The 57671-nt window shown below is 36.7% G+C and carries 35 protein-coding genes and 2 pseudogenes (1 of these 37 running past the window's edge); 31 read left to right on the forward strand and 6 right to left on the reverse strand.

The features are described 5' to 3' along the window. The first annotated feature begins 232 nt into the window (after window positions 1-232). The 3 genes from Q1B07_RS10070 (at window position 233) to Q1B07_RS10080 (ending at window position 6349) form a co-directional block, all read left to right on the forward strand. Window positions 233-640 (forward strand): nucleotidyltransferase domain-containing protein, encoded by a 408-nt coding sequence (locus tag Q1B07_RS10070; protein ID WP_299090225.1) that lies wholly within the window; start codon window positions 233-235, stop codon window positions 638-640. Further along, window positions 630-1034, forward strand: a complete 405-nt coding sequence (locus Q1B07_RS10075) for a DUF86 domain-containing protein (RefSeq protein WP_299090226.1) — start codon at window positions 630-632, stop codon at window positions 1032-1034. Before Q1B07_RS10070 ends, Q1B07_RS10075 begins: the two co-directional genes overlap by 11 nt. Before the next feature lie 794 nt (window positions 1035-1828). Further along, window positions 1829-6349 carry a family 43 glycosylhydrolase gene (locus tag Q1B07_RS10080; RefSeq protein WP_299090228.1) on the forward strand — a complete coding sequence of 1507 codons (4521 nt, stop codon included), beginning with the start codon at window positions 1829-1831 and terminating at the stop codon, window positions 6347-6349. Window positions 6350-6576: 227 nt separating this feature from the next. On the opposite strand, the gene Q1B07_RS10085 is transcribed toward Q1B07_RS10080, so the two are convergent. Both Q1B07_RS10085 and Q1B07_RS10090 read right to left on the reverse strand, forming a co-directional pair. Continuing rightward, window positions 6577-7272 (reverse strand): diphthine--ammonia ligase, encoded by a 696-nt coding sequence (locus Q1B07_RS10085; protein WP_299090229.1) that lies wholly within the window; start codon window positions 7270-7272, stop codon window positions 6577-6579. Between the two features lie 33 nt (window positions 7273-7305). Further along, window positions 7306-8208: a LysR family transcriptional regulator gene (locus tag Q1B07_RS10090; protein WP_299090231.1), complete on the reverse strand. Its 903-nt coding sequence runs from the start codon at window positions 8206-8208 to the stop codon at window positions 7306-7308. 315 nt (window positions 8209-8523) lie between these two features. On the opposite strand from Q1B07_RS10090, the gene Q1B07_RS10095 reads away from it, so the two are divergent. After that, entirely contained in the window at window positions 8524-9411 is an 888-nt protein-coding gene (locus Q1B07_RS10095; RefSeq protein WP_299090232.1) for a DMT family transporter, read from the forward strand. A gap of 219 nt (window positions 9412-9630) precedes the next feature. Here Q1B07_RS10095 and Q1B07_RS10100 read toward each other — a convergent pair whose 3' ends face one another. Next, window positions 9631-9828, reverse strand: coding sequence for an alpha/beta-type small acid-soluble spore protein (locus Q1B07_RS10100; RefSeq protein WP_299090234.1), 198 nt, complete (start codon window positions 9826-9828; stop codon window positions 9631-9633). A 547-nt stretch (window positions 9829-10375) separates the two neighbouring features. Between Q1B07_RS10100 and Q1B07_RS10105 the strand changes: the two genes are divergently transcribed. The 5 genes from Q1B07_RS10105 to Q1B07_RS10125 all read left to right on the forward strand — a co-directional run bounded on the left by Q1B07_RS10105 (window position 10376) and on the right by Q1B07_RS10125 (window position 21430). Beyond that, window positions 10376-11395, forward strand: a complete 1020-nt coding sequence (locus Q1B07_RS10105) for an ABC transporter substrate-binding protein (RefSeq protein ID WP_299090236.1) — start codon at window positions 10376-10378, stop codon at window positions 11393-11395. Between the two features lie 101 nt (window positions 11396-11496). Further along, window positions 11497-13011, forward strand: coding sequence for a sugar ABC transporter ATP-binding protein (locus Q1B07_RS10110; RefSeq protein WP_299090237.1), 1515 nt, complete (start codon window positions 11497-11499; stop codon window positions 13009-13011). A 4-nt stretch (window positions 13012-13015) separates the two neighbouring features. Beyond that, window positions 13016-14038, forward strand: coding sequence for an ABC transporter permease (locus tag Q1B07_RS10115; protein ID WP_299090239.1), 1023 nt, complete (start codon window positions 13016-13018; stop codon window positions 14036-14038). Further along, window positions 14035-15030: a galactofuranose ABC transporter, permease protein YjfF gene (gene yjfF, locus Q1B07_RS10120; RefSeq protein ID WP_299090240.1), complete on the forward strand. Its 996-nt coding sequence runs from the start codon at window positions 14035-14037 to the stop codon at window positions 15028-15030. The genes Q1B07_RS10115 and yjfF overlap by 4 nt, the downstream gene beginning before the upstream one ends. A gap of 10 nt (window positions 15031-15040) precedes the next feature. Then, window positions 15041-21430: an immunoglobulin-like domain-containing protein gene (locus Q1B07_RS10125; protein WP_299832685.1), complete on the forward strand. Its 6390-nt coding sequence runs from the start codon at window positions 15041-15043 to the stop codon at window positions 21428-21430. 517 nt (window positions 21431-21947) lie between these two features. Here Q1B07_RS10125 and Q1B07_RS10130 read toward each other — a convergent pair. Then, complete coding sequence (locus Q1B07_RS10130) at window positions 21948-22172, reverse strand: hypothetical protein (RefSeq protein ID WP_299090242.1); 225 nt, start codon at window positions 22170-22172, stop codon at window positions 21948-21950. Between the two features lie 688 nt (window positions 22173-22860). Here Q1B07_RS10130 and Q1B07_RS10135 point away from each other — a divergent pair. The 20 genes and pseudogenes from Q1B07_RS10135 to Q1B07_RS10230 form a co-directional block, all read left to right on the forward strand. Beyond that, the gene (locus tag Q1B07_RS10135; protein WP_299090296.1) at window positions 22861-23802 is read left to right on the forward strand and encodes a sugar ABC transporter permease; all 942 of its coding nucleotides are present in this window, start codon (window positions 22861-22863) and stop codon (window positions 23800-23802) included. Between the two features lie 26 nt (window positions 23803-23828). Continuing rightward, a complete protein-coding gene (locus Q1B07_RS10140) occupies window positions 23829-24686 on the forward strand; it encodes a carbohydrate ABC transporter permease (protein ID WP_046516489.1) in 858 nt (285 codons plus the stop codon). A gap of 46 nt (window positions 24687-24732) precedes the next feature. Beyond that, window positions 24733-26244 carry an extracellular solute-binding protein gene (locus Q1B07_RS10145; protein ID WP_299090244.1) on the forward strand — a complete coding sequence of 504 codons (1512 nt, stop codon included), beginning with the start codon at window positions 24733-24735 and terminating at the stop codon, window positions 26242-26244. A gap of 728 nt (window positions 26245-26972) precedes the next feature. Beyond that, window positions 26973-29171: a helix-turn-helix domain-containing protein gene (locus Q1B07_RS10150; RefSeq protein ID WP_299090245.1), complete on the forward strand. Its 2199-nt coding sequence runs from the start codon at window positions 26973-26975 to the stop codon at window positions 29169-29171. A 377-nt stretch (window positions 29172-29548) separates the two neighbouring features. Further along, the gene (locus Q1B07_RS10155; protein ID WP_299090246.1) at window positions 29549-30568 is read left to right on the forward strand and encodes an SGNH/GDSL hydrolase family protein; all 1020 of its coding nucleotides are present in this window, start codon (window positions 29549-29551) and stop codon (window positions 30566-30568) included. 568 nt (window positions 30569-31136) lie between these two features. Beyond that, window positions 31137-32900, forward strand: coding sequence for a sensor histidine kinase (locus Q1B07_RS10160; protein ID WP_299090248.1), 1764 nt, complete (start codon window positions 31137-31139; stop codon window positions 32898-32900). Continuing rightward, window positions 32872-33666: a response regulator gene (locus Q1B07_RS10165; protein WP_299090249.1), complete on the forward strand. Its 795-nt coding sequence runs from the start codon at window positions 32872-32874 to the stop codon at window positions 33664-33666. The genes Q1B07_RS10160 and Q1B07_RS10165 overlap by 29 nt, the downstream gene beginning before the upstream one ends. Before the next feature lie 115 nt (window positions 33667-33781). Further along, complete coding sequence (locus Q1B07_RS10170) at window positions 33782-35092, forward strand: extracellular solute-binding protein (protein ID WP_299090250.1); 1311 nt, start codon at window positions 33782-33784, stop codon at window positions 35090-35092. A 116-nt stretch (window positions 35093-35208) separates the two neighbouring features. Continuing rightward, the gene (locus Q1B07_RS10175) at window positions 35209-36087 is read left to right on the forward strand and encodes a carbohydrate ABC transporter permease (protein ID WP_299090252.1); all 879 of its coding nucleotides are present in this window, start codon (window positions 35209-35211) and stop codon (window positions 36085-36087) included. Between the two features lie 92 nt (window positions 36088-36179). Continuing rightward, entirely contained in the window at window positions 36180-37007 is an 828-nt protein-coding gene (locus Q1B07_RS10180; RefSeq protein WP_299090298.1) for a carbohydrate ABC transporter permease, read from the forward strand. A gap of 42 nt (window positions 37008-37049) precedes the next feature. Next, window positions 37050-39206 carry a glycoside hydrolase family 52 protein gene (locus Q1B07_RS10185; protein WP_299090254.1) on the forward strand — a complete coding sequence of 719 codons (2157 nt, stop codon included), beginning with the start codon at window positions 37050-37052 and terminating at the stop codon, window positions 39204-39206. 683 nt (window positions 39207-39889) lie between these two features. After that, window positions 39890-41437, forward strand: coding sequence for a response regulator (locus tag Q1B07_RS10190; RefSeq protein ID WP_299090255.1), 1548 nt, complete (start codon window positions 39890-39892; stop codon window positions 41435-41437). Window positions 41438-41463: 26 nt separating this feature from the next. Then, complete coding sequence (locus Q1B07_RS10195; RefSeq protein WP_299090257.1) at window positions 41464-43206, forward strand: sensor histidine kinase; 1743 nt, start codon at window positions 41464-41466, stop codon at window positions 43204-43206. A 322-nt stretch (window positions 43207-43528) separates the two neighbouring features. Next, window positions 43529-45187 (forward strand): extracellular solute-binding protein, encoded by a 1659-nt coding sequence (locus Q1B07_RS10200; RefSeq protein ID WP_299090259.1) that lies wholly within the window; start codon window positions 43529-43531, stop codon window positions 45185-45187. Window positions 45188-45409: 222 nt separating this feature from the next. Further along, window positions 45410-46318: a sugar ABC transporter permease gene (locus Q1B07_RS10205; protein ID WP_299090300.1), complete on the forward strand. Its 909-nt coding sequence runs from the start codon at window positions 45410-45412 to the stop codon at window positions 46316-46318. An 11-nt stretch (window positions 46319-46329) separates the two neighbouring features. Beyond that, window positions 46330-47244 (forward strand): carbohydrate ABC transporter permease, encoded by a 915-nt coding sequence (locus tag Q1B07_RS10210; RefSeq protein WP_299090260.1) that lies wholly within the window; start codon window positions 46330-46332, stop codon window positions 47242-47244. Between the two features lie 106 nt (window positions 47245-47350). Beyond that, window positions 47351-48916 carry a glycoside hydrolase 43 family protein gene (locus Q1B07_RS10215; RefSeq protein WP_299090262.1) on the forward strand — a complete coding sequence of 522 codons (1566 nt, stop codon included), beginning with the start codon at window positions 47351-47353 and terminating at the stop codon, window positions 48914-48916. A gap of 160 nt (window positions 48917-49076) precedes the next feature. After that, the gene (locus Q1B07_RS10220) at window positions 49077-50231 is read left to right on the forward strand and encodes an endo-1,4-beta-xylanase (RefSeq protein WP_299090263.1); all 1155 of its coding nucleotides are present in this window, start codon (window positions 49077-49079) and stop codon (window positions 50229-50231) included. Window positions 50232-50398: 167 nt separating this feature from the next. Continuing rightward, window positions 50399-51412 carry an endo-1,4-beta-xylanase gene (locus Q1B07_RS10225; RefSeq protein ID WP_299090265.1) on the forward strand — a complete coding sequence of 338 codons (1014 nt, stop codon included), beginning with the start codon at window positions 50399-50401 and terminating at the stop codon, window positions 51410-51412. A 26-nt stretch (window positions 51413-51438) separates the two neighbouring features. Continuing rightward, window positions 51439-51582, forward strand: a pseudogene (locus tag Q1B07_RS10230) (xylanase); the annotation flags it as partial. Window positions 51583-51781: 199 nt separating this feature from the next. Here the strand turns inward: Q1B07_RS10230 and Q1B07_RS10235 are convergent. Beyond that, complete coding sequence (locus tag Q1B07_RS10235) at window positions 51782-52654, reverse strand: LysR family transcriptional regulator (RefSeq protein WP_299090267.1); 873 nt, start codon at window positions 52652-52654, stop codon at window positions 51782-51784. Between the two features lie 266 nt (window positions 52655-52920). On the opposite strand from Q1B07_RS10235, the pseudogene Q1B07_RS10240 reads away from it, so the two are divergent. Next, a pseudogene (locus Q1B07_RS10240) lies at window positions 52921-53926 on the forward strand (hypothetical protein). Between the two features lie 122 nt (window positions 53927-54048). Here Q1B07_RS10240 and Q1B07_RS10245 read toward each other — a convergent pair. Continuing rightward, a complete protein-coding gene (locus Q1B07_RS10245) occupies window positions 54049-55812 on the reverse strand; it encodes a Rieske (2Fe-2S) protein (RefSeq protein WP_299090269.1) in 1764 nt (587 codons plus the stop codon). 473 nt (window positions 55813-56285) lie between these two features. On the opposite strand from Q1B07_RS10245, the gene helD reads away from it, so the two are divergent. Further along, window positions 56286-57671, forward strand: the 5' portion of a protein-coding gene (gene helD, locus Q1B07_RS10250; protein WP_366945178.1) for an RNA polymerase recycling motor HelD. It continues 915 nt past the right edge of the window; 1386 of the gene's 2301 nt are visible here — the first part of the coding sequence; it begins with the start codon at window positions 56286-56288; its stop codon lies beyond the right edge, outside the window.

A 57671-nucleotide genomic window follows, 5' to 3' on the forward strand; every position in this document is an offset into this window, starting at 1 on the left:
CTTTCCTCCACCCAAATTGGTAAATAAGTGTTCAATTTTATCTAGCACTTTCTGTATACTTTAGTTTAGCAGTTACACCTTGCGCTTTTTTTGTTTTTAGACCTCAAAGCAGACTCTGCCACAACTATGAAAAGAGAATAATATTCGAAAGAATATAGGGGCAATGCTTTAGTTTTAGTTCGAACAAAAGTTTGCTATAATGAAAGTAAGCCAAATTATGGAGGTATTTCCATTGGATAATAAAATCCAAACTGAAATCATTAACTTTTTAACAAAAAAGGTTTCACCAGAGTTAGTGTACATATTTGGTTCGACCATTAAAGGAACATCCAATAAAAACAGCGATATTGATATAGCATATCTATCCGATCAAACTTTAGATGAATACCAAACCTTTATGTTGGCCCAAGAATTAGCTGGAATAATTAATGTTGATGTGGATTTAATTGATTTAAAGAAAGCTTCAACAGTATTTCAAGGGCAAATAGTTAGTACTGGCCAAGTCATATACTGTTTAGACGATAAAACCCGTATGAATTATGAAATGAAGACTCTTAAGATGTATGCAAAATTGAATGAAGAACGAAAGTTTATTATCGATAATGTACAGGAAAGAGGGTCTATTTTCAATGAAGAATGATGTTATTTTAAATAAAATAAGCATTATTGAACGATGTGTTAAACGAGTTCGGGATGAATATGATAATAAACCTGAAAATCTTAAAAATTATACAAAGCAAGACTCTATTGTACTTAATTTGCAACGTGCATGTGAAGCAAGTATTGATTTGGCTATGCATATTATCGCTGAAAAGAAGCTAGGTTTACCACAAAGCAGCCGGGAAGCTTTTGTTTTACTGGAATCAGCAGGTATTCTCTCCTCTTCACTTGCTCAAAAAATGAAAGCTATGGTTGGATTTAGAAACATTGCAGTTCATGATTATCAAGAGATAAATTTAGTGATCTTACAAAAAATTGTTGAAGATCATCTTATAGATTTTATGGAATATACTAAAACAATACTATTAGATTAAATTACGGATAAATTTGTTATAAAACAATAAATAAAGGACATTAAACGATAATTTAAGCCTTTAATAGATTCATCATATAGTAAATGAAAAAAGTTCAGGGTTTTTAATCCTGAACTTTTTTAATGGGATTTTTTTCCTCAGCTTGAGGTTAAGTGGACGAGTTATCAGGTTTGCATGGGGGATTAAGTAAACTCTGAATTTACAATGGAGCCACGGGTTCTCAATATTAGGATGGTTTTTATGAGTAAATCTTAGTTCTTTCTTCTGTTAATAATAATAAATAACTAGCAGTATCTATACCTTCTAAAAATCCTCCAATTTAGTAAAAGATTTTGAAGTTTTTCAAACCATTAGAGCAGAATATTCAAAATGAATTTACAATATTTTCGAAAGTTACTCCATTAACCTCAAACATGTAAACGCTTTATAATTTTAAAAGGGAACAGTTTTATAAAGGAGTGACCATTTATTAATGGTTCACAAGGTTGTCATTCCCTTTTTTCTTCACCAAGAAAATGCCCACATACAAAATCGTATCTTTAGGCATTTCTTCTATAGAATATTTCTCTACTCTCTTCTTCGGTTAAATAAAAACTAAATCCTACAACATGATAAAAATGAATAATTCCTAAATGAATATTTATAACATCCTCATATGATCGATTTTTTGAAAGGGGGGATTGCAAGAACATTTTATAGGTATTTTAAGAATTTATCGATATGGAGGTGAAGCCATTAATAAATGACTTACCTAATTTAAAACTTATGTTAGAAATCAAGGAGGGTACAGTGCTATGCAGCATAAAAAATTCTTTTCACTATTTTTAACCATTGTCATGCTAGTTTCACTACTCCCTTTCCCAAAGATTCAAGCGGAGGAGATTGCAACTGTGGAAGAAGGATTAATCGCACATTATGATATGTCGAAGGCAGATGGTAAGTTAAAAGATGTTACGAACAATGGCTTTGATGCTGAATTTGTTGGATTTAAAGATGGAGATTTTTTAGAGGAGCAAGGTGACACGATCTTAAACTTCACTGGCGATAAATCCAAATATGTAAAATTACCGGTTGGGCTTATTGATGATGAAACATTCACCATTGAAACAACATTTTCAACAAGCACAAATGCTGCACATTGGCTTTACAGTTTTGGGAACAAGACAGGTGTTTGGCCTAATGTGAAAAATTATATCTTTTTAAACCCAAAACAAGGGAATGGTACGGTCAGATTTGGTATTAAGAACGCTGATAAGGAGCTTCTTTTCCAAAATGCTACAATTGATTCAGGGAAATATACTACCTTTACAGCAACGTTTAAACAAGGGGAAATCTCCCTTTATTTTAACGGAGAATTGGTAGGGACACTGCCTCATACTTATTCAGTGATAGATATTTTAAAAGATGGTGTGGATCCTGCAGCTAATTCCATTGGCTTTATTGGGAAATCACTCTATGAACCTGATGCAGCATTTACTGGAAAATTAGCTGATTTTAAAGTGTATAACTATACATTATCTGCAGAAGAAGTAAAGAAAAATGCAACATTAACAGATGAGGAAATTGTTGAAACAGCAAAAGCCAACTTGGAAATTCCAAATGCAGATGACATCCGCGGCAACATTACGTTACCAACGACAAGCGACAAAGGAGCTGCCATTACTTGGGAAACGGACAGACCGGATGTTGTGAATGTAAATGGTAAAGAAAATGAAAACTATGATGATATGCCTGCAGGGGTTGTAATAAGACAGGACAAAGATACAAAGATAAATTTAACAGCCAAGATTTCTTATGGGGAAATCACTGCGACAAAGACAATACCGCTTACAGTTAAGGCAAAGCCGGAAAATAAGAAGTTCACCTCTTATTTAATGACCCACTTTACAGGGGAACATGATATTGGAGAACAAATTTATTTTGCCAGTAGTAAAGACGGTTTAAATTGGACAGACTTAAATGACAGTAATCCAGTATTAACATCTAATCTAGGTGAAAAGGGCGTGCGTGATCCATTTCTTTTACGCTCAGCAGAGGGAGACAAATTCTATCTTCTTGCAACCGATTTACGAATTGCAAATGGAAAAGGCTGGGGTGCAGCGCAAACGGCTGGAAGTAAATCTCTTATTGTTTGGGAATCTACTGATCTAGTAAACTGGTCCGAACCAAGAATGGTAGAAGTGGCTCCATCAAACGCAGGAGATGCATGGGCTCCGGAAGCTTTTTATGACGAGAAGACAGGAGAATATGTCGTTTTTTGGGCTTCAAGGGTTTCTGATAGTAAAGGAAATTTTGGTCCACATGATATTTACTATTCAAAGACAAGAGACTTCCATACCTTTACAGAACCAAAAGTGTTTATTGATCGTTCAGGTGATACCCATATTATTGATACAACGATCATCGAAGATCAGGATATGTATTACCGATACTCAGGAGATGGGCAAATCACGATTGAAAAAAGTGATCAAATTCTCGGCACATGGTCAAAGGTGGGAACGATTGAATCTTCAACAGGATTAACAGGGCATGATGTCGAAGGGCCGTTAATTTTTAAATTTAATGATCGAGAAGAATGGAACTTAATGGTCGATCAGTATGCTACAGGAAAAGGATATCTTCCTTTATTAACGACAGATCTCTCAAGTGGTGAATTTACGAAATTAACAACTTCAGATTACTCCTTAGATTCTAACAAAAAGAGACATGGTTCTGTCTTACCGATTACACAAGAAGAGTACGAAGCTGTTATGGCGAAATGGAACAAAGTAGTTGAAGCACCTGATGAAGAGGAACAGGAAGAACCTATTCTTAAGTACAATTTTGAAGAAACAACAACAGACAAGACAATTCAGGATGACTCAGGTAACGACTATACAGGTACATTAAATGGAAACGCAACTTACGTGAAAGATGAAGATAAGAACTCTAAGGTCTTATATCTAGATGGTTCAGCCAATACGTTTGCTGCCTTCCCGACTGGATTCTTTGATGGAAGAGATACAGTATCCATTTCCATGGATATTAAAGCGGAAACCGTATCAGGAAACTTCTTTACCTTTACAGTAGGGAAGAATAACCAAAAATATATGTTCTTACGAACACGAGATACTGAAATTAGAAATGCCATAACAGTAAACAGCTGGTCCAGCGAGCAAGAGGTGAAAACGAATACACCTTCTATTAAAAGCAAATGGATGAATATCAAACTTGTCATGACACCTACAAGTATGAAAATGTATAAGAATGGTATTCTTGCAGCTGAAAATAATAATGTAACAGTGGCAATGAAAGACTTAGGGGCTGATTTATCAGGATTCTTAGGTAAATCCTTCTATTCCGGAGATCAGTACTTTAAAGGATATTTTGACAATGTTAAGGTTTATAACCGCGCTCTCACAGAAGCTGAAATTCTCGATATGAGTTTTGAACCGACTGAGATCGCTAATTTCGAAGTCCCTGGTCAAAAAGGTCAAGCTGAAATTGACAAGGAATCCAAAACAATTACTGTTCATTTTAAAGAGGGGCAAGGTACAGATGTAACAAATTTAATACCAACGATCACTCTTTTGCCTGGTTCTACCGTTAGTCCAGCATCAGGTGCAGCACAGGATTTTACAAATCCTGTTACGTATACGGTGACGGACAAGGAGGGAAACAAGCAGGAATGGACTGTGAAAGTGGAGATGTATCCATCAGGTACATTGCCAGGACTTTATGCAGATCCACAAATCGCTGTCTTTGGGGATACATATTATCTTTATCCTACGACAGATGGATTTGAAGGCTGGTCTGGCTCGCAATTTAAAGCGTTTTCTTCCAAAGATTTAATTAACTGGAAAGATGAAGGGGTCATTTTAGATCTTGCAACAGATGATGTCACTTGGGCAGATAACCGTGCCTGGGCACCTACCATTACCGAAAAAGACGGAACGTATTATTACTATTTTTCAGCAGATGCCAACATCGGTGTTGCTACATCTACATCCCCAGCAGGACCGTTTAAAGATGCTTTAGGTAAACCATTAGTGCCAAGTGGACTATATCCAGGCCAAGCGATTGACCCTTATGTATTTAAGGATGATGATGGACAGTATTACTTCTATTGGGGGAATGGAAATTTATTTGGTGCAAAGCTAAAGGAAGATATGGTTTCATTTGCTCAAGATCCAGTGAATATGACCCCTGCGAACTTTAGGGAGGCTCCGGTTGTATTTAAGCGAAACGGAATGTATTACTTAATGTGGTCAGAAGATGATACAGGCAGTGAGAACTATCAGGTTGCGTATGCAACAGGGTCATCACCAATGGGGCCTTGGACAAAGAAAGGCGTTATTCTTAGTAAAGATTTAAGCCTTGGAATCAAAGGACCTGGTCATCACTCTGTATTAAATATACCGGATACTGATGATTATTATATTGTTTATGCCCGACATGCCATTCCTGATGGGAACGGTTTTAACCGGGAAGTTGTCATCGATAAGATGGAATTTAATGAAGATGGCACGATTAAACAGGTAAAACCAACATTAAAAGGGATAACGGAACCAGTTTATATTGAAAAAGGCGATACAGAAAGCCCAGAAGGTCGTTTTACCATTAACTTTGGCGCCGAGTATACAAATAAGAGGACTGTTTCCTTATCCCTTGAAGCGACAGATGATAGCAGTGGAGTTCATCAAGTGCGCTATTCAACTGATGGAAAAGAATGGACAGAGTGGGAGCCGTATACAACATCAAAAGAATTAACGTTACCAGCTGGTGATGGTGAGAAGACTGTATTTGTTGAATTTAAAGATCAAGCTGGAAATATCAGTGAAACATACGATCAAAAGATTATTCTTGATATGACGGCTCCTGTCATTCAACTTACAGGTCATCAAGATTCCTATTCCATCGATTTGTCTATTAATATTTCTTGCAAGATCGTTGATGAGCTGTCAGGAATAGCTTCTAAAGAATGTCCAAATGTGGAAGGACCAGCCTATAACTTTGAAGTAGGAGTCAATTCATTTACTGCTTCAGCAGCTGACAAAGCAGGCAATATTGCGAAGATTGAATTCCAATTTACCGTAACGGTCGATTTTGATAGTTTAAGTCGATTAACAGAAGCCTTTGTGACGAAACATGGTGTGGCAGATTCATTGGTGAAAAAGCTGCAAGCAGCAAAAGCATCAGCGGCTAAAGAAAATACAGAAGCAATGAATGGACAATTAAATGCATACAAAAATCAGCTCAATGCGCAAAGCGGGAAATCCATTAGCGAACGAGATAGTAAATTATTAGGGTCTTTGGCTGATTCCTTAAAAAGATAATCAGGTAAACAAGTAACTCATTAGAAAAAGTTCAGGGGGTGGCCCCTGAACTTTTTCATGAAAAGAAACCTATTCTATTTTTTATTGAAAATCTATTAAAGACAAAAAATAACCAATTTTTGATGCTTGGCAGCGAGATTGGGTGAGTCATGTACTAAGAATCGCAGATCACCTTGAAGGGAACCTGGCTATTGTTGGTGTTCTAGCACCGAACAGTCTTTTTTAGCTTATGCTTTCTGATCCAGCTCCAATGGCAAAAAAGCATACTCTCCGTCCTTAATCATTTCACATTTACGAACGGAAATTGGATACTTAAAGATCGGCCCATCAATTACAGTGGTATGGAACTCTCCACCTTCTCCACAGGGGTCAATCCCTCGATCAACAAGCTCCTTCACGTACTCATGGGTTAACGTTCGCCCTAAATCGTCTTCCCGCATTCCTAATGATAAATTAACAGTTACAATCATCGTTACAAATCCTAAATTGATGAACTCTTCGACAGCTTCACGATGATCCATTTCCCATAAAGGCATACCAAGCTTTAAGCCAGCCTTTTTCGTAACCTTGTCATGCCAACAGCCATGAGCAGGCATATCCAAGTCTCCAGTTACTAACACTTCTGCTCCTTGATTTTTTGCTGTTTCTAAAAGGTTCAAAAATACTTTTTCATAATCAGTCCAACTTGCAGCCGCAGCATATACCGGCAAACCTATAGAGTTAGCTTGGGCACGTATAAGCTCTGGAGGCATTCCATGGGATCTCGAACGTTTCCCTCTTTCTTCTAGCATAACGATTAGTCCAACCGCTTCCCCAACCTTCGCTGCTTTATATAGAGCTAAGATACTATCCTTTCCTCCGCTAAAAGAAGTGATGAATTTATGCCCGCGTGCTCCATTTTTCCAATCTTTTAATTCTTCCATTTAATCTTTCTCCTTTATTCATAAATGTTGGTTTTAACTGTTGCTATCCTTGCTGCATTTAATGAGTTGTGTTGCTGTATCAAGAAATTGTTTAACCAAAATTGAATCTTCATCCGTCCGCCAGGCAAGACTCATTTCTACACGTGGGGCCTCTTGCTCTATGTTTATATATGTGACATCCCGCATATGAAAATTCGATGTTGATTTTGGTACGATACTAATACCCAATCCTGAGGCAACTAACCCTATAACCGTCTGTATTTCTTTTACTCCTTGACGTATGATTGGGCTGAAGCCAGCATCGTGACATTTAGAGATGATATCATCGTACCAACTTGGCCAAATTTCCCTCTCTACCAATATAAATTGTTCGGTGCTCAGATCAGCCAACGATATTGAAGCCCGTTGCGCAAATGGATGTAACTTCGGTACGACAGCGATGCATGTCTCTTGATATACTGACAAGATTGATAAAAGCGGATCAACTATAGGAGGTCTTACAAAACCAATGTCAATTTCCTTATTATGAAATGCCTCAATTTGCATTGGTGTAGGCATCTCGTGAAGAATCAAATCTACATATGGAAACTGTTCCTGAAACCCGCGAACAATGATAGGAAGAATATCAAATGTTGCAGATCCAACAAACCCCACCACTAAGCGGCCAACAATTCCATTTTGTGCCTTAAGAGCTGAAGCCTTTGCCTCCTCTAATTTGGTAAGGACCTGGCGAACTTCTTGCAAGAAAATCTTTCCCGCATTTGTTAGCTCTACATGTCTTTTTGATCTCTCAAACAGCTTTACGCCAAGTTCATTTTCTAGTTGTAAAATTTGTTGACTTAAAGGTGGTTGTGTCATCTGTAAACGTATGGCAGCACGACCAAAATGCAGCTCTTCTGCCACAACAGTAAAATATTTTAGCTGACGCAGCTCCACGGTATTACTCCTTCCAATTAAGTCGTTTTACGACTTAAAAGTGTGATTTTTATATATTAGACACTAATTGATTCCCGTTGTAAAGTTTTTTATAGATGAAAACAAATCAACAATGTTTCGCCAAAATCCATATATTGATCCTCAAATGTTAGTTATCAGTGAAATTTGAGAACAACAGCTGGAAGAACTGACACACCTGAAGTTGGAGAAATTTAATTGGACAAAGATCTATGTTTCTGCACAATAAATAAGATTCGTTGTTAGATGAACTTCATACTTTCTAAAAATGATTATTTAAGGGAGAGAAATAATCGTATGAAAGCTGCGATAGCCGTTTTATGTCTGATATGGGGTTTTAATTTTGTTATCATGAAATTAGGAAATGGTGTTTTTCCTCCCGGGGAGTTTGCAGCATGGCGATTTTTAACCGGTTCCTTCGTACTCCTGGGTGTGTGTTTGATGAGAAAAATACCACTGCCAAATAAATCGGATTTCAAGTGGCTGGTTTTATGCGGGCTGCTCCAAACAACTTATTTTAATATCGCTATTCAAATATCGCTAAACTACATTAGTGCAGGTCTTACATCTGTTTTGACCTACAGTATGCCGCTTTTTCTCTCAATAATGGCACATAGATGGATTCCTGGTGAACGGTTGACAGCAAGAAAGTCGTTTGGAATTATACTAGGCATTGGGGGGTTATTTCTTGCAATGAACATCCATTTAGGTGGATCCATTTGGACTGTGTTACTGGCACTGAGCTCCGCTATTTCTTGGGCTATAGCTAACTTGCTTTTTAAACTAAAATTAAAGCATTGTGATACCATTCAATTTACCACTTGGCAAATGACAATTGGAGCGGTGGGATTATTGGTATATACTCTTTCATTTGAGCATGGTGAAGCGAATTGGGGATTCATGCCGGCCGTATATATTGTATTTTCTGGGGTTGTTGCCTCTGCCATGGCCTTTGTATTGTGGAATCATATTTTGAAACGTACAGAGGCAAGCAAAGCATCGATTTCTTTATTACTTGTACCCGTTGTGGGTGTCATTTCTGGAATCATATTTTTGGATGAAAACTTAAAAATGACTACATTAGCAGGGATATTACTTGTACTGGCAGGAATATGGATTGTAAATAGTAAAAATACTCACGAAACTCGTAAGGTCAAATCAAATGCTGTGAATAAAGGAATATAAATGTATGCTACTTGACGTTACCAATGTTGAAGCAGGAATTGTTACTGATTCTGATGGTAACCATATCTCAAAAAACGACTAAACCAATTATCTTATTCTGATCATTTATCTCGTTTAATGGTAGAATGACAGGTTCAATGTCTCCTAAGAGCATGTAACCCGAAAAATGACATTAACGGAGGAGAAGTTTCTTCTCCCCCTTAATAACGTATTCAATAATTAGAAACGACCCATTGATTGTTGAGCCATTGCAACTAGTCGTTTCGTAATTTCTCCACCAACTGAGCCATTAGCGCGTGAAGTTGTTTCAGCACCAAGGTTCACACCAAACTCTGATGCAATTTCATACTTCATTTGTTCAATAGCTTGTTTAGCACCTGGAACAACTAATTGATTGCTGTTATTATTACGTGCCATAAAATCATCTCCTTAAAGTTTGTAAGAATTAGATTATGCAAGCTTGCTTAATGGTAGTTTGAAGTATTAAACAAAAATTATACAGGTAAATAATGGTGATTTTTAAAACGAGGATTTTTCTCGCCATAAGCAGAAAGGGGGATTATACACAAAGCTGAGCTTTGTGTATAATTTTTATTTTACCGATAAAATTACTTTGATAAAAAATACAACTTAAGTGAAATACGATTAGTGACTATCGCTTCTCATAACACTCATTTTCTTCCCTTCAATCCCTCAAGTGCCAGCAAAATTTTAGATAATTTTCCTAGAATGAGAGTATATTCCCATATCTATTTTTTTGGATTAGAAAAAAATAATGCAATTTTTTTAAAAATTTTGAAGTAAATTCAGGTCAATAGATGATTTCATATAAAATAAATTTACAATTTTTTCGAAAGTTAGTCCATTCACTCAAAGGTTGTAAACGCTTTATAATCAGCTTATACAAATTCAAAAACGACTTAGGGGACATTTTTGAATGGAAGAAAAAAGGGAGGTTAATAGATTGAAAAGATTATGTAAAGGAAAAACCATTTTATTTTTTATGATGGCGCTCATGCTTTTATTATCAGCTTGCAGCTCATCGGGTACAGGCGGACAAGCGGAGAATGCTGGTGCCGGTTCAGGGGATTCGAAATCTGGCGATAAGCTGGTCATTGGCTTTTCGCAAGTTGGAGCAGAAAGTGAATGGAGAACAGCGAATACAAAATCGATGCAGGATGCGATTAAAGCTGCTGGCCATGAATTGAAGTTCTCAGATGCTCAGCAAAAACAAGAAAATCAAATTAAGGCACTTCGTTCATTTATTGCGCAAAAAGTAGATGCGATTGTCTTCTCTCCAGTTGTTGAAACAGGATTTGAAACGGTGTTAAAAGAAGCAAAGGATGCAGGAATTCCCGTATTTCTAGCTGATCGTGCGGTTGATATTCAAGATGATTCACTTTGGGTAACGTTCTTAGGATCAGACTTTGTGGAAGAAGGAAGAAAAGCGGCGAATTGGTTAGTAGAAGAAACGGCTGATGCAGAAGGTGATGTCAATATCGTTGAGCTTCAAGGTACAGTAGGCTCTGCTCCAGCGATTGACCGTAAATCAGGATTTGAAGAAGTCATTAAAGATCATCCAAATCTTAAAATCATTAAATCACAAACAGGTGATTTCACACGGGCAAAAGGTAAAGAAGTTATGGAAGCGTTCTTAAAATCTGAAGGTGACAACATTGATGTGTTATACGCCCATAATGATGATATGGCCATTGGTGCGATTCAAGCGATTGAAGAGTACGGATTAAAGCCTGGTGAAGATATTAAAATCATTGGTGTTGATGCAGTAAAAGGAGCATTCGAAGCAATGGCAGCAGGCAAAATGAATGTCACAGTTGAATGTAATCCGTTATTTGGTCCGCAAATGGTTGAATTAATTGAGGCTCATTTTGCTGGTGAAGAAATTCCAAAGCGTGTAGCGGTAGAAGAAAGCATGTATACAATGGATCAAGCAAAAGAACTTCTTCCAACTCGTGAGTATTAATCAAGGAAATTAACATAGAAAACAAGGCCACTAGGGGAGGTAGTAAATCTTACTATTAACGAACTAGTGGTTATTAAAATAAGAGATTGTTAGGAGGGTAAATGGTGAAGAAGCAAGCTCCAGTATTAGTCATGCAAGGCATAACCAAGGAGTTCCCGGGTGTGAAAGCTTTATCAAATGTTCAGTTAAAGCTGTTCCCTGGAGAGGTGCACGCCTTAATGGGAGAGAATGGTGCAGGGAAGTCAACCCTTATTAAAGTGTTAACAGGTGTATACACGTTTGATGAAGGTTCTGTAACGTTGGAAGGGAAACCAATTCGAGTAACCACTCCTCTTGAAGCACAAAATTTAGGGATTAGCACGGTTTATCAAGAAGTTAATTTATGTACAAATTTATCAGTCGTTGAGAATATTTTCATAGGCCGGGAAATCATGAAAAGAGGCCGGCTTGATTGGAAAGAAATGACTCGCCAGGCAAAGGAGTTACTAAAAGCTAGACTAAACCTAGAGATCGATGTGACCAAACAGTTGTCATCCTACTCTGTAGCCATCCAGCAAATGATAGCGATCGCACGTTCCCTTAAAGTATCTGCAAAGGTACTCATTCTCGATGAACCAACTTCAAGCCTGGATCAAAATGAGGTTAACCAATTGTTTAATGTCATGCGGAAATTGAAACAAGATGGCTTAGCGATCGTTTTTGTCAGTCACTTCCTTGATCAAATTTACGAAATCACAGATCGGCTAACCGTTTTGCGTAATGGGACATGGATTGGTGAATATATGACGAAAGAAATTGACAGACTTGAATTAGTTTCGAAGATGATCGGCAAGGACCTAAATGAGCTTAAGACGTCTGAAAGAGAAAATAACCATGTCGTTGAAAAGAAAAAGCTATTTTTGCAAGGAAAAAATGTTTCAAAGAAAGGCAAAATTGCTCCTTTTGATCTCGATATCCATGAAGGCGAAATTGTCGGTCTTGCAGGACTCCTCGGTTCAGGCAGGACGGAATTAGCAAGATTACTGTTTGGAGCAGATCGAGCTGATTCTGGTGAAATAAAGATAAATGGCAAAAAGACGAATCTTTCCTCTCCTAAACAAGCGATTTTAAATGGTATCGCATTTTGTTCTGAAAACCGAAAAACAGAAGGAATTATTGCGGACCTCACGATTCGAGAGAATATGATTTTAGCCATGCAAGGTATCAAAGGATGGTTCAAGTTTATTCCAAAGAAAAAACAAATTGAAATTGCGGACGAATATATCAAACTATTAAACATTAATCCGCCAAATCCGGAGCAATTAATCAAAAATTTAAGCGGCGGAAATCAACAAAAGGTTCTGCTTGCAAGATGGTTGATTACAAATCCAAATTTACTCATTTTAGATGAATCGACAAGAGGAATAGATGTTGGAGCAAAAGCAGAAATTCAAAAATTAATGCTTTCATTAAGTAAAGATGGGAAGTCAATTTTGTTTGTTTCTTCAGAAATAGAAGAAGTGCTGCGTACTTGTCGTAAAATTGCTGTCCTCAGGGATCACCATAAGGTGACAGAAATTGAGAACAATCAGCAAATGACACAAAAAGACATAATGAAGGCAATGGCTGGGGGATAACGTGATGAAATCAAAATTATTTTGGCCAATCGTCGTCTTAATCATCATTTTATTAATCAATCTTTTCTTTGATAAAAACTTCTTTTCTATTGAAGTAAAAAACGGTTATTTAACTGGTAGTTTAATTGATATTTTAAATAGGGGAGCACCATTGTTACTTGTTTCGATCGGAATGACCCTTGTTATTGCGACAAAAGGAGTCGATCTTGGTGTTGGGTCAGTTATTGCAATGGCTGGTGCAGTTGGAGCTATGACAGTAAGCGGGGCAAACGGTGATGGTTTAGGACCGCTATTTACGGCAATTGCTCTTGTTATCGCGATCTCACTCATAGCCGGTTTATGGAATGGTGTGCTTGTTTCAAGAATTGGAATACAACCAATTGTTGCCACATTAATTCTTATGGTTGCCGGACGTGGTATTGCTCAACTAATAACAGATGGTCAAATCATGACCGTTTATTATGACCCTTACACTTTCATTGGCGGTGGATACCTTCTTATGCTGCCATTTTCCATTTTTATCGTCACTGCTGTTTTGGCCATTGCTGCATTTTTAACGAGAAAAACAGCAATAGGATTATTTATTGAATCGGTTGGAACCAATCCGGAAGCTAGCCGTCTCTCAGGAATCAATTCAAAAAATATTTTAGTAATGGTTTATGTGTTTTCTGGAATATGTGCAGGAATCGGCGGCTTAATCTTAAGTTCGAATGTTGCGAGTGCTGATGGAAACAATGCAGGCCTTTGGTATGAGCTTGATGCCATTTTAGCCGTTGTCATTGGCGGGACATCACTGAATGGCGGCCGATTTAACTTGATGGGTACAGTCATTGGTGCTCTTATCATTCAAAGTTTAACGACTACGATTTACTCGATTGGCATTGCACCGGAAATCAACCTTGTAGTAAAAGCAATCGTCGTATTACTCGTTTGTCTATTGCAGTCATCAGAGTTCAGAAAGAAAGTATTTGGCGGTTTTGCCGTGAAAAAATCACAAAAGAAACGTGAGGGAGTGACCGTATCATGACGAAAAAGATCCAGTTAGACTCAAAACATCTCCCTTTAACAGCAACGATTCTGTTATTTATCTTAATGTTCTTATTTGGCTCACTTCGCTATACTGGCTTTTTTTCAACACAAGTTTTCTTAAATTTGTTTATTGATAACGCATTTCTAATTGTTGTAGCTGTTGGGATGACCTTTGTGATTTTATCAGGAGGAATTGATCTCTCGGTTGGTTCAATTATTGCTCTAACGAGTATGGTAGCAGCGAGTTTGACAATGAACGCACAGCTTTCTCCAGCTCTTGTTACCCCAATCAGTTTACTTATTGGTACAGTCCTTGGTTTCTGTATGGGGTGCCTTATCCATTATTTTAACTTACAGCCATTTATCGTTACGCTTGCCGGCATGTTTCTTGCGAGAGGCCTATGTTATCTCATCAGTGTTGAATCAATTACGATCGACAATGGCTTTTTCAATTTTATGGCAAGCACGAGAATCCCGGTTGGCGGCGGGAATTTTATTTCCATTAGTGTCATTATCGCAATGGTCGTTGTGATTGCCGCTATTTTTGTTGCTCATTACTCGAAATTTGGCCGTAATGTTTATGCATTAGGCGGCAGTGAACAATCTGCATTATTAATGGGATTACCTGTCGGGAAAACAAAAATTATGATCTATACAATCAGCGGGTTTTGCTCATCTCTAGCCGGTCTCATTTTCACGTTCTATATGTTGTCAGGTTATGGATTACATGCAAATGGGCTGGAGTTAGATACGATTGCAGCAGTTGTCATCGGCGGCACTCTCCTTACTGGTGGTGCCGGGTATGTAGCAGGCAGCGTTGTTGGGGTGTTAATTTTAGGAATTATCCAAACAGTGATCGTGTTTGAAGGAACGTTAAGCTCTTGGTGGACAAAGATTGCGATTGGAGCCTTGCTATTATTATTTATTGTTTTACAACGAGTCATCGTAGCTAGAAGCAAGACGAACCAAGCATCGATATCAGCACATTAAAGGGGTGTGAATGATGAAAAACAGGAAAAGATTGTCCGTCTTTTTATTGACGGTTATGATGTTTAACACGCTTTCCGGATTATGGCCAAAGGTCTCATCAGCGGAAGAAGCGAACTCTACAACTCCTGAACTGATTCTCCATTATGACATGAAAACTTCAGAGAAAGATGGGGATCAACTGACGATAAAAGATGTGTCCGTCAGTGGCACAACATTTGACGGGGTTTTCAAAAATCCTGAAAATGGTCAACTTGTTCATAATGAGGAAGTTGGATATGCAGCGTTTAATGGTGGAAGTTCAACATCAAAAAGCGGTTATATCGAAATTCCAAAAAGCGAAAATGGTTCAGATTTATTAACTGGTTTACAAGATGTAACCATTTCAGCACTTGTGAATTGGAGTAATGATGGGGCCAATCGTTGGATTTTTGGTTTAGGAGCTGTAACAGATGATGCCGAGAATGGGAATAAATATTTCTTCGTTACACCGCAGCATGGCTCAGGAAATGTAGCAGCAACAGGAATTTCCAAAGCGGGCTGGAGAAATGAATCACTAGTCAAAGCAACATCGGCCATGAAAGCGAATAAATGGGAAGTAGCCACGGTTGTTTTCTCTGGCCAAGCCAATACGATTACCTTATATGTAAATGGTGAGAAGGTCGCAACAGGATCAGCAGGCGGGAAAAAGTTATCTGAAATTATTGATCCATCAGCAGGTTTTTCTGGTTTTATCGGAAAATCAATCTTTAAAAACGATTCCTTTTTTAAAGGGATGATCGGTGATTTCCGTGTCTATAATGGGGCACTGACAGATGACCAGGTTATGGAATTATATACAGAAACATCAAGTAAAATTGCAAAAATCAATCAGCTTGTCATCAATGATGCAACAGAATCCTTAAATATAACTGAATATGTAGACAGTGAAGATGAAAGCACTGACAAAATAACGAAGAACCTCGCACTTCCTGCAAAAGGCAAGCATGGAGTAGCTATTACGTGGAGTTCTAGTAATACAGAAGTGATTGCTAATGACGGCACCGTTACTCGTCCTGAGAAAACAGAGTCAGATGTGAAAGTTGAGTTAACAGCAAATCTAGCTTATGAAGGTCTGACAGCAAAGAAACAATTTACGGTAACTGTTTTAAAGGAATATACGGATGAACAAGTTGTAGAGCTTGATGCTTCAAACTTAGCCGTTATTAATGCAGATAACGTAAAAGGAAATCTAAGCTTACCAGTATCAGGTCAAGAAGGAAGTACCATTACGTGGGAATCCTCAAACCCGGTAATGGTAAAAGGATCTGCAGAGGCAGCCGAAAATAATAAAATGCTTGGTTGGGTAACAAGACCTGAAGCAGATTCAAAGGTTACATTAACAGCAACCATTTCAAAAGGAAACGCTGAAATGAAAAAGGAATTTAACCTTACAGTTAAGAAAAATCCAGGTGAATTGACGTATGATGCTTATTTCTTCTCTTATTTCACTGGAGAATACGAAGGAGGAGAGGAAATTTCCTTCGCTACAGCAGAAGATCCGTTAAAATGGCGTGCCTTGAATAATGGTCAATCGGTCATTCAGTCAAACATGGGTGAAAAGGGACTTAGAGATCCATTTATCATCCGTTCTCCAGAAGGAGATAAATTTTATATGCTGGCGACTGACTTGAAAATGGGTGAAAGCACTAACTTTGACCAGGCGCAAATCACTGGAAGTCATTCTCTTATGGTTTGGGAATCAGATGATTTGGTCAATTGGAGCGAACAGCGAATGGTAGAAGTGGCTCCTAAAACAGGCGGTAATACGTGGGCGCCTGAAGCCGTTTATAACGAAAAAACGGGTGAATATGTTGTATTCTGGGCGTCTTCAATGAAAAATGAAGAAACATATGGCGATTACCCAAATGGAAGACCGGCGGGACAGTACAATGTGATGTACTACGCCACAACGAGGGATTTCCATACATTCTCTGAACCAAAAGTGTTTATTGATGAAGGCTTCCCGACAATCGATACAAGTTTTGTAGAAGATAATGGCACATTTTATCGTTTTACAAAATCGGAAGTCAATTACAGAGTGTATTACGAGAAAGCAACAGATATTTTCCAAGATAAAGACGGAATCAAGGAAAATGGATTTCAATACGATGTGATTTTGGGTACAAAAGATGGAAACAGAGGACTGATCGGTCATCAAGGTAACAATGAAGGACAAACCATTTTTAAAGATATTCATGAAGATAAATGGTATATGTTCTTAGATTCTTGGCCATATCATGTTCGCTGGTCAACTAACTTAGAGGATGGATCACAATTTGTGAACAATTTACTCCCTGAATCTGAATATGCGCTGCCGCCAGGACCACGACATGGGACCGTTATTCCAATCACTCGCGCGGAATATAATGCCCTTCAAGAAACATATGGCATGCCTTCACCAGAGACATCTGAGGAACCTGTTGTACACTATACATTTGACCAGGAAGATGTTGATGGAATAACTGTAAAAGATGTTTCCAAAAATGGTTTTGACGCAACATTAGTAGGCGGGGCGAAAATTGATGCAACTGACACAGTTGGCAAATCTTCAGGAGCAGTAGATTTAGATGGAAGCACAGGATATGTTGAGCTGCCGGAAAATATGATTAAAGACCTTAACCTGGAAAGCATGACAATGTCTACTTGGGTGAAAGTAGAGGGGAATCAAGCAAACCAACGAATCTTTGATTTTTCTTCAAATACTGGAAGAGTAGCAAACCGCAATACAATGTATTTAAGTACACAGGGTGATTCAGGTAACGTGGAATTTGCGATTGTTACACCTTTCACCGAAAAATTTGCAAATCAAAATTCACTTTTAGGAAGTTCCTATAAATATGCTGTGAGAGCTCCAATGCTTTCGACTGCACAATGGCACCATGTAGCGATGACAATTGAAGGATTTGATGCCGTCTTATATGTAGACGGAAAAGAAGTTTCACGAAGCTCAACGTATAATGTCGAGCCGAGAATGCTATTAGAAACAACAATGAACTATTTAGGGAAGTCCAGCAATGAAAATCACAGTCTCTTTTACGGGAAATTTGATGACTTTAAAATTTATAACCGAGCTCTTAACGCTGAAGAGATTGCTAGTTTAGCAGATGAAGAAGTTTCAGCGCCTCCAGTTGAAGAGCCGGAAAAAGCTGAGTTAATTCTTGATTATGATATGAGCAAGATTGAAGGCACGACAGTAGTAGATAACACAGGTAACTTTGAAGGAAAGCTTGTCAATCCTCAAAACGCTGAACTAATCAAAGGGGATGAGACAGGAGTTATCAGCTTTAAAGGCGGCTCCACAAGCTCATATATTGAGATGCCTCAAGGTGTATTGAACGGGCTAGAAAGTGTGACTGTTTCATCATTAGTGAATTGGGAAGGCAAGAATGAGGCTGAATGGCTATTCGCTTTAGGTCAGGACAGCAATAAATATCTATTTATGACACCAAAACGCAATTCAGGTGACAGATCTGCAAGGGTAGGACTTGGCATCACAAGCTGGCAAAATGAGGCTGGAGCAAATGCAACAACGGGTTCCTTAAAGTCAAATGAATGGAAACTGGTGACAGCCGTTATGTCTGGTGAAGCTAAAACGATAAAATTGTATATTGATGGTGTTGAAGTGGCATCCGGATCTACAAACGGATATACATTAGCACAAATCAGCAATGGTAATGGCAGAAGCGGATTTATCGGCCGTTCCTTCTATTCTGCTGATCCTTACTTTGGCGGAATGATGGCTGATTTTGAAGTATATGATGGAGCTTTAACAGCAACAGAAGTAAGCAAATTAAAAGAAGCAGCCGATGCAAAAATTGCAAAAATGGATGGTTTATTGCTTCAAAATGCGATCAACCAATTAGATTACGCAACATTCCTTAATGAAAACGAAAGCAAGGATGAAATCACAACAGATCTATCATTCCCTAAGACAGGAGCAAACGGAACAACCATCACTTGGGAATCACAAAATCAAGACAACATTACAAATGAAGGGAAGGTTACGAGACCATCCTTTGAAGAAGGAAACCAAACAGTGAAAATAACAGCAACGATTTCAGATGGTAAGAACGAGGCAACAAAAGAATTTACAGTAACTGTTGTAAAGAAACCGCATGATTCTGTCGCAGTCAGATCAGATGCAGAAGCATTAAAGGTTCATAACATTCATGATGTTCGCGGAAATCTAACATTACCAACATCAGGGGAAAATGGCTCTTCAATTACTTGGAAATCAAGTAATTCATCGATCATTACCCCAACCGGCAAGGTTATACGTCCTGTACATGGTGAAGGTGATACAACCGTTAAATTGACGGCAACACTTGCCTTAAATAATGAATCGATTACAAAGGCGTTTTTAGCAAAAGTCAAAGAAATGCCGAAAAAGGAAAAGTATGAAGGGTATGTCTTTAGTTATTTTACCGGGGAAGGCTACACGAACGGCGAGCAAATTTATTTCGCCTTAAGTGATGGCAACAATCCGCTTAAGTGGAATGAAATGAATAATGAAGAACCAGCCATCACCTCTAATTTAGGGGAAAAAGGACTTAGAGATCCGTTTATTATTCGCTCTCCTGAAGGCGATAAATTCTATCTCATTGCAACCGATCTAAAAATCAATGGGGATTGGAATTGGGATCGAGCGCAAAGATCGGGAAGCAGATCAATCATGGTTTGGGAATCGACGGATTTAATCAATTGGTCTGAGCAAAGAATGGTCGAAGTTGCACCAAAAGAAGCAGGAAATACATGGGCCCCTGAAGTCTATTATGATGATACGACTGGAGAATATGTTGTATTTTGGGCTTCTAAAATCTACGACAATGAAGAACACACTGGCTCAACCTACAACAAAATGATGTATAGCAAGACAAGAGATTTCTATACATTTACAGAACCAAAAGTGTATATGGATTATGGCTATTCTGTGATTGATACAACGATGATCGAGCATGACGATAAAATCTATCGCTTATCAAAGGATGAAAGAAACAATACATCATCTTCACCAAACGGTAAATTTATTTTCCAAGAGGTCGGAGATTCAGTACTTGATCCTACCTTCGAGCTGATTAAAGAAGGAATTGGCAAAGGATCAATAGGTGCAGGTGAAGGACCTACGATCTTCAAATCGAATACCGAAGAAAAATGGTATATGTTTATTGATGAGTTTGGCGGCAGAGGATATGTTCCTTTTGAAACGACCGATTTACAGTCAGGTGAATGGAAGATGTCTGAAAACTACGATTTACCTGCACGTCCGCGTCATGGAACAGTCATCCCTGTTACGAAAGCTGAGCATGAGGCTTTACTGGCAAATGTTCCAATCGTTCGTGTCCCAGCACCGGAACAAAAGCCAACAAGTGTTACGCTTGACCAAGAGACATTGAAGCTTTCAGAAGGTAAAACAGCACAATTAACCGCAACCGTTGCACCTAATGACGCAGTCAATAAAGAGGTTGTGTGGTCAAGCAATAATGAACAAATAGCAACTGTTGATGAAAATGGAAAAGTAACGGCTCTGAAAGAAGGAATCGCGAAAATAACCGCAACTACAGTCGATGGCGGGTTAATGGCTGTGAGTGAGGTAACCGTTGAGAAACAAAAAGATATAACACCGCCAGAAGGTCAGTTTACGATCAATGCTGGTGCAGAATTTACGAATAAGGAAACCGTCACTTTAGCATTAGAAGCAACTGATGACTTAAGCGGAGTTCATCAAGTTCGCTATTCGACTAATTCAAATGAATGGTCAGATTGGGAAGAGTATGATCCAACAAAAGACGTAACGTTACCATCAGGTGATGGAAAGAAGACCGTATTTGTAGAGTTTAAGGACAATGCCGGAAATATCAGCAAAACGTATAAGCAAACGATCACACTTGATACAATGGCACCGGTGATCCAATTTACAGGTCATCAAGAGAGATATTCGGCAGATTCGCACATCAACATCACATGCATTGCAACCGATGAGCTGTCAGGAATTGCATCTAAAGAATGTCCGAATGTTGAAGGACCAGCTTATAAATTCGACTTAGGAATCAATAAAGTCACTGCTACAGCGACAGACAAAGCGGGTAATAGTGCGAAAGTTGAGATTCAATTTACAATAACTGTTGACATTGATAGTTTAAGCAGGTTGACAGAACAATTTATCACGAAAAAGGAAGTCGCTGATTCACTAATCGAAAAGCTGCAATCCGCAAAAGCATCAGCAGCTAAAGGAACCAACAAAGCGGTAAATGGCAAGCTAAAAGCTTACGAAAATCAAGTAAAAGCTCAAAGTGGAAAATCAATTTCTGAAGAAAATGCAAAATTATTGATCAATTTATCAAAACAATTGAGCGTAAAATAAGAGGTTGCTTTACCATGCATTAGGCCAATAAAACATTTATTAAGAAATAAGCTAGCTTTCCAGTCTTAGGACCTGAAAGCTAGTTTTTTACACGTTAAGAAAGAAATTTGCAGCGCAGGAGAGAATTCGACGTAGTGGCAAATTTTAAGAATTAAGTATAAGTGCAACTAGGCAGTCGCACTGCGCCTAAAGGCTTGGAGCCAGCCAAGTTTTCTTTATAATATCAGAATTTATATATTTTCTTAACATAGCTTGCGTTTCTGAATCTAGCTCCAGGCGCAATCGGCTCGAGGTCATAAGTCAAACAGGAATTGAAGGTAAAGTACACCTTCTATTCCTGTTCGCCTTATGCTTGTCGCCGATAGGCAGGCGCCTTGCGCTTTTTTTATTTTAATATACAGAATTAATTTGTGTGGAAGTTGTAAGAGCAATTTATGATACTTATAAAAATAACCGAATAAAAAGCCTCTCTACTCATTAGGTATAGGCTAGAATAACTAGATATTATCGTTATTACCTATATTTTTGGTTTAGTAAAGATTTTTCCATTATTTAACTCACACCAATCTAATTCGCCATAAGATTCCTTATCTCCATATTTTTCTAAAAAAGCTTCCTTATTTTCGAATACTTCCATTAAACCATCTTCTAGTAATGTTACCATTTGGTATGTATTTAGTTGGAAAACATTAGAAACGGCTATTAATTCACCTATGTGGACAACATTGGAAAAATCCTTCATTATTTCCTCTCCTTTACAAATAAAGAGATTTTCTTTATGTTACAAGTTCTTCTTTATAGAAAAGATCCATATTTGCCCTCGACGACTCATGCTCGTCCTTTAATTGTTGCAGTGGGGAACTTCATACTATATTCGAAACTTCCATCCATTCATCTGAGATGCGGCGTATCTAATTTAAACTTTTAAAGTATACATCAAAAGTGTCCATTTTATTAATGAACGGACGTATCACCTCGCTTACTTTTTGGATCGTTTTTCCTTTGATCTGTCTATTCTTTATTTTCCCTTTTATAAGTCCTTAAATAACCCATTCATTTTCTTAGCATAAATGGTTATAATCTCATTGATTTGCACACAGCAAATGAGTGAAGGTCTTAATGAGCCTTGAATAGAACTTTATTTCTAGGTTATGAAATGGATGTGTTAGAGTTTAGAATGCATATTCCCTTGAAATTCTTTACAATATAAACCAACTTTTCTCTATATTTCAAAGGCTCATCAACCTTGTCATGAGATGGATATGGACATGAAATGATCTAGTTTGATATGTTCTAATCAAGTTATTCAGAATATTCAAAACAAAAATGTAAGGGCTTCCAATTGGTTAACTGAAAGGAGAATACTTATTTCTTTGTATCTAAATTAATTTAAAGGAGGGGATTTCTTGAATACATCACCGCAGCAAGTCATTACGACGAAACTTCAAGAAAAGGTAGAAGTGGAAAAGAAACCACTTTATATTCGATTGTGGAAGGATCGATGGCTTTATCTGTTTCTATTACCTGGTTTATTGTACTTTGTCATTTATAAGTATTTTCCGATGTGGGGAGTGCTTATGGCTTTTCAAAATTATCAACCTCACCTAGGTATCTGGAATAGTGAATGGGTAGGCCTAAAACACTTTGAACGTTTATTTAGTGAAACTCAATTTTGGATGTTAATAAAGAATACGTTATATATCGCCTTCTTAGATTTAGTTATTTTTTTTCCAATCACAATCATCCTGGCGCTATTATTAAATGAAATTAGAAAAGAAATGTTTAAACGGTTTGTCCAGACAATGGTATATGTACCGCATTTCCTTTCATGGGTTGTTGTCGTTGGTATCTCTTACATTCTTTTGAGTACTGAGGGTGGGGTTATTAATGAACTTATCGCCTCTTTAGGAGGAGATAAAGTCCAATTTTTAACGGATGTAGATTGGTTTAGACCGCTAATTATTATTCAAATGGTTTGGAAGGATGCAGGATGGGGAACCATCATTTTCCTAGCCGCTCTTGCAGGGGTAAATTCACAATTATATGAGGCTGCAAGGATTGACGGGGCAAATAGATGGAGGCTCTTGTGGCATATTACGTTGCCATCTATTCGCAGTGTTATTATTATTCTCCTTATTCTTCGCCTTGGAAACTTTTTAGATTTAGGTTTTGAACAAATCTTTTTAATGTTAAATGCCATGAACCGTGAAGTCGGTGAGGTATTTGATACTTATGTGTATACAGTTGGGATTAGGCAAGGCCTGTTTAGCTACAGTGCTGCAGTAGGATTATTCAAGTCAGTTGTAGGACTTATTTTAGTAATTGGTGCTAATCAACTGGCGAAAAAATTTGGTGAAGAGGGAATTTACTAGAAGCCTAGTAAAGGAGGGAAAGAAAATTGACTAACGACAAGACACTTGGGAGCCGAATTTTTGACATTTTTAATTATACGTTTCTCTCAATTGTTGCTTTCGCAACTGTTCTACCGTTTATTTATGTGGTCATTTCATCGTTTTCTAATACAAGCGCATTAATTCCAACTGAATTTTCGTTAGATGCTTATCGGTATATTTTTTCAACCGAAACGTTTGCTCGCAGCATGGGAGTCTCTGTATATATCACGGTACTAGGAACATTTATTAACCTTTTGTTAACCTCGCTAATGGCATATGCGCTTTCCCATACCCATTTGGCTGGCCGCCGAATATTTTTATTAATGATAGTGTTCACAATGCTATTTAACGGAGGAATGATTCCTACCTACTTTGTTGTAAAAGGGACTGGATTGCTTGATTCGTATTGGGCATTAATTATTCCAAATGCGATAAGCGCCTTTTATCTTATTATTTTGAAAAATTTCTTTCAAGGTATTCCTGAAGAATTAAAAGAAGCTGCAAGAATTGATGGCTGTCATGAAGTAGGAATTTTATTCAAAATTGTGCTCCCATTGTCATTACCAGCAATGGCGGCATTTGGCTTATTTTACTCTGTGGGGCTATGGAATCAATACTTTAATGCTGTTCTGTATATTAATGACCCCTTGAAATGGCCTGTGCAAGTATTGCTTCGGCAAGTTGTTATTTTAGCACAGGGTTCTATAGGGGACTCGAGTGAAATTGCTGATGATGCAGTTGTGTTTTCACAAGGAATAAAGATGGCTGTCATTGTCATATCTACAGTTCCAATCCTAATTGTTTATCCTTTTTTGCAAAAACATTTTGCAAAAGGAGTATTATTAGGTTCTGTTAAAGGCTAGTCGTGCATAAATAGACCCGATTTCAATCAATATTGGAGGGAAGAAGATGCCTGAAATGAAGGTAAGAAGGAAGATTGGTCGTTCTATATTATTAATGATTGTTCTTGCGACTGCACTTATTGGTTGCAGCAATAAAGAAGAAGCTAGTGGTAATCAAGAGGGACAAGCAGGTTCAGACTCTAATGGAGAAGTTAGCATTATGATGCATTTTGATGGACTAGAGTTTCCAAAAAAAGATAATGAAGTAGAAAAAGCAATCGAAGAATATACCGATTCAAAATTAGACATATCAGCTGCGCCAGGGGCTACTGTTGCCGAAAAATTACCAGCAGTCGTTGCCTCAGGAGATATGCCTGATATCATTGGAAGCAGTTGGTTTAGGGAACCATACATGATTAATGCATTCCGTGGCGATGTGTTTTGGGAAATTGGGCCATATTTGGATCAGTTTCCAAATCTATCTAGTATAGATCCTATCATTTACAAGAACATATCAATAGATGGAAAAATTTACGGTCTTCCCCGAGTACGTCCAATCGCTCGTGATGTTTATATCTACCGTAAAGATTGGTTAGATAATTTGGGGATGAAAGAGCCAAAAACAGTGGATGAATTTTATGATATGCTTGATGCATTTACGAATAAAGACCCCGATCAAAATGGTAAAGATGATACGTATGGAATGGCAGTTGAGGGCCAAGGGTTAATCAATCGATTTGCCCCATTATTTGGAGCACCTAATGGGTGGGGAGAAGAAAACGGAAAATTCTTTCACGCAGCAACAACCAAAGAGTATTTAGATGGGTTAGATTTCTTCAAAAAATTATATGATGATAAATTAATTACTCAAGATTTTGCAGTTATTGAGCGTTCCCAATGGGAAGAGGCTTTTTCAACTGGTAAAGCAGGTGTTTGGCCTGATACAAGTAATGCGGTTGTAAGAATGTATAATCGAATAAAAGAGACGAATCCTGATGTTGAGTTAGGTGTATTTAGTCTTCTTGAGGGCCCGCAGGGTAAAAGAGTACCAGCAGGGAGCGGCCATAACGGAATCTTCGTATTTCCTAAGTCGTCGGTCAAAACGGAAAAAGAACTGCTAGATTTATTGGGCTTTTTTGAAAAGCTTCAGGAAGAGCCTATGCATACATTGTTTGAATGGGGAATTGAAGGAAAGCATTATGAATTGGTTGATGGGAAACCAGTTCCTATCGAAGGATCAGATCTTCATAATGAGGTAATACTGCCATATCAATTACCATTGGGAATTGTACCAGCAGAAGTTAATGCACTTAAAGGAGAATTAACACCACTTGAAACAAAAGAATTAGAAATTCCAAAAGAAAATGAACCGTTTGCCATTCATAATCCAGCGGTTAACTTAATTTCAGATACACAAGCTGAAAAAGGATCCCAATTAAATATGATTATTGAAGATGCTAATACGAAATATATTATGGGTGAAATAGATGTAGTTGAATGGAAAGAACAGATTAAAAACTGGCGAAGTAGCGGCGGAGATCAAATTGCTGAAGAATATGCCAAAGAATACAAAAAATAAAAGATAAAAATGTAAAAAAATACGAAAAGGCAGGTGGATATACCTGTCTTTTTAGTACGTTTTACTCTATTTCGAGTTGTGAGTAAGGATACCTGTGGAAAGGTAGTAGTGATCAGTTTTGATGAACCAAGATGGACTCCGAGATTTTGGGGAAGCCGACCATATTTCCTTACCCAGGTATATGTAGATCCCGCTTAACGAGTCCTTGATGAAAGTGTAGTGTGCATTCATCTAGAGAATGGGCTTTCTAGGAGCATGAAATCCTTGTAAACTTTCATTTTGACGAAGGGAACTAAATTTCTTGCAGTATATAAATTTATATAAATTACTAAAGCCTGATTGACAGCAATCTTATTCTGCAAGTAAGATTTAAAAAAAGGTTGAATGCGCTTACTTTATTGTTATTTCAACGATAGTAGTTAATTTATTTGAGTGCAGTAGTTTTAGTTTGACTAGGGCTCAAGGAATAACATCTTGCAAAAGGAGGTAGTTGGGGGTGAAAAAGCGATTAAAGTGATGGGGATGTTAAGGACAGGAAATCAGCAAAATGACATGGAATGTTACACATAAAGTAATCGATTTATTCCAGAGGAGAACCTACACATAAAAAACAAACCGGAATACATGATTGTGAGTGATGTTATTGAGATAATTTTAACGTTTTTTTGGGGGGATCTTCCATTAATAACATTAATTATAGGTATTATAAAAAGCTGTTTATTTATAGTTTGATATTATCAACATTACCAGTCATTGTAATAGGGATATTATCGTATACCAAAGCTTCGGCTGATATCGAAGAAAAAGTTGCCAAAGAAAATATGCAAGTTTTATTACAAACTCAAATGAGAGTTGAACATCAGTTAGAGGTCTTAGATACAAAAGTAAACGCAAATATTTTGTCACCTGATTTTACTTCCAATTTTCAAAAAAGTATTACACCAAAAGACTTTATCGAATATAGAAACCTTGCAACAATTATGAAAAAATTTATAACAGATAAAATTTGGTATCAAAATTTGGAACTGGTAAATCATGATGAAAAATGGTTGATAGATAAAAAAGGTCTTAGTCAACTTAAGGAAGAAGACTATAGAAAGCACTATTTAAAAATAGCTAGAACTCCCCATTCATCGGATTGGCTTACATTTTCAGATGAGAACGGACAGTCGATTAAACTAGTTAAAAAAATTCCATTGCTTTCAAAAAATCCAAAAGGACTAATAATTGTTACCATTACTAATGAAAAAATTACTGAACTTATCAATGAAAAAAACAAGGAAAATGAAATAGTTGTCTTGGACAAGGAGTATAAGTTAATATCAAATAATTCACCTAAACAGTCCCCTTTTTTATTTAATGATTTAATAAATAAAATTAAAAATAGCAAGTCCACTAATGGTTATTTTACAACGAAACTTAAAGGTAAAAGCGTGGGCATCAACTATAGTAAATCTACATTTAATCAATGGACGTATTTGTCAGTTGTGCCGATAGAAGCTATTACAAAAGAATCCAAAGACATTGCTTGGTATACTGTTATTTATTGTATCGTTATTATTATCATCATCAGTATTATTGCCATTCAATGGTCACGCCGCTTATACAACCCGATTCATAATGTATATAAATCAGTTGTTTCGTTGACTGGAGATGATACAGATTCAAAAGATGAATTTGATTGTATCCAAAGAAAAATACATGATTTTAAAAGCACTCATTTGCAGCTTGAACACCGAATAAATAATCAATTGAACCATTTAAGGGAATACTTCGTGCTAAAATTACTTTTGGGGCAGGTAAAATCAAATGAAATAGATAGCATGTTGGAGAATTTGAAGTTTCCAACATCCTGGCAAGCGTTAGCTGTTGTCATCATTAACATAGATCAATTGGAACATACAAACTATCAAAGTGATGACAAAGAATCACTTTTATTTGCCATTAATAATATTGTTCGTAATATAATCGCTGAGGACAAGCATTTTAGCCCTGTATTTTTAAATGATTACCAAGTAACCATCCTATTAAGTAATGAAAAGAATTCTGTTGATCAGAAAAAGTATTTTTATAGTGTTGCCTCCAAAATAAAAACTCTTGTTTTAAAACATCTGGGATTAAAAATTAGTATAGGAATAGGTCGTCCATATGATCAACTGGAAAAAACCGCACTAGGGTATGAGGAGGCTATAGGAGCGCTGAAGTATAGACATCGTTTGGAACCTGGAGTGATCTTACATGTCGATGATATTACAGTAAACCATACTGTAAAGTGTAATTATCCAAAGCAAGTTTCATTAGAGCTTCTTGATTCAATTAAAAGTGCCAATCAAGAAGAATCTAGAAAATTGTTAAAGGAATTTATCGCCTATATGACAAAATTTAATCTACCCTACCATAATTGCCAAATCATATTGGCCCAATTATTATCTAAAATATTGGAACTTGTACAAGAAGTAAATGAATCCCCAGATCAACTATTCGGTAAAGCAATGGTATTTGATGAATTATTCAGTTTCGGTACTATTCAAGAGGTTGAAGACTGGTTTAATCAATCCATTATCCCACCCATAATCGACAAGTATAATGAGATAAGAACAAACCAGCAAACGAATATTACAGAAAGTGTTTTGTCAATTATAGAAGATGAATTTTATAAAGATATTACACTTGAATACGTTGCATCAAAAATTAATTTTCATCCCAGCTATGTTAGCAGAGTATTTAAGAAAGAAACAGGTTCTAGTTTTAGTGATTATTTAATGCGATATAGAATTAATCAGATTAAGAAATTACTAAGTGAAACAAATATTAAAATATCGGAAATTGCTGAGAGGTTCCATTACAACAGTTCTGCTTCTTTTATTCGGTCATTTAGAAAAATGGAAGGAATGACCCCTGGTCAATATCGGAAAAAGTTCAACTAAAATATAAAAGTTAGCCTTTTGGCTAGCTTTTTTCTTTGGGCGGAAAACCTGTTGAAAGATTATTCTAAGAAGAAATATAATGAGAGATTTCGGGATTGTTATAGGGCATCGAACCCTAACAACCCGACTAGTATCTTTAAGAAATATACCAAAACTATGGGAGCAGCCTATTTATGGTGAAAAATCCCAAGAGTGTTTGTAAGCTTTTATAGTACAATGAATGTAACATATTTAAAACTTCTAACTAATCAATGCTTAAAGAACGGTACTATTTTAAGCCATGACTAATATTCAAGCTAAAATAAAAAACTGTTTATATGATTTAGGCTGGTTTTTTAATAATTGAACAATTCAATAATCGATAGGTGTGGTTAAGAATGGGGAGATTGAAAGTAACGATCATTATTGCTAGTTTGCTAGTAATATGCTTTAGCTTATACTTATTTCTTTCAAACTCTAATCAAACAAAACAGGTAGATGTAGAAACATCGTTTATAAATGAAGCGACAGATTCTAATGAAATGACAGGTAAATCTCATACTAAAGAAGAAACGGTTACTGAAGATGCATCTCCTGAGAAAGAGGAACAGGTTGAAGATGTTTCTGGTAATATTGCAGATAAAGAAGAGGAAGAAGAAGCAGATGGCGAAAATAATAAACTTATCACAATTACTGAAGATGTCAGGAAAACGGTTAGGGAAGCAGTAGATGGTGTAATAAAATTATTCAAAAAGGATTTAAAGGTTGTAGCAATTGGTGATTCCCTCACCCAAGGCGTAGGAGATGAAACAGAAAGCGGCGGTTATGTCGGGATCTTAAATAACACATTTGAAGATAATAACATAAATATTACTATTGAAAACTATGGGAAAAGAGGAAACCGTACAGACCAATTATTAAAACGGCTAGAAAAGAAAGAGATTGCAGAATCAATTCAAAAGGCTGATATTGTTATCATTACAATTGGCGCCAACGACATGATGAAGATTGTCAGAAACAATTTTACCAATCTCAATATAGAAGTTTTTAATCAAGAAAAACCAGATTATCTTGAGAGATTAACAGCAATCTTTAATAAGATCAATGAAATTAATCCAAACACACATATTTATTTAATTGGTTTTTATAATCCGTTTGATCGTTATTTTGGTGATATTGAAGAATTACAATTAATAGTTAACGATTGGAATGAATCTAGTAGATCCGTTACAGAGGAATTTGATAATGTAAATTATATTCCGATCTCTGATTTATTTAGTCATTCTGATGTAGAGTTATTATCTGAGGATCAATTCCACCCAAACACTAGCGGATATAAACTCATTGCAAAGCGGATCTTAGAGAACATGGAAGAAGTTAGCGTCCAACCAGCTGTCATTACCGAGGATGTAGAATAAAGGTCGTCTTTTTTAATACTATCAGAAATTATAAAATTTTAACCTAGTTTTTGTGTCTAGCTCCAGCGCATAGCCCCTCATGAATTGAAGGCAAAAAACGCCTTCTATTCATGAGCATTTTATTTTTGCCATAGGCTGAACAAGGCGCTTGCGCTTTTCTTCCTGTAGGATTTAATCAATTATATTGACTTTAAATATTTTCGTTATAAAGAAAAATAAATTCAAAAAGCTCCTTCTAAACCACCAGAGTCAAAAATAATCGTGACTCTGGTTTTTGTATCCGTCATGCATGGGAGTATTCTCTATGTTGACCAATTTTAACTAGCCTTCTTAGCTTCTTGTCGGAATGGTTTGGGTGTCCTACGTCAGGAAGCTAAGAACAATAAAATAGTAATACTTTCTCTATATAGATATAGTCAATTTCTTAGCTTTTTCTACTAGATTAATAGATTAAGCAGGAGCTTCACTTCCTTTAATATGAAATCTGTAAAAATAATATTTTGTGTGGTAAAGTAAAAAAGATAAAAGTTGAAATAATTCTCTATTGCATTTGAAAGGTTGAATGTATATGTGGTTAAAGCTAGGAAAATACAATACATTGCGCAATCAAATCTTACTTGTTTTTTTAACCGTCATGATCATTGTGTTATGTTTTGTTGGAATTGTGACCTATCACATTGTATCAAATTTATTAAAAACCAACGCTGAAAAGCAAATTCAACAAACCGCTATCGAAGCTAGCGGACGGATGGAATCATTATTTCAACAAATTGATATGCTGACTAAACAGGTGGCAACTAACTCGTATGTACAAAAACTGTTATTAACTGAAACAAAAGGAAAGCTTGCAAGCTTTAGTGAGAGACAAGCATTGATGCAGGTTGGCACCACCTTTCAAGTGTATTCAGATGGGATAAATGCTTTTGAAATCTATTCAAAGGATTTTCGAAAACTCATACCACTAGATGGAGATGGGCTGTTTTCTCGAATTGATTACAAATGGATTAAGGAAGCAAATCGTGCAGAAGGCAAATTGGTTTGGATTGGTCAAGATCCTAAAGAGCCTGAGTTTTTTCTGGCAATCAGGCAAATTAGTTTAGTCGATCAGTGGTTTTCAAATGGAGGTTATCTTTTGATACAAATCAATGCAAAGTATTTTGAGTTTACTGATACAGATCGGGATCAGGAGTATATGATTTTGGTTGATCAAAATCGTCATCCAATCATGTCAAATTTTAAAGGTGATATAGGACCGATTATCCCAGAAAAAAGCAGCATTACAACTATAAATGGAAACGATTTCATGCATGTTAAAGAAACTTCATCGGTTACAGGATGGACGATGCATATCTTAACACCAGTTCAGGCACTAATGAAAGGGACCCCAGTTTTACGAATGGCGATCCTTTTATCAGGCGCCATTGGGTTTATGATTTTCCTTATATTATCCATATTGTTATCTTCGATGATCACTCGACCGATCTTAAGATTAACAGCAACGATGAAAAAGACAGGAGATGGTGAGCTCAAATTGAATCCTGAGATCGCCTCCACAATCGAAATTAATGAATTAAATAAATCCTATAACCAATTAGTGGAAAATACAAATCATTTAATCCAAGTTGTTTATGAAAAAGAAATCTTAAAGGGGCAGGCTGAGCTAAAAGCATTACAATCCCAAATCAATCCTCATTTTTTGTTTAATACATTGGATGCTTTCTACTGGTCACTTGATGAAAAGGGAGAGGAGGAATTAGCGGATTCCGTTATTGCGATGTCTGAGTTATTCCGTTACACAATCAGTAAAAACCATCAAGATGAATGGGTGATGATAAAGCAGGAGCTCGAGCATGTGGAAATGTACATGCAGTTAATGAAAATGCGCTTTGGAGATCGCTTTACCTGGAGCGTTGATATTCCCAAAGAATTTGAACATGTTAAAATACCTAAACTATTAATTCAGCCAATAGTTGAAAATGCTATTTTACATGGAGTAGGGAACAAAGTCGGTAAAGGCTATGTTCTCGTTAGTGTTCAGCCTTCTGAATTTTCTGATCATTTGGTCATCACTGTGAAAGATAACGGTCCGGGGATGGATCAAGAGACGATTGACCGGATTATGACTGTCATTGATACAGGGAAAGTATCCTCCATTAAGGGAAATGGAATGGCCATTGCCAACGTACACAAACGGTTACAGCTTTACTATAAAGAAAATAATCTAGGACAAATCGTTATATCAAGTGAGTTAAATAATGGAACCTGTTTTACATTTGAGGTGCCAATAAATGGGGTGGCAGCTAATGCTAAAAAAGACGATTTTAATCGTTGATGATGAACCGAAAACACGGCAAGGATTGAAAAAAACACTTGAAGGATGGGCAGATATAAGCTATGAAGTGATCAGTGCAGAGGGGGCAAATGAAGCTATTGCAATCTTTAAGGAAAGAAAGATTCATATTTTACTAACTGATATTTCGATGCCAGAGATAAACGGACTTGCAATGCTGAAGCTCTTAAAAGATTATCAACAAAATCCGGTTGTGATTATCATTTCAGCTTATTCCGAATTTGATTATGCCCAGGAAGCGATTCGATTAGGTGTTCTCAATTATTTAGTAAAGCCTTTGAATAAACGAAAGCTTATAGAAGCCGTAGAGCAAGCGATCGAAGTCCAGGAAAAAAGAGAGCGTGAAGGCAGGATCTATAAATTTGTAGATGAAAAGCTGGTGGATGTAGTAAAACAGGGAGATCGCAAGGAAGACGCACCTATCCCTATGGCTTTAGATTATATTGATAAACATATCGATTTACAGCTTACCATGAAAGAAGTGGCGAATCATGTACACCTAAATCCAAGTTATTTTAGCGTCCTGTTTAAGGAGCAGGTCAATATGACCTTTAGTGAATATTTGACGAGAAGCAGACTGCAAAAGGCTAAAAATTTATTAATCGAATCAACTCTATCTGTTGCTGATATTGCAGAAAAGGTTGGTTATAGCACGTCAAAGTATTTTATTAAACTGTTTAAAGAGTATGAAGGACAGACGCCTAGCCGTTTTCGAAAAACGAACACGATAAATGAGAGTAAAAACTAAAAAAAGTAGAATTTTCCCCAATCAGTGTTACCTTATTTCAGCATTTTTCCGATGCTATAATGAACTTGTAAATGCGAATACCGCATCTCGTATCAATCCAAAGGGGGATTTCTAAATGAAAAGGAAAGCGATTACACTGTTGTTTGCTCTTACTATGATTCTTAGCTTAGTTGTATCTGGCTGTTCAGGATCTAGTGAGACAGGCGGTGAAGGTGATTCAGGAGGCAAAGTAACGGTTAAATTAATGCATCTATGGCCTGCAGGAAGTTCTAAACAACATAATCAGATCGTTAACGATATTGCTGCAGAATATGAAAAAGAGAATCCGGGTGTTAAAATTGAACAGGAAATTTTAAGTAATGAGCAATACAAGGAAAAATTAAAAGTATTATCAGCTTCAAATGAACTTCCAGATGTCGGGATGACGTGGGCTGCCGGTTTTATGGAACCATATGTAAAGGGGAAAAAGTTTGCTCCGCTGGATGATTTACTTGATGGTGAACTGGGAGATCAATTTATTTCTGGTACAACGGAAGCATTTGCAGTAGATGGTACCACCTATGGGTTACCGCTTGAGTTAAATATTGCCCCAGTCTATTATAATAAAGCTATTTTTAAACAATATAATATAGAAGTACCAAAAACATATGAAGAATTTAAACAAGTTGTGGAAACACTTGCTGATAATGGCGTGACACCGATTACTTTAGGAAACAAAGATCGCTGGACAGGATCCATGTGGTATATGTATTTAGCAGATCGAATCGGTGGCGCTGAAACATTAACAAAAGCAATAAACCGCACAGGAACCTTTGAAGATCCCGCATTAACAAAGGCAGCTGAAGAGATTCAGAATTTAGTAGGAATGGATGCTTTTGTAAAGGGTTTCAATGGATTATCGAATGATGAAGCAAAAGGCCCATTCATGAACGGACAAGCTGCCATGTACTTAATGGGATCATGGGAATTACCAAACTATACTACGAATGAAGATGTTCCACAAGAGTTTAGAGACTCGGTTGGCTTCTTTAAATTTCCAGCAGTTGAAGATGGAAAAGGGGATATCAACAGTTTTGTTGGCGGTCCTGGTGTAGGATTATTTGTTTCAGAAAATTCAAAGGTTAAAGAAGAGGCAAAGAAATTTGTTGAATTCTTTGTAAAAAAATGGGGAGAACGCTCTGTAACAGATGCCGGCGTTATTCCTGCAACCAAGGTAGATACATCTAAAGTTGAATTGCCGCAAATGTATATTGATGTATTAAATGAATTAAATTCTGCCAGCAATATTACGTTATATGCAGATGTTCAAATGAGTGCATCTGTTGCACAAGAACATTTGAACTTAATCCAAGCTTTGTTCGGAGAGGAAGTTACACCTGAAGAATTTACAAGCAAGCAGGAAGAAGCCCTTGCGAATCAGGAGTAATGAACTCTAGTAATCACGTAAGGATGTAAACATGAAAAGGACATATCAATAAATAAGGTGATATGTCCTTTTCTATGCCTGAAATATGAAATCAAAAAAGTAAAGGGGAGGTCATCATGGATAAAGTAATGTCCAATAAACTGGTTATAACCTTGTATGTCTTACCAGCACTTCTATTAATTATGGTTCTAATCTATGTGCCGATTCTATTAACCGGCTACTACGGATTAATGAAGTGGGATGGAATAGGAGAAATGACTTTCATCGGTCTTGAAAATTATACAAAGCTCATTAAGGATGCAGAGTTTTGGAAAAGTGCCTATCATTCGTTTTTACTAGCTATTTTTTCTGCGAGTAGTTTAATAGGTTATTTAGTTATTTCGTTAATTCTTGCTGGAAAAATAAAAGGGGCAAATTTTTTAAGAAAGATATATTTAATTCCGATGCTGTTATCTTCTGTTGCGATTGCACAGCTTTGGCTTAAAATTTATCATCCTTCAAACGGATTAGTAAATAGTTTATTACTATCTTTCGGTATAAAAAATCCACCAGCATGGCTGGCGGAACCAAATCTTGTTTTAGCAGCGTTATTCGTTCCAATTATCTGGCAGTATGCAGGTTTTTATATTTTGATTTATTATGCAGCATTAAAAAATATTCCTGAGTCATTAATTGAGGCTGCCAGAATTGATGGAGCAAATGCTTTTCAAATTGCTTATAAAATAAAGGTGCCATTAATTGCTGGTGTGATTAAAGTGACGATTGTATTAGCGATTGTTGGTTCTTTAAAATATTTTGACTTAATTTACGTCATGACTGGCGGAGGACCAAATGGGGCAAGTGAAGTAATGGCATCTTATATGTATCAAAAAGCCTTTGGAACCTATGACTTTGGCTACGGAAGTGCGGTTGGTTTCTTCCTATTATTAATTTGTCTTGTTGTCACATGGGTTATCCGAAAATTAACAGCAACTGACGAAGAAATTCAATATTAAGAAAGGAGTAATAAAACATGAGTGTTATACAAAATCACCAAGCGCAAGCAAACGTATCTACTCCTCTTTCAACCGGGAAGAAATCGAACAAAATGATAGCTAGAATCGGATTTGGACTGCTCTATCTAGCCTTAGGCTTGATTGCCATCTTTCAGGTTTACCCGCTTATTTGGTTATTCTTTTTCTCATTAAAAGATAATCAGGAAGTGTTCAACAATTCACCGTTCGCTTTGCCAGTAAATCCAAAATGGGATAATTATCTGAAGGTTTGGACGGAAGGAAATATTAGTCTTTATTTTTTTAACAGTGTCTGGATTACCGTTTTATCGGTATTATTGACGGTGCTCTTAGCTAGCTTTGTCACATTTGCGATCACGCGAATGAAATGGAAGCTAAGCAAACTGGTACTTGGCTTGTTTATGGTAGGATTAATGATTCCTGTGCACTCTACCTTAATTCCATTGTTCAGCTTTTTTCAAAAAGTCAATTTGATTGATCATCCTTTAGCGGTTGTTGCGTCATATACAGCCTTTAACCTTCCTATTACGATCATGATTTTAATTGGTTTTTATTATACCTTGCCTCGTGAGGTAGAGGAAGCTGCCATTATCGATGGGTGCTCGATTCATCGGATTTTCTTTCAAATTACGCTGCCAATGACAACACCAGTTTTATCAACAACTGTGATTATTAATATGATTTACAATTGGAATGAATTTGTGTTCATTAATACGTTTATCAGTTCTGATCAGTATAAGACGTTAACGGTCGGAATTCAAAACTTTATTGGACAGTATATGACTGATTGGGGAGCAATCGGCGCTACACTCATGATCAGTATTATCCCGATTTTAATTGCCTTTTTCTTCTTTAGCAATCGAATTGTTGAGGGAATTGCTGCAGGCTCTGTAAAAGGATAAACGAGAAACTACCATATTAATATGTTAAAGGGGTTCGGTAAGATGGTAACAAATCAATTTTTTAATGCACATCACTCTCCAATTGGAGCATTTTCCAGCTTTACATTAGGTTTTCCGGGGAACGGAGGCGGCTTGGATTTGGAGCTTGGCCGTCCACCCCGAAAAAATATCTTTATTGGTGTAGAGTCACTAAATCGTGAAGGAATCTACGAAGCACTTCCATTTTTTGATTATAGTGAAGATGAAAGTAAGCGCTATGATATTGAAAACCCGGATCCAGACCAAAATAAACCAAAAATCATTTTCCCGTTTGCAAAAGATGAAATAGTCCGTGAATTCAAGCTTGGTACAGACACATGGAAAGCAGGGGATTTGACCTTTACCATTTATACGCAAGCACAGTCTGTACCAGATCCTGCATCAGCTTCTCTAGAAGAGCTTATGCTAACACTTGTACCATCGGTCATCGCAGAGGTTACGGTTGATAATACAAAAGGAAGTAAAAGCAGGCGGGCATTTTTCGGCTATGAAGGAAATGATCCCTATAGCTCAATGCGTCGATTGGATGATACATGTGAAGGGATTTCTGGTGTTGGTCAAGGAAGAATCACAGCAATAGCATCTGCCGATACTGATGTAAAGTCAGCATTGCACTTTAGTATGGAGAATATTTTAACAACCCCGTTTGAAGAGAACTGGAGATTTGGTTTAGGGCCAATTGGGGCGATGGTTATGGATGTGCCAGCTGGGACATGCAGGACTTTTCAATTTGCAATCTGTTTTCATCGTTCCGGGTTTGTAACTGCGGGATTGGATGCAAGTTACTTCTATACGCGCTATTTTAAAAATATCGAAGAGGTGGCCGCCTTTTCATTAGAAAACACTAAAGAAATGATGAAACGGGCACAAATAGCAAATGATTTAATAGAGCATGCTGATCATTTAACAGAGAGTTTTATGATGGCCCATTCCATCCGAAGCTACTTTGGCTGTACACAGCTTCTCGATGTGGATGGAGAACCATTCTGGGTTGTCAATGAAGGTGAATACCGAATGATGAACACATTTGATCTTACCGTTGATCAGTTGTTTTTTGAATTGAAAATGAATCCATGGACAGTTAAAAATGAATTAGATATGTTTGTTAAGCGTTTTAGCTATGAGGATGAAGTTCGTTTTCCAAATGACGAAACGGTTTATCCTGGAGGGATCAGCTTCACCCATGATATGGGTGTTGCGAATACGATCTCAAGACCTCATTATTCCTCCTATGAATTGTATGGTCTTGATGGCTGTTTTTCACATATGACTCATGAACAGTTAGTAAACTGGGTGTTATGTGCAGCTGTTTACGTCGAAAACACGAAAGATACAGAGTGGCTGCAAGCAAATTTGAACACTTTCATAAAATGCTTTGAAAGCATGCTAAATCGGGATCATCCAGATCCAAACGAACGAAACGGTATTATGGGGTTAGATTCTTCACGGGTAATGGGTGGTGCAGAAATCACCACATATGATAGTTTAGATGTTTCACTTGGCCAAGCAAGAAATAATATATACCTGGCTGGAAAGTGCTGGTCTTCCTATGTGGCATTAGAAAAACTATTTTTTGAAAATGGATTTCATGATTTGTCAAAACAAGCAGGCATCCAAGCAGAAAAATGTGCAGTAAGCATTGTTAGCCATGTAACAGAAGATGGTTATATTCCGGCGGTTGTAGGCGAGGGTAATGATTCAAAAATTATACCTGCGATTGAGGGGTTAATTTTCCCGTATTATACAAATTGTCAAGAAGCCCTTGATCCAAATGGACGTTTCGGTCCTTATATCAAAGCATTAAAAAAGCATCTGGAAACAGTATTGGTTGAAGGGATTTGCTTATTTGCGGATGGCGGCTGGAAAATATCATCAACAAGTAATAATTCTTGGCTAAGTAAAATCTACTTATGTCAGTTCATTGCTCGAAAGATCTTAGGAATTGAGTGGGATGAAAAAGGGGAAAGAGCAGATGCCGCTCATGTTGGATGGCTAACACATCCAACTTTGTCAGTATGGAGCTGGAGTGACCAAATTATTTCTGGTGAAATTACTGGAAGTAAGTATTACCCTAGAGGTGTAACAAGCATATTATGGCTGGAGGAAAGGAAAGAATCCTTATCAACTATGGAAATGGTTCAAGTGAGCAGTCGTTCCTAATTAAGCAGATAAATCTAAAGGTTTTTTCACTCGAATTATAATAGAACGCTTATTGTCTAACTAAAACTTAAAAAAACAAGAAGCTGTGTCCTTAATAAGTAGTCACAGCTTCTTTACTCTTTTAACCAGTACTTTACAGTAAAGTGTGTAATAGGAAAAACAGAAATACTATGACGGAAGAAAAGATCGATGTTTTTCCAAATAAAATAGTCTTGTTATCTATCATGTTAGTGATGGAAAGTTTGTTTCTCAAATAAGTTATCTTTGCAGTAGGATAATCTACAACGTGACAGATCGATTATATTCCTTTTTGAAACTTTAATAATTTAAGAAAACAAACAAAAAACTATAGTTTTTAAAGTATAACCTATACTTTATAGAGTGACTATACGTTTTTTTAAGATATAATATAAGAATTTACACATTGTATAGTTTGATTTTCTCATTTATGAAAAAGGTGATTCAAAAAACGATAAAATTATAAGGGTGAATTTTTCTATTGCGTTTTCTTAATTTAAAGGGTTTGAAAAATGATTTTAATAGACTAGAATATAAGCAGCAAGCGAACCGGGAACTGTAGCTGATTTTAGTAGGGCTAAAAAGTAAAAATAAAATGAAAGCGCTTATTCATAGTGAAGATCATGCTTTAATTTAGTCCTTTGTGAATGGAGGAATGGGTTACGGTGGCTTTCAAAGTATTTTTAGTAGATGATGATCGTTATGTACGTAAAGGATTAATTAATCTTATTGATTGGGAAGGCTGCGGCTTCCAAGTTTGTGCAGAAGCAGATAATGGGGAGGATGCTTTGGAGTATATTCAAAAGTATAATCCAGATTTAGTCATTACAGACATTAAGATGCCTGTCCTCGATGGACTTGATTTAATAAAGCATACAGTTGATCTAAAAAAAACAAGCCCAAACTTTATTATAATTAGTGGGTATAGTGATTTTAGCTACGCACAACAAGCTGTTAAGTTTGGTGTACACGATTTTATTTTAAAACCAGTAGATAAAGAAGAAATTGAAGACACACTTAGAAAGGTAGCAGATAAGTATACAAAAGAATTACAATTAACCAGAAATAGAGAAAATATTCTTGCAGCGACAGCTTTCAATGAATTAATAACAGGGGAACTTGATGAAGATCTCCTCTATGATTGTGTCAAAAAATTGAATATTGATCAAACATTAGGATTTGCCTACGTCATCATAGAGGTAAATAACGTGGCTGTAAATATGATAAAGATACGTGAAATCATTAGCAAAACCATTCATGGTGAGGATTTAAATGCCACTACTTTGTTTCGTGAACACGATAGTAACCGAATCGGCCTATTAGTCAAAAATGAAGAAGTTCAACAATTAAGCAGGGATATTGTTCATTTTTCAGAAACATTAAAAGCTCAGCTAACGATTCATTTGAAGGCAAATGTCACCATCTATGTCGGAAGGATAGTAGACCATCCAATTGATATAAAGGATTCTTATGAAACGGCAATGAAGATCCTCCAATTTAAGTATGTAGAAGCATCAGATAAACCGATCGTATATGGCTGCACGAAGAATAAGTCTATTAATTACATTGAGCTTGATCAATCACAATACCAATCGTTAATGGAACATATAGAAGAAAATCGAATCTCGGAGATTAGAAAAAACGTTTTGATGATGTTTGAACAGTTTCAAGAGAAAGCTTTCGCGAAGGATGCAGTAAAAACATCTATAAATCGGGTGGTTCATGAAGTGGTTAAAACCTTACAGTCGATGGATGGTGATGAAAAAAAGTTAGCCTCATTACAAAGTATGTTAAATTGGGAAAACCAGCCTCGAACTTTATCTGAAATTAAGAACTTGTTCCTAGATTTTTTATTAGAGGCAGCTGCTCTGTTAAATCGGCTCAATAAGGAGTGTGGGTTAGGAAGCATAAGAAAAATAAAAAAATATGTTGATGCCCACTACAAAGAAGATCTCACATTGAAAGCGATAGCAAATAAATTCTTTATGAACCCCGTCTACATGGGGCAATTGTTTAAAAAAACATATGGCATGTATTTTAAAGATTATATTCTGCAAGTCCGAATAAATGAAGCGAAAAGAAAATTAAGACAGACCGATTTGCGAATCTATCAGGTAGCAGAATGTGTGGGTTTTTCGAATCCTGATTACTTTGTCACTCAATTTGAAAAAACGACTGGTATGACACCAACTCAATATCGAAAAAAACTCTAAAGGAAGATTTTAAAAATGGAGATAAAATGAATCGATTCAATTTTAATAATATTGGTTTAAGAAATAAGCTGTTAATTATTTATATTGTCTCAGTTTTCATCCCAATCACATTAACACACATCGCATTTTATCAAATTACTTCCAACAATGTCAGAACACAAAAGATGAATGATATATCCCTTTCTGTAAAGCAAATTTCAAATGATTTCCGTACAGCGATAGATGATGCAGTAGACATTTCATCTAAGTTATATACGGATTATGAGTTGTACAATTTTCTAGAAAACAAATACGAAAAAACCATAGATTTTATCCATGCTTATCAAAATTATTACAGTGGAATTAATAAAGAAGTACCACTTTTTTCAACTGTTCGTTCACTAAATCTATATACAAATAATGATACAGTTATTTATGCAGGAGGTGTCAATAAAATTGATACCCTTGTTAAGGAGTCTCATTGGTATAAGGAATCTGAGGTAATTAGAAAATCTTATCCTGTTTTGACTCGCCGACTTGGAGAATCAGGAAAGCTAGATACGTTTAGTTTAATTCGAGAATTAGATTATTTTACAACAAAAGGTTCCACACAGAAAATACTGGAATTACAATTTGATTTAGAATTAATGGATCATATTTTTCATAATGTGACGTTTCCAGGTGATATTTATTTACTGGATGAGCAAGGAACAATTGAATATACAACAAATCCAAAGGTGAAATGGTCAGAGGGAAATACTCAATATCATTCTGTTACTTTTTCAAATGATACGTTGGTTTTTGAAGAATCATTTAATGTCCCTTATTTAAATAATTGGAAGGTAGTCGGTGTTACTCAAGAAAAGGTATTACTTGAGGAGGTTGAAGGTTCCCGCAATTTTATTCTCTATTTAGCTCTGATTAATTTAGTCTTTCCATCTCTTTTTATTGTTTATATGACAAGTTCCCTTCATTTACGTATCTTACGAATATTAAAGCATATGAGGAAAGTAGAGGATCAAAACTTTGAACTAATTAAGGGTGTGAACTATCAGGATGAAATAGGTGAGCTTACTCAAGCATTTAATCGGATGGCTTCTAAAATTAAGAAGCTTATCAATGAAGTATATATAGCAGATATACAGAAAAAGGATTTAGAATTACAACGTAAACAAGCACAACTAAGTGCCTTGCAAAGTCAAATTAACCCACATTTCCTATTTAATGTATTGGAAACCATTCGGATGAGAAGCATTCTAAAGAAAGAGGAGGAAACGGCGAAAATCATACAAAATATGGCAAATATGCTTAGAAAATCTTTCATATGGGGAAAAGATTGGGTCAGCGTCGAAGAAGAAATTTATTTAATAAAGTGCTTTTTAGAAATACAACATTATCGATTTGATGATAAAATGCAATATCATATTGAGGTCGATTCTGAAGTTAAGAAGTGTATTATTCCGAATATGTCTCTTATTCCGTTTGTAGAAAATGCAAGTATACATGGAATTGAACCGATAAAAGGAAATGGAATGATAAAGATATCGATTAAGCGGGATGGTGATACAATCGTTTGTGAGATAACCGATAATGGGAAAGGTATGGAAAAAGAGGAATTTGAACGGTTAATCCGATCCATAAACGAGGTTGAAAACATAGGAGAACATGTGGGAATAAAAAATGTTTACTATCGCTTAAAGTTGCATTATGCAAATCACTTTGATTTTAAAGTGAAAAGTGCGATGGGTGCAGGAACGACAATTAGAATCGTTTTACCATTTCAAACTTAGAAGTTTCTGGTTTGTCTAAGCCCTATCCATTTTAAAACAGCTGCACTTTGATGCCAATACGTGTCGGTCGTATGATTGATGTGTGTTGGCATTAAAGCGTATTTGAGAGTATTTCATGATAGAACTAGGCTAAACCTATTGCCTCATATGCTTATTTCATATTAATCTATATTTTTCCTGAAGGTACTAAAGTTTACAAAGTAAAAACTATACTTTATATGGTCACTTAGGAAAAGCAAGCAGGCTATAATGAAAGTGCTTACAATACTTCGATTACGGGGTTGCATTGCTATTGCTTAACTTAAACAAAGGGGGAGCCAAATTGTTAAAAAGAAGATCCAAATTTCTAGCTTTTGCTTTAGTAGTCATGTTGTTCATCGTTACAGCATGTTCGAAAGTTGAAGAAACGGGGAAAGATCATAAATCTAGTAAAAACGGAGAAGTTTTTACTTACACATTCTTTAATGCATCTTCAACAGGAAAAGATGTTAATACGGGTGATACTAAAATTGGGAAAATGTTCGAAGAGGCAACAGGAGTTAACTTTGATATTGAACATATTGTAGGAGATAGTAACCAAAAGATCGGTACAATGATCGCCAGTGGTGAATATCCGGAATTATTAAATGCTCAAAATGCAACAGCTGACGTGATTGATGCTGGTGGATTTGTACCACTTAATGATCTTATCGAAGAACATGCTCCAAACCTAAGAAAATTGTATGACCCAATCTGGGAAAAAATGAAACAAGAGGATGGGAACATTTATATTCTGCCATCTGGTGTATCCAATGGATATATAAAGCCTCCTAATGTTGGACAGAGTGCATTCTTTATTAAACGGGCAGCATTAAAAGAACTTGGCTATCCACATCCAAAAACAATAGATGAATATTTTGATATCATTGAAAAATATGCAAAAGCCCACCCAACTACAAATGGTGCAGATACAATTCCGTATACATTATTACAGTATGATTGGCATGTTGGACAACTATTTGATCCGCCTGCCTTCTTATCGGGTGAGCAGGAAGGAATTATTGTTGATAATGAAACACTAGATGTTTCCGTTTATCATAATAAGGATATTACCAAAAAATGGTTAGAAAAATTAAATGAATTAAACGCAAAAGGACTATTTGATAGAGAAGCTTTTACACAAAATTATGATGAGTATTTAGCTAAAATATCTTCAGGACGTGTTGTAGGATGGTTTGGACCTCGATGGGAATCAGGTACAGCTTTAGACACACTTGAGCAAGATGATGATCCTTATAATGACTTTATGGGATTCCCTATCGTATTCGAGGAAGGAATCAAAGACCAATACTTGAATCCAGAATCTTTTGTAACATCTCCAGGAATGGGACTAACGACAGGTACTCCTGAAGAAGATCAAATTAGGATTATTAAATTTTTAGATCACATCGCTAAAATTGATTCTCAAAAACTTATTACTTGGGGTATAGAGGGCGAAACGTATGAAGTAAATGAGGATGGCCGTTTTTATCGAACACAGGAACAAATTGATTTAGTGAATAAAGAAGAGTTTAGAGATGAATTTGGGTTTTCTGCACTAGGATGGTACTGGCCAATCATGAGTGGTAAATTTGATGACGGTAATTCTGTTGATCCAGCTATGCAACCTGAAGTTGCCAAGCTAGCTTATGATGAAGTGGACAAAGAGTTTTTAGAGGCATATGGCATAGAAACGTTTACTGATTTATTCACTGAGCCAGAACCTGCACCATGGTTTCCGTTTTGGGATGCAACAATTGAGACGGGCTCTGAAGCTCAGTTATATGACCAACAGTCACGCGATTTAATCAAACGGTCATACCCGGATATCATACTTGCAGATCCATCTGATTTTGATACCGAATGGAAAAATTTTAAGAAGGAATTTGAAAAGCTGCCTTATAAAGCCTATGAAGAAGTAATGGAGGAATCGGTTAAAAAAGAAGCTGAACTTGCCAAATAAGTAACAAAAGAATTTGAGGTGAAGGCTGAATAATCTATAGGAGGAAGTTCAGCCTTCTTTGTATAAAAGTTCCTTTTTGCTACTGATTTTGTATCTGTTGTCAATAGTTTTTATGGATTAAAGTTCACTAATTAAATAGGAATAGGAGGGAATAAAATGCAATTACAAACAAAAGAAAAACCACTTTCATCCCCTACTGTGCTACCAAATCAAGCAAAGGGAATGAAAGAATTCCTTAAAAAATGCCGTAGTCAAAAATCATTATTATTGATGACGGTACCATTTGTTATTTGGGTATTTATTTTTAAGTATTTTCCTGTTTGGGGATGGACAATGGCATTTCAGGATTTTAAACCAGCTCGTTCTTTTACAGAACAAGAATGGGTAGGCTTTAAACATTTCTTCTTTCTATTCACAGATGATCGTTTCTTAGGAGTTCTTAGAAATACGCTGGCTCAAAGTCTCATTAATTTGGTTTTAGGTTTTGTTACTGCAATCGGTTTAGCCCTACTGATAAATGAATTAACAAACCTTAAATTTAAAAGAGTCGTTCAAACCATTAGCTATTTACCGCATTTCCTTTCTTGGGTTGTAGCAGCTGCACTTGTTTCGTCTGTATTGTCTATCGATGGAATTATTAATGAAATATTGATGAGACTTCATTTTATTGACAAAGAAATTCTTTGGCTTGGAATCGGTGAGTATTTTTGGGGGATTTTAGGTGCTTCAGAGGTTTGGAAAAATGTAGGTTGGAATACAATCATTTATTTAGCCGCAATATCGATGATCGACCAAGAACAATATGAAGCAGCCAAAATAGATGGTGCTTCTCGATTACAAAGAATTCGATATATTACGCTTCCTGGAATGAAGCAGGTTATTGTGATCCTTTTAATTATGAACATTGGGTATATTATTGAGGCTGGATTTGAACCTCAATATTTATTAGGGAATGGACAGAACGTAGAGTACTCAGAAAATATTGATGTATTTGTTATCAACTATGGTATATCAATGTTTAATTTTTCAATGGCTACTGCGGCAGGAGTGTTTAAAACGGTTATTAGTTTACTATTCTTGATGGCAGCTAATTCATTCTCGAAAAAAATGGGACAAGGCGGTTTATACTAGGGGGGTACAGAATGAAAAGAGGTAAAAAAGGAAAGAGTTTAATGAGAACGAGAGAAGATGTAATATTTGATGCTTGTAACATTATTTTCATGATTTTAATTAGTATCATAATGCTATATCCTTTTCTAAATCAAGTAGCCCTTTCTTTTAATGCTGCAGCAGATTCTGTAAAAGGTGGAATATATATATGGCCAAGAGAATTTACTTGGCGCAATTATGAGTATGTATTTAATCAAGCATCCATCATACAAGCAATTATTGTTTCTGTAGCAAGAACAGTTATAGGTACAGGAATAGGATTATTATGTACTGCAATGGTAGCTTATGCGATTGCACAAGAAAAATTTATTTTCAAGAAATCAATAACCATCATTTTTATTATGACGATGTATTTTAATGGTGGGTTAATACCTACTTACCTACTAATGAGAGATTTACATTTAATCGGAACTTTTTGGGTATATATTTTACCAGGATTAATAAGTGCATTTAATCTTATTATTATGCGTTCATTTATAGAAGGTCTTCCAAAAAGTCTTTTTGAGCAAGCACGAATTGATGGGGCTGGAGACTTTAGAGTTTTCTTTCAAATTGTGTTGCCTCTGTCCTTGCCGGTATTAGCAACCGTAGCATTATTTGTTGCCGTTGGCCAATGGAACCAATGGTTTGATGTATTTTTGTATAACTCAAGCAATGAAAATCTCACGACATTGCAATATGAATTAATGAAAATTCTTCAAAATACTGCAACTTCAAACGGTGATTGGAATACCGCCCAAGCAAATGGTGAACATGCTGTCCAAGCTGTTACTCCTAAGTCCATTCAGGCAACTATGACCATTGTAGCGAGTCTACCAATTATTTGTGTGTATCCGTTTCTGCAAAAATATTTTGTTAAAGGTATGACATTAGGGGCAGTTAAATAATTTACTCTTTTTTCTTTTAATGATATAGCAAGTAATTTGGAGCACAGTGGGTTTCATCTAAAGGAAAAATCCAGGAAAGAAAGGGATTAAGGGGAAAATCAAAACAATGAGTGAAAATTTAAATCTACATTCAAACTTGTTCATTCAACACGATCAAAACACCTTTGAAAATCCGATTATATGGTCAGATGTACCAGATCCTGATGTTATTAGGGTAGGTGATACGTATTACATGACTAGTACCACTATGCACATGAACCCTGGGGTACCAATTATGAAATCGTACGATCTCTTGCATTGGGAAATCGTTAATTATGTTTATGATATTCTTGCTGAAAACGACGAACAGAAGCTAATTAACGGAAAGAATGAATATGGAAAAGGTTCATGGGCAAGCAGTCTTCGTTATCATCAGGATACCTTCTATGTGGTTGTGGGCTCTTTAGCTACTGGGAAAACCTATATCTTTCAAACGGAAAATATTGAAAAGGGTCTTTGGAAATGCTTTACTCTAGATGCGTATTACCATGATATGTCACTACTATTTGATGATGATGAGCGCGTGTATATGACTTATGGTAATGGTGATATAAAAGTTATTGAGCTTACTAAAGATGTAACAGCAATTAAAGGAGGTGGACTAAACAAAGTAATTATTCCAGATGCTAGTCTAGTTGCGAGTGCGGAGGAGGGCTTAGGTCTGTTGGCTGAAGGTTCACACATCCAAAAAATTAATGGGTACTATTACGTATTTACAATAACATGGCCAAAGAATGGAAACCGGGTTCAACTCGTGCACCGTGCAAAGCGTATTGATGGTGAATATGAAGGTCGTATTGCTATGGATGATCCGAGTGGTATTGCACAGGGAGGAATTATTGATATAGTTAACGGTACTTGGTACGGCATGTTGTTTTGCGATAACGAATCCGTTGGTCGAACTCCTTGTCTTATTCCAGTTACATGGGAAGACGGGTGGCCCGTTTTTGGCGAGCAAAGTAAGCTTCCAAAACGTATGACTTTTCCATTTCGTGATAAAACGTCTAGTAGTCTCATTGTGAATTCCGATGATTTTATTTCCGATACCGATAAAGTTGGATTAGTTTGGCAATGGAATCATAATCCTGATAATGAACATTGGTCATTGACCGAACGTCCTGGCTATCTAAGGTTAAGAAACGGAAGGATATCTACAAACTTAGAGGGTGCTAAAAATACGCTTACCCAAAGAACATTCGGACCAGAATGCTCGGCTCATATTGCGATGGAAATCTCGAACATGAGGGACGGAGATGTTTCTGGTTTTGCCGCCTTTCAGAAAGATTACGGGTTTGTTGGAGTAAAAATGTCTGGCGATTCTAAATCCATTGTGATGGTGAATGGGAGCTTTGGCTCTGCAGAGATTATTGAAAGTATTCCTATTACCCAGGTGAGAGTATATTTTAAGATTGATTTTAATTTCAGGAATCAGACTGACAAGGCATATTTTTATTATAGTCTTGACCATGTTAATTGGAATCTAATAGGGAATATCCTTCAAATGCGTTATAAATTAGGCCATTTTATGGGCTACCGTTTTGCTTTATTTAACTATGCAACAAAAACAACGGGTGGATTCGTAGATTTTGATTATTTCAGGATAGAAGATACTATTTTTAGAGAAGTAAATTAGAAAGTAATTATTGAAAACTTCGTTTATTGTATGAATAAACGAAGGGGTATTTTTTAATTTCAAGTTAAGAACTCTATCAACTTCGTATGTTTACTCAAAAAAGTCCCTTTTCTCATTTAAGTAACTTTAAATATCCTAAAAAATGAAAAGGAGTATATATATGTTAAAAATTTCACATAAACAAATTTTTTCTGGATTAGCATTAGTCTTATTATTACCTCTAGGAGCAAATGGTGCATCTGCTTTAGACCAACCATTAGACGCTTTAAATGCAGCACCAATTGATGAAAGATATGAAGATTCTTTCTCAATTGGTGCTGCCGTAGAGCCTTACCAATTAGAAGGAAAGACTGCCGATATACTAAAGCGCCATTATAATAGCATCGTTGCAGAAAACGTTATGAAGCCTATTAATATACAGCCAGAAGAAGGAAAGTTTAATTTTGGAGAGGCAGATAAAATAGTCAAGTTTGCTAAAGAGAATGATATGGACTTACGTTTTCATACACTTGTCTGGCATAGCCAAGTACCACAATGGTTTTTCCTTGATAAGGAAGGAAATCCAATGGTAGATGAGACAGAACCGAAAAAGCGTGAGGAAAACAAAAAACTTTTATTAAAGCGCTTAGAAACCCATGTAAAAACAATCGTTAAGCGGTATAAAAATGAGGTAGACTCTTGGGATGTTGTGAACGAAGTAATCGATGATTCCCCACAGAACGAAAAAGGTTTACGTGAATCTCCATGGTACAACATCACTGGCACTGACTACATTAAAGTTGCATTTGAGACCGCTAAAAAATATGCAGGAAACGACGCAAAGCTTTATATCAATGATTACAATACAGAAGTAGAACCAAAAAGAACAAATTTATATAATTTAGTGAAAGATTTATTGGAGCAGGGGGTTCCAATTGATGGTGTGGGGCATCAGTCTCATATCCAAATTGGCTGGCCATCTAATCAACAGATTGAGGATTCGATTAATTTATTTGCTAGTCTCGGATTAGATAATCAAATTACTGAGCTTGATGTTAGTCTTTATGGTTGGCCGCCAAGACCTGCTTATGAGACTTATGAATCCATTCCAGAAGAGAAGCTCCAAGCACAAGCTGAACGTTACGATGCTTTATTCGCTCTATATGAGAAATTAGATAATAAGATTAGTAATGTCACATTCTGGGGCATTGCTGATAACCATACATGGTTAGACGACCGTGCACAACAGTACAATAACGGAGTCGGAAAAGATGCACCATTTGTTTTTGATCCTGAATACAACGTGAAACCTGCATATTGGTCAATTATGGATTAAACATCGCAGGCTGCCTTTTTTAGATGGGAGGGCAACCTCCTTTTCTAGAAAAGAAGTGAGGACAAAAGCCTTATATAAAACAATAATTAATTTAGGATTAATCAAGGTATAGGTTGGTCGGCATTACTTAATCTTTATAAAATCAATTAGTCATCGGAGGGGAAGAGATGAATCAGCTTCAATCTAAGTTAAATATTCCATCTTTTTCAGACGTTTATAGTGATTACTTTTCAATTGGGGCAGCTATCAATCCACGGACAATTGAAAGCTCAAAACAACTCTTAATCAGGCATTTTAACAGTATAACAGCTGAGAATGAAATGAAGCCAGAGAATCTCCAGCCTGATGAAAACAAATTTTCGTTTAAAATAGCAGATCAATTTGTAGCTTTTGCAGAAGAACATCATATGAAAATGCGTGGGCATACATTGGTATGGCATAATCAAACGCCAGATTGGATGTTTAAGACACAAGACGGTTCAGTTGCATCAAGAGAATTACTATTAAACCGCATGAAAACGCATATTTCAACTGTTGTAGGACGGTATAAAGGGCGTATTCATAGTTGGGATGTTGTGAATGAAGTAATTGATGACAGTGAGGATCTCTTTTTAAGAAAATCAAACTATTTGGAAATCGTAGGAGAAGATTTTATCGAAAAGGCATTTCGGTTTGCTCATGGAGCTGATTCAAAGGCATTGCTTTTTTATAACGATTATAATGAGTGTCACCCTCAAAAACGTGACAAAATTTATAAATTGGTCAAATCTTTACTCGAAAAACAGGTTCCTATACATGGAATAGGCATGCAAGGGCATTGGAATTTAACGGTTCCAACGTTAGATGACATCCGTGCTGCAATTGAAAAATATGCATCTCTTGGCTTGCAAATTCAGCTTACTGAATTAGATATTTCAGTATTTGATTCTACCGATGGACGAACAGATTTAAAAGAGCCAACAACTGAAATGATTGCGTTACAAGAGGAACGCTATGAGCAGCTGTTTTCTATGTTAAGGGAATATAGGGATGTAATCAGTAGCGTTACTTTCTGGGGTGTTGCAGATGATTATACATGGTTAGATAATTTTCCTGTAAAAGGAAGGAAGAATTGGCCGTTGTTATTTGATGTCAATCAACTTCCAAAAAAATCTTTTCAGAAAATTACGAGTTTTAGATAATCTTTCTCAATTTTTTATGATGATAGCAGGACAAATTTGACAGAATTTGGTTATAGACTAAGAAAAACATGTATATGACTGACGGGACACATGCAGGTTATTTTGCATGGTCCTGTAATCCAGATGGCAAAAAGAATTCATATGGACCTGCGCCGGATGGGGAAGAATACGACAAAATAAGGCACTGAATTTCTAACTGACATAAAGAATTTCCACGCTGTTCAAGAAAAGGGTACTTTCATGAAAATAAAGGATGAGCGCTTCATTTTATGTAAGGTCCAGATTGTTTAAAAACGCTTGGCGATAATCTCTAAATCTATAATCGTAAGAAATGCCAAATTCGAGTTGAGTGATAAAAAGTTGGCTTTATCACTTGTAAAATAAATCGATAAAGTTTTGAGCAACTTTAGATAAGCTATGATTCTTCAGCCATATTAATCCGACTGGTGAAGAAATCTCAGTTGTACTGGAAATTTTGTGGGCTTGTATAGAATACCCTTTATGTCGTTTAAGCATCGTTTCTGGAACAATCGATGAACAAAAATCAGATGAGATTAAATCCATCAAAAGAGTAATGTCTGAACACTCACCAACAATGTTGGGGCGCAGATGAAACCGGGAAAATGCCTCCAATATTAAATAGTGGACACCTAATCCCTCTGTACTCGGTAAAATGAGAGGATAGTCTTTAATTTGATCAAGTGAGACTTCATGGTCGAACCGTTTCTGTTTTTGGGATGTAATATAGTAAAAGGGTTCTGTATAAAGATGAAGTACTGAAAAATCATCCAGATCGAGCGGCAACCGGATGATCGCTATTTCTACTATCCGGTCTCTTACTAATTTACAAAGATGAGAGGATTCATTTTGTTTAATTTTATAAGTCACCTTAGGGTATTGTTTATTAAATTGATGAAGTATTTCAGTTAACTCAGCAACGGAAAATGTATTGATGCCTATCGCCAACGTTCCGTTTACCCCGTTTCCGACTCCCTTTACTTCCATTTTGGCTTCTTCCATTAACTGGGTCATTTCCAAGGCGTATTTATACAACGTTTTTCCAGCTTCGGTTACTTCAAAATATTTTCCGCTTCTTTCTACTAATTTTGCGCCAAGTTCCTCTTCCATTGATTTCAAATGCTGGCTTAAAGGCGGTTGAGAGATATGAAGTCTTTCAGCAGCAGCGGAGATTTTCCTTTCCTCTACAATCGCTATAAAATATCGCAGTTGTCTTATGTCCATCGTCAAACACACTCCTTTTTATTATATGAAAAACTTAAGTCAATCTTATTTTTTTTATATTTTTCATATAATTATCCCCATGTTACCATGTTTGTATATAAGGTGAAAGTAACTGTGCTCATGATGTATTACCTTTAAAGAACGGGCGATTAGAATAATTCAGCTTGAGCTTCTTATCATCACAGTAAAGATGGGTGATGGGCTATGTTTTAGGAATGAATCTTTTGAAACATTTCATTTAATGGAATATAAGGAGGCAAAAGAAAGTGACAGATACTAATGCATACTGGTTAACGAATGTCAGATTAGAAACTGGTTACTACTATGAAAATGGTAAAGTTACAGGAACAGAAACAGAACGTTTCCATGTGAGAATGGAAGATGGGAAAATAAATGAAATGGTCTTAGCTGATACATCGTTAGAAACCAATTTGCCTAAACGGGATGCGAATCATTATTTAATGCTTCCATCATTTAGAGATATGCACATCCATATAGATAAAACGTATTACGGAGGTCCTTGGAAAGCGCCAACGATTCCAACTAAGGGTCTTTTGACAAGGTTAGAAGAAGAGGAAGAACTACTTCCGCGCTTATTGCCTGTTGCCGAAGAAAGAGCGAAAAAAATATTAGACTTACTCCTGCATTCAGGATCGACTCACATACGTACACATTGCAATGTCGATCCTGTAATCGGGTTGAAAAACCTGGAAGCTACTTTACAAGCAGTGAAAGCTTATAAAGGAAAAGCTTCTGTTGAAATAGTCGCTTTTCCGCAGCACGGATTATTACGCAGCCAATCTGTTCCGTTAGTAAGAGAAGCATTACGAAGCGGAGCCACAATAGTAGGTGGTGTTGACCCTGCATCAATTGACGAAAATATTGAGAAATCATTACAAACGGTAATGGAACTTGCCGTGGAAGCAAATGCAAACATTGACCTTCATATTCATGACCCCGGACATCTTGGTATTTTTACGTTTAAGCGATTGGCCGCTCTAACTGAGGAAGCAGGATGGCGTGCTTGAACGTGCCGGTCGATTAGCGGAAGTTTCAAGATGGATAGATGAACGATCATTAGCACACGCTCTATACTTTATTACTGGCGGCAAAACACCGCTTAATCATACTGGAGAACAAGTTTGGCCGCAAGTCGGGGACGATGCCAACATCGTGTTTATTGAAGCATCTTGTTCTGCTGAAGCAATTGCAAGAAGATCGCGACGGGCAGCTACGATGTTCAAAGGAGAAATCGTTTCAGGCTTATTTTAATCATGTAATGAATGTTTGAATTGCCTCATTGAACAATTCGGAAGGCATGAGGGAAAATAGATAGTTAAAAGAAAATCCCGCTTGAAATGGATCAAGCGGGATTTTCCTTACCCTTTCACTACTTATTCATCTTCAAATAATTTTTCACCGCGGTGGAGGCGAATGGCAATCCGTGCTGTATGGGGCATTTCTCTGGCAGTTGGGGCATGGCCTGCAAGATAACGTGTTACGGCGAGGGTCAACGTTTCCTGTGCATGACGAGCAAGCTCGGAATCCTCAAGTTGCCAATGATCATGTTCGACCATCGCTGCTTCAAACATTTGAAACGAATGAAACTCTGCATCCTCTCTAAGTAAAGCGTGACCGAGTGTATTGAAGAGCTCACTTTTATCACCGCCGCGGGCCAGGTAATTTACCACCCATCGTGCTGATTCTGCAACCTGTTGCTGTTTATTCATCAGCTCCAATAATTCAGCAGGATTCTGCGGTTCAGCTTCTATATTCTTTGGTTCCGGTCTTCGTGCAGACGGTAGATTGAGAAAACGATCAAGATAGACACTCATCGCTCCATGGAAAACAGCTCTGGTCAATTCAGGTGTCGTCGAACGACGTAATGATTCATGTACCGCATGCGCGTGTGTAAAAGTATGAAGCACAGTAATCCAATCACTGAAATCATTTTGTACATGGAAACGGGAAATCCGCTCCGCCGCTGCCAAAGCTACGAGCTGGGCCAAACGGACAGGTGAGACTCCATTTTTAAGTGTATCCAACATCATCTTTACCGTTTTTATCGCATTATCTGATAAAATTTGCTCAACTAATGCTGCTTCATCCACATCAGTGTCCCCTTGTGATGGGGCATTTGCAAGTATATCTGGCAATTCCTTAAACGCTTCCATTAATGGATTGACCAAGTTCACTGGTGATTGCCAGCTATGGGATTCTTCACTGCGGGATACATTTCCGATTCCAGGTAACAAGGATGTTAAAACATATGGCCGGTACTCAGAACCAATCTGCTCCAGAATCTCGAATGCTTTATTATGAAAATCGAGCGAATGACCTGTATTTACATAAAAATGATCCGTGATCGCTGTCATCATCATGTCAGCAAGCTGCTCATTCGAGAACCCTAATTCAATCGAGGTCAAGAGTACTCGTTCAGCTCCCTGTGAATCACGAACCTCCACACAATGACGATACCATTCTGATAATTGTTCCAATGATTGGGCATTCCTATCTTCTGAAACAGGAAGGGACCCTAGTAAAAAATGTGTTCCCATTCCAGAACATTCCCGTGCAACATGAACCAGACCTTGGAACAATGCTAAAATCTGACCAGTTTTATCCAATATAGGCAATACATTCGTCATCGCTGTTAAAATTGTCAATCCAGAGCCCCAGCCGCTTTGGTTATGAGAGGTCCCGAAGCTGACTCCGACCTTTGCAATCTCGGTCGCTGGAAAACCAGCTTCCATCAATCCAACTACCGATTTCGCGATGACAAGACTTAAATTTTGCTCAAGACCTTCACGTAATCGCTGCCTTAATTTTTCGATTGTTACTTTATTGTAAGGAACAGGGTGGACCCAAACCCCGTCTTCCTTTATCTCGACAGGGTAAGTTGGGACATCATCTGCCCATGGATCCAATGTTCCGCCGCTTTTTATATCAAAGCGAGCATGGTGCCAGTGGCACGTTAAAATCCCATCACATAAGCTTCCTGTATGGAGGGGGAAGCCCATATGCGGACAACGGTTATCCACCGCAAAAACTTGTTTTTCGTGAACGAATACTGCAATTGCATGACTGCCACCTTTTATTACCTTTGCTCCCTCATCTTCAAGTGCCTGTAATGAACCTGCATAAATCAATTCTGACAAAAGGATCACTCTCCCAGATAATAAAGTTCAATGCCCTCTAAATAAGGATGAATTGAGGTCTTACAAAAATTGTTATTTACTATTTTATATTATAGATTGAAGGCAGTAATCCTCCATAAGTTGAGACTTTTCTCACTCTAAAGTCTGAACTTGTAAAAAACGGTTGAAAATAATACCCGTCCGTTTTTGGCCCTGCATATACAATTTTATATTGAATCTACGCATAGTAGTCTGAGATTGAGTATGATAGACGGGTTTTTAAAACTTCAGAACAAAAATAATAATGGAAGGAAATTGCAAATGTAAATGAAAACGTTTATAATTGGAATTCCGACTAGACAGAACTGAATAGGTTTCCTGTTAACATCTTAGAAATACTTATTAATACCATGGATAGGGTTCAAATGCCTTTTTCATGGTTTTTGTACGTTTGCCTTAAGAAAAATACTCGGTTAAATAGGAGAGTGAAAAATTTGGGACAAAAGCAGCATCCTGATTTTTACGAAGAAATGGAGCGGCTAAGGTTTACAAAAAAGTATATGGAAATGTTAATTCAAGCAAGGGAGCTTGATGAAGAATCCTTTAGGAAAAATGCCAAGGAATCATTGGAGGGAATTGACTTAAAGGATAGCAGCTTAAGGTATTTAAATTTGCTAACAAATTCGAGTATGCTTCAACGAACAGAAGAAGAAATACGTAGTCTCAAAAAAATCTATCATAAGCCATATTTCGCTCGGATTAATTATAAGGCGAATGATAAAAGTGATGAAGAGATTTTATACTTTGGTAAGGCGTCTTTATTTGATCGTGAAACTCAAGATCCTATTATTGTTGATTGGCGTTCTCCTATTGCAAATCTTTATTATGATGGACGGCTTGGTGACGTAACATACGAAGCAGAAGGGGAACTATATGAAGGGAAATTATCATTAAAAAGACAATATACCATTGAAGAGGGAGAGCTTAAAGACATTCGAGATGTCGATTTGACAACCACAGATGAGCTGCTTCAGGAATCTCTTTCAGCTAGTTCAAGTAATCGGTTAACAGATATTGTTTCTACCATACAGGAAGAGCAAAATCGAATCATTCGAGCGGATTTAAATAAACCGATTATTGTTCAGGGGGCAGCTGGAAGCGGAAAAACAACGATTGCTCTTCATCGAATCTCTTATTTTATTTATACGTATGCCGAACATTTCAAACCTGAGCAGCTCATGATTCTTGCTCCTAACAATTTGTTCATTGATTATATATCAGAGGTCCTGCCAGAGCTTGGGGTAGACCGCATTTTACAGATGACGTTCAGCGATTATGTCAAAGCCTGTATCTCGAAAAAAATCAAGCTAACATCCCCATCTGAAAAGCTTGGAAAATTTATTGATCGAACCTATGAAAATCCTGAAATGATCCAATGGATTTCTAGCTTTAAGGGTTCATTAAAAATGAAAATCATCATTGACCGGTACTTAGAAGATATATTGAATGCTATTACACCTAAAAAGGACTTTTATTTATCAAAATTTAAACTTTATAGTGCCGATAAAATAACACATCTCATGCAAAAAGAATACACTTACCTACCTTATTATCGACGTTTGGAAAAGGTAAAAGAGGTTCTGCAAAATTACGTCAGAACAGAAAAGAAAGCATTACTGAAAAAAGTAGAAGAGTTTTACGATGAAAAGATAGAAAGGGCTCTGTTTAGTACGAGGCTGGAACCTGACAAAAGAAAAAGCTATGTTACAAAGGCGATGGACAAAAAAGCCGAACTTATGGACGACATTCTCAAGCAGTCCCGAACAGGGGTTCAAGCATATATAAAGCAGATTGAGAAGCATGATTTGATTCATTATTTC

The organism is uncultured Metabacillus sp., assembly GCF_947503125.1.
Taxonomy (GTDB): Bacteria; Bacillota; Bacilli; order Bacillales; family Bacillaceae; genus Metabacillus.

What these genes read in the sequence shown, in the direction of transcription:
- Q1B07_RS10075 (WP_299090226.1), top strand. Translation starts at nt 630, where the DNA reads ATGAAGAATGATGTTATTTTAAATAAAATAAGCATTATTGAACGATGT.
- Q1B07_RS10080 (WP_299090228.1), top strand. Translation starts at nt 1,829, where the DNA reads ATGCAGCATAAAAAATTCTTTTCACTATTTTTAACCATTGTCATGCTA.
- Q1B07_RS10085 (WP_299090229.1), bottom strand. Translation starts at nt 7,272, where the DNA reads ATGGAAGAATTAAAAGATTGGAAAAATGGAGCACGCGGGCATAAATTC.
- Q1B07_RS10095 (WP_299090232.1), top strand. Translation starts at nt 8,524, where the DNA reads ATGAAAGCTGCGATAGCCGTTTTATGTCTGATATGGGGTTTTAATTTT.
- Q1B07_RS10100 (WP_299090234.1), bottom strand. Translation starts at nt 9,828, where the DNA reads ATGGCACGTAATAATAACAGCAATCAATTAGTTGTTCCAGGTGCTAAA.
- Q1B07_RS10110 (WP_299090237.1), top strand. Translation starts at nt 11,497, where the DNA reads ATGGTGAAGAAGCAAGCTCCAGTATTAGTCATGCAAGGCATAACCAAG.
- Q1B07_RS10115 (WP_299090239.1), top strand. Translation starts at nt 13,016, where the DNA reads ATGAAATCAAAATTATTTTGGCCAATCGTCGTCTTAATCATCATTTTA.
- yjfF (WP_299090240.1), top strand. Translation starts at nt 14,035, where the DNA reads ATGACGAAAAAGATCCAGTTAGACTCAAAACATCTCCCTTTAACAGCA.
- Q1B07_RS10125 (WP_299832685.1), top strand. Translation starts at nt 15,041, where the DNA reads ATGATGAAAAACAGGAAAAGATTGTCCGTCTTTTTATTGACGGTTATG.
- Q1B07_RS10130 (WP_299090242.1), bottom strand. Translation starts at nt 22,172, where the DNA reads ATGAAGGATTTTTCCAATGTTGTCCACATAGGTGAATTAATAGCCGTT.
- Q1B07_RS10145 (WP_299090244.1), top strand. Translation starts at nt 24,733, where the DNA reads ATGCCTGAAATGAAGGTAAGAAGGAAGATTGGTCGTTCTATATTATTA.
- Q1B07_RS10155 (WP_299090246.1), top strand. Translation starts at nt 29,549, where the DNA reads ATGGGGAGATTGAAAGTAACGATCATTATTGCTAGTTTGCTAGTAATA.
- Q1B07_RS10160 (WP_299090248.1), top strand. Translation starts at nt 31,137, where the DNA reads ATGTGGTTAAAGCTAGGAAAATACAATACATTGCGCAATCAAATCTTA.
- Q1B07_RS10165 (WP_299090249.1), top strand. Translation starts at nt 32,872, where the DNA reads ATGCTAAAAAAGACGATTTTAATCGTTGATGATGAACCGAAAACACGG.
- Q1B07_RS10170 (WP_299090250.1), top strand. Translation starts at nt 33,782, where the DNA reads ATGAAAAGGAAAGCGATTACACTGTTGTTTGCTCTTACTATGATTCTT.
- Q1B07_RS10175 (WP_299090252.1), top strand. Translation starts at nt 35,209, where the DNA reads ATGGATAAAGTAATGTCCAATAAACTGGTTATAACCTTGTATGTCTTA.
- Q1B07_RS10180 (WP_299090298.1), top strand. Translation starts at nt 36,180, where the DNA reads ATGATAGCTAGAATCGGATTTGGACTGCTCTATCTAGCCTTAGGCTTG.
- Q1B07_RS10185 (WP_299090254.1), top strand. Translation starts at nt 37,050, where the DNA reads ATGGTAACAAATCAATTTTTTAATGCACATCACTCTCCAATTGGAGCA.
- Q1B07_RS10195 (WP_299090257.1), top strand. Translation starts at nt 41,464, where the DNA reads ATGAATCGATTCAATTTTAATAATATTGGTTTAAGAAATAAGCTGTTA.
- Q1B07_RS10205 (WP_299090300.1), top strand. Translation starts at nt 45,410, where the DNA reads ATGAAAGAATTCCTTAAAAAATGCCGTAGTCAAAAATCATTATTATTG.
- Q1B07_RS10210 (WP_299090260.1), top strand. Translation starts at nt 46,330, where the DNA reads ATGAAAAGAGGTAAAAAAGGAAAGAGTTTAATGAGAACGAGAGAAGAT.
- Q1B07_RS10215 (WP_299090262.1), top strand. Translation starts at nt 47,351, where the DNA reads ATGAGTGAAAATTTAAATCTACATTCAAACTTGTTCATTCAACACGAT.
- Q1B07_RS10220 (WP_299090263.1), top strand. Translation starts at nt 49,077, where the DNA reads ATGTTAAAAATTTCACATAAACAAATTTTTTCTGGATTAGCATTAGTC.
- Q1B07_RS10225 (WP_299090265.1), top strand. Translation starts at nt 50,399, where the DNA reads ATGAATCAGCTTCAATCTAAGTTAAATATTCCATCTTTTTCAGACGTT.
- Q1B07_RS10235 (WP_299090267.1), bottom strand. Translation starts at nt 52,654, where the DNA reads ATGGACATAAGACAACTGCGATATTTTATAGCGATTGTAGAGGAAAGG.